Source organism: Micromonospora sp. WMMD987, from assembly GCF_029581435.1.
GTDB classification, from domain to species: domain Bacteria; phylum Actinomycetota; class Actinomycetes; order Mycobacteriales; family Micromonosporaceae; genus Micromonospora; species Micromonospora rifamycinica.
On the sequence record NZ_CP120861.1, the window covers coordinates 5,577,689 to 5,627,500 of the forward strand.

The window sequence follows — 49,812 nt, forward strand, 5'->3', positions numbered from 1 at the left end:
TACGGCTGGTCAGCGGTGGCTGACGCCGCGACGGCGACCGACGCCGGCCACCAGGGCCACGGCGATGGCGGCGAGGACGACCTGCACCAGCAGCTCGGTCCAGTCGATGCCGGCGGTCTCCGTGGCGATGCCCATGGCGCGGGCCAGCACGGTGCCCAGCAGGGCGGCGCCCACACCGATCAGCATGTGCAGCCAGATCGGCATGTTCTGGCGGCCCGGCACGACCAGACGGCCCAGAGCGCCGACGATGAGACCAACAACGAGCGCGGTGATGATGCCCCAGACGGTGAACTCCACGGTCGCCCTCCTCCTGAAGATTGAGTCACACGGTGTGTGTGGTTCCTGTCGTGACAGCTAGGTTCCCGACCCGTCGGAAAACCAAACCGACTCACCACCACACATGTCGCCGCACGTCGATCCGACACCGCTGCGTCGGTTCGCCGCGGATCGATGTCCGCGCAGCTCAGGAGGCTCACACCGGGCCGTACGGCAGCGGTACGGCGGGCGGCGAAATTCGTCCGTACGACCGCCTGCCGGGCCGGCCCGACGGCTGCTTCCTGCCGGGCCGGCTCCGCGGCTACTTCTTGCCGGCCGGCTTGGCGTCGCCGGAGTCCGAGGAGAGCGCGGCGATGAAGGCCTCCTGGGGCACCTCCACCCGGCCCACCATCTTCATCCGCTTCTTGCCCTCCTTCTGCTTCTCCAGCAGCTTGCGCTTACGGCTGATGTCACCGCCGTAGCACTTGGCGAGCACGTCCTTACGGATGGCGCGGATGGTCTCCCGGGCGATCACCCGGCTGCCGATCGCCGCCTGGATCGGCACCTCGAACTGCTGGCGCGGGATCAGGTTGCGCAGCTTGGCCGCGATGGTCGTGCCGTAGGTGTACGCCTTCTCCTTGTGCACGATCGCGCTGAACGCGTCCACCGGCTCGCCGTGCAGCAGGATGTCCACCTTGACCAGGTCGGACGCCTGCTCGCCGGAGGGCTCGTAGTCCAGCGAGGCGTAGCCCTTGGTACGGCTCTTGAGCTGGTCGAAGAAGTCGAAGATGATCTCGGCGAGCGGAAGGGTGTAGCGCAGCTCCACCCGGTCGGCGGAGAGGTAGTCCATCCCGAGCAGGCTGCCCCGCCGGCCCTGGCACAGCTCCATCACCGCGCCGACGTAGTCGTTCGGGGTGAGCACGGTGGCCCGGACGACCGGCTCGTACACCTCGGCGATCTTGCCGGTGGGGTACTCGCTCGGGTTGGTCACCACGATCTCCTGGCCGTCGTCGGTGATGGCCCGGTAGACCACGTTCGGCGCGGTGGAGATCAGGTCGAGGTTGTACTCCCGTTCCAGCCGCTCCCGGATGATCTCCAGATGCAGCAGGCCGAGGAAGCCGCAGCGGAAGCCGAAGCCGAGCGCCCCGGACGTCTCCGGCTCGTAGTCGAGGGCGGCGTCGTTGAGCTTGAGCTTGTCCAGCGCCTCGCGCAGGTTGGGGTAGTCCGAACCGTCGATCGGGTAGAGGCCGGAGTAGACCATCGGCTTCGGGTCCTTGTAACCGCCGAGCGCCTCGGTCGCCGGCCGGGCGTTGATGGTGACGGTGTCACCCACCCGGGACTGGCGGACGTCCTTCACCCCGGTGATCAGGTAACCCACCTCGCCGACCCCGAGCGCGTCGGCCTTGACCATCTCGGGGGAGATCACGCCGATCTCCAGCAGCTCGTGCACGGCGGCGGTGGACATCATCTTGATCCGGTCCCGGGCGCCGATCCGGCCGTCGATGACCCGGACGTAGGTGACCACGCCCCGGTAGACGTCGTACACCGAGTCGAAGATCATCGCGCGGGCCGGGGCGTCGGCGTCACCGACCGGCGGGACGAACTGCCGGACGATCTCGTCGAGCAGGTACGGCACCCCGTCACCGGTCTTGCCGGAGACCCTGATGCAGTCCTCCGGATCGCCGCCGATCAGGTGGGCCAGTTCCTCGGCGTACTTCTCCGGCTGGGCGGCCGGCAGGTCGATCTTGTTGAGCACCGGGATGATCCGGAGGTCGTTCTCCAGCGCAAGGTAGAGGTTGGCCAGCGTCTGCGCCTCGATGCCCTGGGCGGCGTCGACCAGCAGCAACGCCCCCTCGCAGGCCGCCAGCGACCGGGAGACCTCGTAGGTGAAGTCGACGTGGCCGGGGGTGTCGATCATGTTGAGGACGGCCTGCTCACCGGCCCGCTCGCCCTCCCGGATGGTCCACGGCATCCGGACGGCCTGGCTCTTGATGGTGATGCCGCGCTCGCGCTCGATGTCCATCCGGTCGAGGTACTGCGCACGCATCTGTCGCGGGTCGACCACCCCGGTGAGCTGCAACATCCGGTCAGCCAGGGTCGACTTGCCGTGGTCGATGTGAGCGATGATGCAGAAGTTCCGGATGCGCGTCGGGTCGGTGGCACCAGGAGCGTTCGCGCCGGGATCGAGCGTCGGTGGCACAGCGGTCCGTTCTGGTCGGCTGACGTGGGCGGGCCGGCACACCGCCGGCCCCCTCTATGCTCCCACGTCGCTCCGAACCCGGTCCGCTCACTCCTCGGGTGGCTCGACGTGCCGGGCGGCTCACCCCTCGGGTGGCTCACTCCTCGGGTCGCTCACTCCTCGGGTCGCTCACTCCTCGGGTGGCTCGACGAAGAGGGCGGCCAGCTTCGGCAACCGGCGGCGGGCCTCCTCCTCGTCGTCGAAGTCCCAGAAGTCGTTCAGGTCGGGCACCGGCACCCGGTCCCGTTCCGCCGGCAGGTCGGTCGCGGTGGCCTTCCGGTACGCGTCCCACGGCACCGCCAGCATGTCCGCACACTCGAACTCCTCGCCGCTGAGCGCGGCCGACCGGATCCGGGGCAGCTCCGCCAACGAGTCCGGGGCCGCCACCACGGCGGCGAAGACCGCCCGCCCCTGGGTCATCAACCAGCCCCGGAAGTACTCGAACCCGTCGTCGGAGGCACCCCCGTTGATCAGGTAGGCCGCCCCCCACAGGTCGACCCGGTAGGACGCCGCCAGCACCCGCTGCTGGTGGTGCGCGTACCCGACGATGTCCTCCGGGGCGCGCTCGGCGAGCAGGGCGACCGCGCGGGCGGCGACCGCGTCCGCCTCGCCCCCGGCTCCGCTGCGGGCCTGGTCGATCAACTGCCAGAAGTCATCCGTCCTCATGGCCCCGCAGTCTCCCAGAACCCCGCCCCGACCGGGCCGCACCCGCCGGCCCACCCCGCCCGCACCCGCCCCGCCCGGGTCGCACCCGCCCGACCGGACCCGCCCCGCCCCGCCCGGACCCGTCCCGCCCGGACCCGCCGCCCCGACCGGACCCGCCCCGCCCGGGTCGCGCCGCCCCTCTCCCGCCCCGCACCGCACGGTCCCGTCCGGACCACGCCGTCCGTTCCGCGTCGGGTGCGGACGTCCCCGGGGCCGGCGTGCGCCGTGCTCCGCGCCGGGTCTGCCCGCGCGGAGCGGAGCGGGCACGATGGTGCGGTGTCCGCCACCCTGCCGCCGTACCACCGGACCGCCGTGCGACCCGACTGGCGTGACCTGCCCGACGGCCTCCGGGAGGCGGTCACCGCCCGGCTCGGCGCGACGGTGGTCACCGCCCGGACCGCCACCGCGGGGTTCACCGGCGGCTTCGCCGCCGTGCTGGAGACGGCCGCCGGTGAACGGGTCTTCGTCAAGGCCGCCGACCTGACCCGGCAGCGCCACCTGGCCGACTGGTACGTCCGGGAGCTGGCCGTCCTGGACCGGCTACCGGCCGGGTTGCCGGTCCCCCGCCCGCACTGGGCGCTCGCCGCGGCCGGCTGGTACGCGGTCGGCCTCGACGCCCTGGACGGGCGCACGCCCCGACTGCCCTGGAAACCGGCCGAGCTGACCGCCGTGCTCGACGGGTACGCCGAGGTCGCCGCCGCGCTGGCCGCCCCGCCGCCCGCACTGACCGCGCTCGGCCTGCCCAGGCTGGCCGACCTGGCCCGCACCGACATCCTCTGGTGGGGTGAGGTGGCCGCCGGACGGGAGCCGGTGCCCCCGCTCCCCCCGCAGGCCCGCCACCGGCTGCCCGAACTCGTCGCGCTGGAGTCCCGGCTCCCCGGGTACGCGGCGGCCGCGCCCGGCCTGGTCCACGGCGACCTGCGGGTGGACAACGTGCTGCTGGACCCGGCCGGACGGGCCTGGTTCTGCGACTGGAACTGGCTCTGCCACGGCCCGGCCTGGTTCGACCTGGCCGGCCTCCTGATCACCGGGTACGCCGAGGGCGTGGACCTGGACGCGGTCTTCGCCACCCACCCGGCAGCGGCCGGTGCCCCACCCGACGCCCTGGACGTGACGCTGGCGGCGCTCGCCGGCTACTACCTCACCGCCGCCGGCCCACCACCGGCCACCGACCTGCTCCCGACCACCAGCCTGCTCCCGACCACCGGCCCGTCATCGACCACCGACCTGCCCCCGACGGCCGACGCGTCGCCGGGCGGGCCGACCACCGGCCCGGATCCGACGGGAACGTCCCCGCTGCTGTGGGCGCACCGGCGGTTCAGCGGGGAACAGGCGCTCGGCTGGCTCTCCGCCCGGCAGGGCTGGCGCTGACCCCGCCCAGGGCCGAAGCTGACCCGACCCAGGGCCGACACCGGCCCACCCAGGGCCGAAGCTGACCCGGCCAGGGACGACACCGGCCCGCCCGCCGACGGTGGGGGCGTTTTCCCTTCCGTCCGGTGACCTGGTAGCCTCGGTTTTCGCGTGGCGATGACGCATGCTCGTCGCGCGCGGAAGTTGCAGACCAAACCGAGCTATCAAGACGAGGCTGTCGCGTGGCGAACATCAAGTCCCAGATCAAGCGCAACCGGCAGAACGAGAAGCGCCGGCTGCGGAACAAGTCGGTCAAGTCGTCGCTGAAGACCGCCATCCGGAAGTTCCACGAGGCTGCGGAGGCCGGTGACACCGAGAAGGCCACCGCCCTGATGCGTGACGCCGCCCGCAAGCTCGACAAGGCCGCCAGCAAGGGCGTCATCCACGCCAACCAGGCGGCCAACCGGAAGTCGGCCATCTCGAAGCGCGTCGACTCGCTCTCGGCCTGACCGAGCGACCCAGACCTGATCGTGAGCCCCGGAGCGCCGCTCCGGGGCTCACGGCTGTCCGCCCGGCCGGCGACCATCGCCACGGTCGGATCACCACCCCACGGCACCGTCGTCGGCCGGGCGGTGGTCGGGGTGCCGCCGCCGAGGCCGTCCGCCGGGTCTCCCGGCCGCGCCAGGGCTCTCCTCTCAGCGGTGCCGCCGGGGGGCGCTCGGGGGCGCGGGGTCGACCGGCTCCCACGGCCCACGTGCGGTGGTGATGAGCACGCCGGCCCGGGTGCTCGGCACCCTGGCGCGACCGATCACCGGCTCGACCTGCCGCCGGAACCGGTCCCGCTCCTGCTCCGGCACCAACGCCGCCGAGTGGATCACCCGCTCGGCGACGACGTCGTTGAGTTTCACCATGACGGCCACCGCCAGCGGCAGCACCGGGACCGTCCACCAGTTCACCAGCTCGGCCAGGGCGAGCAGCACCGCGAGCGCCACCGCCCCCTCGAAGAAGACGAAGCAGAGCACCCCACCCGGGTTGACGAAGCGCAACCCGAGCATCCGGGCGTAGAGCGGTCGATAGCGTTGGTCGTCCGTCGGCACGGTCGACCACCCCCGCCGGCCGTGCCCGGTCACCGGAGCGGCCAGCTCGGTCGACGGGCGGGCGGAGCGGGTCACCGGGTGCTGCCCCGCCGGGCGGCAGCGACCGAGAAGACCGCCTTCTCCAGGGCGTACCCCCGGTCGTCGGCACCGCCCTTGACCGCCGCGTTGCACTCCGCCGCCGCCCGCATCGCCTCGACCAGCCCTTCCGGCGTCCAGCCCCGGGACCGCTGCTGGGCGTTCTTGACCTTCCAGGCGGGCATGCCGAGGGTGCTGGCCAACTGGTAGGGATCGCCCCGGCCGGCGGCGGCGACCCGGGCCACCGTCCGGACCCCGTCGGCGAGGGCGTCGGCGATCGGCACCGGATCGACCCCGACGTGCAACGCCCAGCGCAGCGCCTCCAGGGCGGCCGGGACGTCGCCGATCATCGTGGCGTCGGCCACGGTGAACCCGCTCACCTCGACCCGGCCCCGGTAGTACCGGGCCACCGTCTCCGCACCGATCCGCCCGTCGGTGTCCGCGATCAACTGCGAACAGGCGGCAGCCAGGTCCCGCAGGTCGGCACCGACGGCGGCGATCAGCGCGTCGGCCGCGTCGTCGGTGCACCTGCCCCCGCCCCGGCGGATCTCCTCGCGGACGAACGCCACCCGCTCACGGTGCCCCTTCAACTTCGCCGCCGGGACGACCGTCGCACCGGCGGCGCGCAGCCCGTCCGCGAACGCCTTGCCCTTGCCCCCGCCCAGGTGCAGTGCCACCAACTGGACGTCCGGGTCGGGGTTCCTGGCGTAGGCGAGCAGCGCGGCGACCAGGTCCTTGCGGGCGTCCTGGGCGGACCGGAGCACCAGCACCCGTCGCCCACCGAACAACGACGGGCTGAGCATCTCGGCGATCTCACCGACCGCCAGCGCTCCGGCCTGGTACTCCCGGACGTCGACGTCCGGGTCAGCGCTGCGGGCTTTCGCGACGGCTTCGGTCACCGCGCGCGTGGCGAGCAGCTCCTCGTCGCCGAGGACGAGCAGAATAGGAGCGAGGTCGACGCCGGTCACGTCGCCCATCTTGGCACGGCCGGCGACGGATGGTGCCTGCTCGACGGCGACGGCGACGGCCCACCCCGCACTCAGCGCAAATATGGACATTTGCCTTTATTTCTGGTCTAGTGTCACGATCCTCCGCAGGTCGCAGCGGGCCACCGGCTCACCGGCGACCGGGCGGCAGTCCCCGGCCGACCACCGCCAGTCGACCGCCGGCCCGGAGCACCACCGCCACGTCGCCCTCGGTGTCGGTACGCAGCACCCGGACACCCGATCGGGCGAGCCGGTCGAGGATCACCGGGCTGGGGTGTCCGTAGTCGTTGTCCGCCCCGACCGGGACCAGCGCCACCGCCGGCCGGACCGCGTCGAGGAAGGCCGGCTCCTGATAGGCGCTGCCGTGGTGGGCGACCTTGAGCACCTCGGCCCGCAGCGTCTCCGGCGGAACCTGGTCCAGCAGTGCCCGCTGCTCCTCCGTCTCCGCGTCCCCGGGCAGCACGATCCGGACGCCGGCCACGGTGGCCCGTAGCACCAGCGAGTTGTTGTTCGGGTCGGACCTGGTGCCCCGCAGGGGGTAGGGCGGACCGAGGACGACGAGGTCGACCTCTCCCGACCGGTAGGACCAGCCGGCCGCCGGGACCACCCGCCGGGCCGTTCCGGCGGCGGCCGTCACCATCTCCCGACCTGCCACCGGCTCGACCACGGCCGGGCCGAGCACCATGGCCACCCGCCGCCCCCGGACCACCCCGGCCACCCCACCGACATGGTCGGCGTGGAAGTGGCTCACCACCAGCAACGACACCTCGCGCACCCCCAGCCGGCGCAGGCAACCGTCCACGGCCGACGGTTCCGGACCGGCGTCCACCACCACCGCCCGCCCGGCTGCCACCGGTAGCACGAGAGCGTCGCCCTGACCGACGGCGCACGCCACCACCACCCAGCCGTCCGGCGGCCAGCCACCGGCGACCAGCCGGACCGGTAGGACACCCAGCACCACCGCCGCCGCCCCGACCGCCACCAGCCGACGGACCAGCGGACGGCGGACGGCCAGCAGCAGCCCCAGGGTCGCCCCGGCCAGCAGCAACGCGCCCGGAACCCCACCCGGCCAGGGCAGGGTGCCCGCCGGCAGCCGGGCGCCGACCCGGGCCACGGTGACCAGCCACCAGACCGGCCAGCTCGCCAGCCAGGCGGCGAACTCCGCCCCGGCCGGCCACACCGGCGAGACGACCGCTGCCGCCACCCCGAGCACGGTGGCCGGGGCGATGGCCGGCACCACCAGCAGATTGGCCGGTACCGCCACCAGGCTCACCGTGCCGGAGATGCCCGCCACCACCGGCCCGCAGGCGAGCTGCGCCGCCGCCGGAACGGCGACCGCCTCGGCCAACCCGGCCGGTACGCCCCGGCGGCGCAGCCCGTCCCGCCAGCCGGGGGCGAGCAGCAGCAGTCCGCCGGTGGCCAGGACGGACAGCGCGAAACCGGCGTCCCCGGCCAGCTCCGGATCGAGCAGCAGCAGCACGGTCACCGCCGCGGCCAGCGCCGGTAGCGCCGCCCGGGGACGCCCGACGGCCAACGCGGCCAGCCCGATCGCCCCCATGGTGGCCGCCCGCACCACGCTGGGCGAGGGGCGGACCAGGACGACGAAGCCGATCAGGGCGAGCCCGCAGAGCACCGCCGCCAGCCGGGGACCGGCCCGGACCCACCGGGCCAGCAGCAGCACCGCGCCGACCACGATCGCCACGTTCGCGCCGGACACCGCGTTGAGGTGGGTCATCCCGGTGGCCCGGAAGTCCTCCTCCACGGTGGCCGGTAGGCGGCTGGTGTCGCCGACCACCAGGCCGGGCAGCAGGCCGCCCTGCTCGGGTGGAAGCGGTGCGCAGGCGGAGTGCAGACCGGCCCGGAGGGTGCCGGCGGCGCGTTGGAGCCATGGCGGCGGCCCGTGCCGGACCGGTGGGCCGGTCACGGTCAGCACCCCGGCGGTGAGATCGCCACCGCGCGGCGACGCCAACCGCCCCTGGGCGGTCAGCCGCTGGCCGGGCAGCAGCCCCCGCCACGCCGGATCGGTGGCGAGCACGAGCAGGCGTGCGGACACCCGCAGGCGGTGGCCATCGGGGCCGGTGAGCGCGGTCGACTCGGCGGTGACGAGCAGGGTCGCCGGTCGACCGGGCGCCCCGCGTACCGGGCGGGGATCGTCGCGGAGCACCAGGTCGGCGGTGACCCTGGCACCGTCGTCGACCAGGGCGCGCACCGGGGCGGCGTCACGGACGTGCAGGCGGGCCGCAGTGGCGGTGCTGCCGCAGACCACCCCGAGCAGCGCGGCGACGGCGATCCAGCCGTACCGGCGGGCCGTGGCGGCCGGGGTGCCCACCACCGCGAGCAGGTGCGCGACGAGCAGGGCGGCCAGGACAGCCGCGCTCCCGGCGAGCAGGACCGCCGTCGGGGCGGTGCGGTGCAGGCAGGTCAGCGCGGTCAGCCAGGCCGCCACCGCCAGCCCGGCCAGCCGCAGGTCGGGAGCCCGGTCGGCGGTCACCGCGCCGCCCCGCACCGGGTCGGGACGGCCGGTCACACCGTCACCAGGTCCTTGAGCTGTTCGTACCGGGCGTCGCCGATGCCGTCGACCTGGCGCAGGTCGCCCACGCTGCGGAAGCCGCCCTGCTGGTCGCGGTGGGTGAGGATGCGTTGGGCGAGCACCGGGCCGACCCCGGGCAACGCGTCGAGCTGCGCCAACGTCGCGGAGTTGAGGTTGACCTTGCCGCCCGGCACTCCCCCGCCCGGCGCTGCCGCCGGCCCGGCCGGGGCGGCATCCGGCCCGGTCGCGCCGGGCGGTGCGGTAACGCCGACCAGGATCAGCTCTCCGTCGGCCACCTTGCGCGCCGGGTTGAGCAGTGCCACGTCCACCCCGGGCAGGGCACCGCCGGCCGCCTCGACGACGTCGGCGACCCGCGCCCCCGCCGGCACCCGGACGAGCCCGGGGCGGCGGACCTTGCCGGCCACCGCCACCACCACCTCACCGGTGGGGTGCCCGGCCGGACCGGGGACGGAACCGCCGGAGGCCTCCGGCCCGGCCACGGTCGGCGTCGGACGGACCGGATCGGCCTGCGGCCGGGACCGCCAGGCCCAGAACCCCGCACCGAGCACCACGACCACCGCCACGGCGGCCAGCGCCCGGACGCCCCGTCGGCCGGGGTCGAAGACACCGGGGCCGGCCAGCCGGCTGGCCGGCCCCGGGTCGTCGTCCGCGGCCGGACCGGGGAGTCGGATCGCCACCCCGCCCGCGTCGTCGCCCGTCAGCCCGGCCGGCCCGCTCAGCCCGACCGGTCGATCCGGGGACCGGTCCGGGTACGGTGGCGGCCCCGGCGAGCCCGCCGTCCGCACCGCCGACACCCCGTCGGTCAGCCGGTACAGCCGTCGCCGCACCATGGTCTCGTCATCCTCGGACACGGCGCGACGCTAGGCCGGCGCACGGCACCCGGTCAGCCCGGCGGAGGTCGGCTGTGGACGACGGCAGGGGCTGTGGACGACCGCCTGATCATGGCCGGATCTGCTATGTCGGAGACGGTCCGGCCACCGGCCGACAGCCGAGGCCCGCCCGTGCTCAGTTAGGCCGGCGGTGCACCACGACGCTGGCCAGGCCCGGTCCGGCGTGGGCCGCGACCACCGCACCGGCCTCCGACACGTACGTGTCGTGCAGGCGGTCGCCGAGCCGGGCGCTGAGCGCCTCGACGAGGTGCTCAGCGCGGTGCGGGGCGGCGAGGTGGTGCACCCCGAGGTCCACGTCGGCGTCGGCGGCGGCCTCGACCGCCAGGTCGATCAGGCGGGCCATCCCCCGGCTGGCGGTGCGCACCTTGTCGCGGACCACGATCGTGCCGTCCGGCATGTGCATGATCGGCTTGACCGACAGGGCGGTGCCGAGCAGCGCCTCCGCCGCGTTGATCCGGCCACCCCGACGCAGGAACTCCAGCGTGTCGACGTAGAAGTAGATGGTGGTCCGCCCGACGGCGGCCAGCGCCGCGGCGCGTACCCCGGCCAGGTCGACACCGGCCTCGGCGGCGGTGGCGGCGGCGAGCGCCGGGAAACCGAGGCCCATCCCGGTGGCCCGGCTGTCGACCACCTCGACCCGGTCCCCGACCTCGGCTGCGGCCAGCCGGGCCGACTCCACCGTGCCGGACAGCTCGGCCGACAGGTGCACCGACACCACGCCGTCCGCCCCGTCGGCCAGCAGCCGCCGGTACGTCGTGACGAACTGCGCGGGCGACGGCCGGGACGTGCTCACCGAGACCCGCCGCCCGCCGAGTGCCCGGGTGGCGTCGGCGGGGAAGGTCTCCACCCCTTCCAGCCCTTCCGCGCCGTTGAGCACGACGGTCAGCGGCACCACGGTCAGCCGGTGCGCCCGGACCGGCTCGGGTGGCAGGTAGGCGGTGGAGTCGGTGACGACCGCGACGGGCATGCCCGGCACGCTAGCCGATGCCGGGCAGGCCCGCCGGGTCAGACCGGCTCGGGCTGCGCCGGGCGGTCGATCGGGCCGACGTTGTGGGCGCGCAGGTGCCAGCCCCGGGCGTCGTTGCGCCGTAGTTCGGTCCAGTGGCAGTTGGCCAGCGAGCCGAGGCTCCGCAGCACGGAATGGTCCCAGTCGAGCAGCCGGCCGACACCCTGCCGGGCCGCGCCGCCGTGGGTGGCGACCACGACCGTGCCACCGTCGGCCAGCCCGGCGGCGGCCAGCAGCGCCTCTCCGACGCGTTTGCCGAGGTCGTCGAGGGATTCGATGCCCGCTCCCGGGTCCGGGTCACCGGCCCGCCAGCGGGCGTACTCGGCGGGGAACCGCTCGGCGGCGTCCGCCAGGGCGAGGCCCTGCCACTGCCCGAAGTGCCGTTCCCGCAGCCGGGCGTCGGAGCGTACCGGATGGCCGGTGAGCTGGGCGAGCGCGGCGGCGGTGTCGGCGGCGCGACGCAGGTCGGAGGCGACCACGACGTCCGGGCGCAGCGCCGCGAGCAGCGGCGCTGCGGTCCGGGCCTGCTCCCGGCCGAGGTCGTTGAGGGGTACGTCGGTCTGCCCCTGGACCCGGCCGGTGGCGTTCCAGTCGGTGTTGCCGTGCCGCCAGACGATCAGGCGGGTCATTCGGCGGCGGAACCGGCGGCCTCGGCGTCGACCAGGTCACGGTCGACGAACGGGAGCTGCGGGCAGTCCTTCCAGAGCCGGTCGAGGGCGTAGAACTCGCGTTCCTCGGTGTGCTGGACGTGGACCACCATGTCGACGTAGTCGAGCAGCACCCAGCGGCCACCCCGTTCGCCCTCGCGGCGGATCGGCTTGGCCTTCTCGGGCAGCTCCAGCAGACGCTCCTCGATGGCGTCGACGATGGCCATCACCTGACGCTCGTTCGGGGCCGAGGCGATCAGGAACACGTCGGTGATGGCGAGCTGCTCGCCCACGTCGATGATGACGATGTCCTGCGCCTTCTTGTCGGCCGCGGCCTGGGCGGCGGCCATCGCCAGCTCGTGAGCGCGTTCCGAAACTGTCACCGTTCTCCTTCGATCGACAGTGCGACCGGTCAAGCGTCTCACACCCGGCGCGGTGACGACTTGTCAGTTCTGGCCGGTTACCGGGAGGAAGCGGGAGCTACCGGGCGTAATCACCGCTGGTAGAGCCCGCGTTTCGCGATGTACTGCACCACACCGTCGGGCACCAGATACCAGACCGGTTCCCCCCGGCCCACCCGGTCCCGGCAGTTGGTCGAGGAGATCGCCATCGCGGGCACCTGCACCAGGCTGACCGTGTCGGCGGGCAGGTGCTCGTCGGTCAGCTCGAAGCCGGGCCGGGTCACCCCGATGAAGTGGGCCAACGCGAAGATCTCGTCCAGGTCCTTCCAGGAGAGGATCCGCTCCAGCGCGTCCGCCCCGGTGATGAAGTGCAGCTGCGCGGTCGGACCGTACTCGTGGTGCAGGTCACGCAGGGTGTCGACGGTGTAGGTGGGGCCGCCGCGGTCGATGTCGACCCGGCTGACCTGGAACCGGGGGTTGGAGGCGGTGGCGATCACCGTCATCAGGTAGCGGTCCTCGGCCGGGCTGACCGGGGTGTCCGCCTTCTGCCACGGCTGACCGGTGGGCACGAAGACCACCTCGTCCAGGCCGAACCGGTCCGCCACCTCGCTGGCCGCCACGAGGTGGCCGTGATGGATCGGGTCGAAGGTGCCACCCATGATGCCGATCCGCCTGATCTGTTCCGCCACCCGATGATCGTAGGCCGCCTCCCGACGCCCCCGGTCGGGGTGGGGCGGGCGTACCGCCGCCGGGACGTCGACCGGTCAGCGGGCGGCGGCCAGCTCCGTCCGGGCGGCCAACGCGCGGCGCAGGTCGTCGGCGGCGTCGATGACGGCCCGCCGCAGCCCCGGGGTGAGGTCGTCGCGGGTGAGCAGGGTCGCGGCCGAGTCCAGGGTGGGTTGCGCCACGGCGTAGCGGGGGAAGGCCAGCCGGGCGACCTGTTCGGCCACCCATGCCGTACGCCGCCGGGCCGCCGCCGGCATCTCGGTGAAGTACCGGTCGACGTAGCTGGCGGTCAGCTCGGCCTGCTCCGGCTGCCAGAACCCCTCGGCCGCCGCCTCGACCAGCCGGTTGGACCGGCTGGTGTCGCGGGTGATGATCTCCCAGGCGGCGTCCTTCGCGGCCAGCTCGGGTCGGGCCGCCCGGCACAGCGTCGCCCGCTCGGCACCGGTGGCGCTGCGGTCGGCCGACGCCTCGGCGGCGATCTCGGCCTCGCCGGCCGCGCCCAGCACCACCAGCCGCCGCAGCAGCGACCAGCGCAGCTCGGCGTCGACGGCCAGCCCGGCGGGCACGTCCCGACCGGCGAGCCAGCCGGCGAGCAGGTCGGCGTCGGCGGTGGCGGCGAGCAGCCCCCGGGCGGCGGCCAGTTGCAGCGAGCCGCCGTCCGGTGCGGTGGCGAGCAGCGCGGCGCAGGCCCCGGCGGTGCGCAGCAGCGCCGCGTCCCGGGCGGACGGGTCGAGGTAACGGTCGATCAGGGTGCGGCTACGGGCCAGCACGCTCTCCGCGATGGTGACCTCGGTCTCGGTGGGCAGGGCCACCGTCACCAGCTCCACCACCGACGACACCGGCCGGTCGCCGTCGGTCGCGGCGTCCAGCGCCTCCTCCCAGAGCAGGGCGCGGGCCAGCGGGTCGGCGAGTCCGGGCAGCACGGTGGCGACCGCGTCCGCCGACGCCGGGTCGAGCCGGATCTTGGCGAAGGTGAGGTCGCCGTCGTTGGGCAGCAGCAGCCCCCGGGCGGCCCGGCCGGTCAGCTCGGGCAGCGGGGTCCGACCCCGGTCGGTGTCCGGATCGAGATCGACCTCGATCCGTTCGACCGCGCCGTCGGGGGTGTACCGGCCGACGGCGATCCGGTGCGGACGCAGCACCGGGTGCCCCTCCGGCGCGGTCTGCACCACCGCGACCGAGGTCCAGCGGCCGTCGGCGTCCACCGAGGTCTCCGTCCGCAGCGTGTTGACCCGCGGTTGCCGCAGCCAGCGGTCGGCCCAGCCGGTGAGGTCCCGCCCGCTGGCGGCACCGAGGCTGGCGAGCAGGTCGGCCAGGGTGGCGTTGCCGAAGCGGTGGGCGGCGAAGTGCCGGTTGAGCCCGGCCAGGAAGGCGTCGTCGCCGAGCCAGGCGACGAGCTGGCGGAGCACGCTGGCGCCCTTGGCGTACGAGATGCCGTCGAAGTTGAGCAGGGCCTCGGCGGCGTCGGCGACCTCCTCCGGGGCGACCGGGTGGGTGGACGGACGCTGGTCGGCGGCGTACCCCCAGGCCTTGCGGCGGATCGCGAAGGTGGTCCAGGCCCGGTCGAACCGGGTCGCCTCGGCGGCGACCCGGGTGCCCAGGTACTCGGCGAAGGACTCGTTCAACCACAGGTCGTCCCACCACCGCATGGTGACCAGGTCACCGAACCACATGTGGGCCATCTCGTGGGCGATCGTGGTGGCCCGCTGCTCCCGCTGGGTGTCGGTGACCGCCGAGCGGAAGACGGCGTCGTCGCGGATGGTGACCAGGCCGGGGTTCTCCATCGCACCGGCCCCGAGTTCCGGCACGAACGCCTGGTCGTACTTGGTGAACGGGTACCGCTCGGCGAAGAGCTGGTGGAAGCGGTCCAGGCACCGCCGGGTGACGGTGAGGATCTCGTCCAGGTCGGCGTCGAGGTACGCGGCCAGCGACTGCCGGCAGTAGACGCCGAGCGGGACGCCGTCGTGGGTGTCCCGCCGGACGTGCCAGGGGCCGGCGATCACCGAGACGAGGTAGCTGGCCAGCGGCGGGGTGGGGGCGAACTCCCAGCGGCCGGGGGCCGGGTTGCCGGCGAGCGGTCCGTTGCCGGCGACCGTCCAGTGTGGTGGCGCGGCCACCGACAGGGTCACCGGGGCCTTGAGGTCGGGCTGGTCGAAGCAGGCGAAGATGCGCGGCGCCTCGTCCAGGAAGGACATCGCGTAGAGGTACGTCGCCCCGTCCGCCGGGTCGACGAAACGGTGCATCCCCTCACCGGTGTGGGAGTACGCCATCTGGCCGGTGACCGTGAGGGTGTTCTCCGCCGCCAGTCCGGTGAGCGGGAACCGGCCGTCGGCGAGCGCCCCCGGGTCCAGCTCCCGGCCGTTGAGCCGTACCCCCTCCAGCAGTGCCGGTCGGACCTCGACGAAGGTCCCGGCGCCGGCGGTGGCCCGGAACCGCACGGTGGTCGTGGAACGGAAGTGGTCGTCGCCCTCGGTCAGCTCCAGGTCCACCTGATAGGACGCGACATCGATCAGCGCGCGACGCGCGGTCGCCTCTACACGGGTCAGGCTCGGCATCCGCTTATCCTGCCCGACGGGGAGCCGGCCGGGCTCCCCGGTACGCGCGGCAATGGAGGATCAACAATGGGTCAGCACCCCAAGGGCGACTTCGACCTGTCCCGGGCGGTCTGGCAGCGAGCCGAGGGCGACACCTCCGACAGCGCGGTCGAGGTGGCTTTCGTGGACGACCTGATCGGGATGCGCAACTCGGCCGAGCCGGACGGTCCGGTGCTGGTGTTCACCCAGGCCGAGTGGGACGCGTTCGTCGCGGGTGCCCAGGACGGCGAGTTCGACCTGGACTGAGTGTCGGACGCCGACCCCCGGGCAGGGTGCCACCAGCCCCGCCCGGGGGCCGGTGGACGGGCGGGTAGGGGGGTGGCCGGGTTCCCTGATCCGGGGTGCCGCGCGGGAATTATCCCCCCATACCCGGGTAGACCACGCACGGCCGACCTGTCGGCCGGGTCCGCCCACCGTCGCGCCTGTCAGGAGAGCCAGATGGCCACCATCACCCCGGCCGACCGCAGCCCGGAGAGCACGCTGGCGTTCCTGCGCGAGGGCTACCGGTTCATCAGCACCCGGTGTGAGCGCTACGGCAGCGACGTCTTCACCGCCCGGCTGCTGCTGGAACCGACGATCTGCCTACGCGGGCGGGCCGCGGTGGAACTCTTCTACGACACCGAACGGTTCCGGCGGGCGGGGGCGGCGCCGAAGCGGGGACAGCGGACGCTGACCGGGGAGGGCGGCGTGCAGGGGCTGGACGGCCCGGCCCACGCCGACCGCAAGGCCATGTTCATGTCGATCATGACGCCCTCGGCCGTGCAGCGGCTCGGCCGGCTCTTCGCCGACGAATGGCGCAACCGGCTGGCCGGCTGGGCCGGCTCCGGGCCGCTGGTGCTGCGCGACGAGGTCGGCCCGGTCATCATGCGGGCCGTCTGTGCCTGGGCCGGGGTGCCGCTGCCCCGCAGCGAGGTGGCCCGACGTACCGCGCAGATGCATGCCATGATCGACGGACCGGCCGCGCTGGGGCTGCGGCACTGGCGTGGCCTGCTCGCCCGCCGTCGGGCGGAGCGTTGGGCCGGCGACCTGGTGGAGCGGGTCCGGACGGGCACCCTGACCGCACCGGCGGACAGCGCGCTCGCGGTGATCGCCGAGCACCGGGACGCCGAGGGCCGGCTGCTCCCCCGCCGGATCGCCGCGGTGGAACTGATCAACGTGCTACGGCCCACCGTGGCCGTCGACCGGTACGTGGTCTTCGCCGCCCTGGCCCTGCACGAGCACCCGGACTGGCAGGAACGGGTCCGGGCCGGCGACGAGCCGACCGAGTGGTTCGTCCAGGAGGTGCGCCGCTACTACCCGTTCTTCCCGGTCGCCATGGCCCGGGTCCGGCGCTCCTTCGACTGGCAGGGCCACCACTTCCCGACGGGCCGCCGGGTGATGCTCGACCTGTACGGCACCAACCACCACCCGCAGCTCTGGCCCGAACCGGAGCGGTTCCGCCCGGAGCGGTTCGCCGGCTGGCGCGACGATCCGTACAGCTTCGTGCCGCAGGGCGGGGGTTACCACCTGGGCGGGCACCGCTGCGCCGGGGAGTGGATCACGATCGAGCTGATGAAGCAGGCGGTGGGGATGCTGACCGGGGCGATGGACTACCAGGTGCCGCCGCAGGACCTGCACCTGGACCTGACCCGGGTGCCGACGATGCCGCCCAGCGGCCTGGTGCTCACCGGCGTCCAGCGGACCGGCTGACCCCGGTCCACCAGCCGTCATCCGGCGGCCGGACCCGGCTCGCGACCACCCCGGCGGGTGCCGGAGGGGCCGCGAGCGGTGTCCGGTCCTTCAGACCTGGCCGCGGGAGTGCTGGGCGGAGCCCTTCACCTCGTGGGCGGCGTCGCGGGTGTCGTCCCTGACCGCCTGCACGGCGTCCTGCGCGGTGCCGCGCAGCGACTCGGCGGCGTGCTGGGCCGGCTCGCGCAGTTCCTCCCTGAGTTCGCCGGCCACCTCACCCAGCTTCTCCTTCACCGCACCGCCGTGCTCGCCGGCCTTCTCCCTGACCTGGGCGGCCAACTCCTGCTCGCGCCGGCTGGCCGGGATCAGCGAGGAGACCAGCATGCCGACGCCGAAGGCGATCACGCCGGCGGCGATCGGGTTGCCCTCGGACTTGCGCCGGATCACCTGCGGGGCCTGCTGGGCGGCGTCACCGACGGTCGAGGCCGCCGCGTGGGCGCCCGCACCGACGGCGGAGGCCGCCGAGGCGGCGCGGTCGCCGACCGAGTGGGCGGCGTGGCTGGTGCCGTGGCCGAGGTCCGAAGCGGTGCCCATAACCCTGTCCCTCACATTCTGCAGCGCGTTGCGCGCCCGCTGCTTGCGGTCGTCGACGATGCGGCCGGGGCTGACCTTGTACGCCAGCGCGTCCACGTCGGAGCTGAGGCTGTTGCGGGTCGCCTCGATCTCCCGGCGGATCTGGTCGGGATCGGTGCTCATCGGGTGACTCCCTCCGGGTGCGGCTTGAGCGCGTCCGGGATGCGCTGCACACTGTCGTTGGTCTGCTTCAGGCCGCGCACGTGTGCGGCGTTCCTCTTGGCCATCGAGTAGAGGACGGCGGCGATCGCCGCCCAGATCACGGCGACGACCAGGCCCGCCCAACCGGCGTCCATCACGTTGGACAGCCCGGCCCACAGCGCGATGGAGAGGAAGAGCGCGACCATGTAGCCGCCGAAGCCGGCACCGCCGTACAGTCCGGCGGCCTTGCCGGCCTTCCTGCCCTCCTGGCGGATCTCGGCCTTGGCCAGCTCCACCTCCTGACGCATCAGGGTGGAAAGGTCGGTGGTCACCGACCTCATCAGGTCACCCAGTGAGCTGCCCCTGACCTCGTCCGCGGAGTGTGGCGCACCCGCGGGGCGGTATCCGGGGTCCGCGGACCCCTGCGTCGGCACGGTCATGCCGTCGCCTCCCTTCGCATGGTCGCTCGGCTCACGGGCGGGTGACGCCGCTGGACGGCACGCCGGGCAGCGGGTCGGTCTGGGTCACCGGCGGCAGCGGCCGGCCGGTGCCGCCGGCCGGGTCGGCGTAGCCGGTGCCGGTGCCGCCGTCGGGGTAGGCGGCGCGCTGACCGGAGGAGTCCGGGTCGGGCTCGGCGTAGGTGCCGGGGGCCGGGTCGAGGTAACCGACGGGCGGGGTGGGGGACGGCTGGGTCGGGACGACCGCGGTCCGCTCCGGGTCGTAGCCACCCGTCGCGTCGCGACCGGACGGGCCGGCGGTGTCCGAGCCGGCGGTGAGTCCCCTGGCGAGCCGCCCGGCGACGACGCCGAGCAGAGCCGCGCCGACCAGGAAGGTGCCCGGGTTACGGCGGGCGTAGGTCTTGACCTCGTGGAGCAGGTCACCCGGCTCGCGCTCCTCCAGCCAGCCGGCCACCCCGTGCACCCGGTCGGCGGCCTGGTGCGCGAGTTCGGTCACCGGCCCGCCCTGCCCGCCGTTCTGCGCCATCGCGCGCATCTCGTCGGCCAGTGAGCGCAGGCCGCCGGCAGCCTTGCGCTGTTGCTCGCCACCGCGGGTGGTGAGCTGGTCACGGGCCTCGCCGTAGAGGTTGCGCGCCTGGCGACGGGCCTCGTCGACCACCTCGTGGCCCTGTTCCCGGGCAGTCTGGGCGACCGCGCCACCGGCGGTGGCGGCGTCGGCGCCGACCTGGCGGGCCTGCTCCCGGATGCCGGTGCCGTTGCTCTGCTGCCCGTACGAAGTGGGGGAGGAAAGATCGTGCGTCATGATGGTCCTTCCGCTCGGATGATCGTCGCGGTGTGCTGCGGGGGATTCGCCGATCTCGTCGGCCGGTGCCTGAGACCTACCCCCGGGTTTCGGGTCCATGCACGATTCGTCTTTTCCGCGAAGATCCACCGTTCCGTCACCCGGGCGGGTGGTCCGTGGCCCCGACCCACCGTGCGCCGTTTGCCCGGTTCGTGACCGGGGCAGGCACTGGGAGGACGAGGAGGCCACGATGCCACGATGGTTGCGCAGCAACGCCCTGAGCCTGACCCTGTTGGGCGCGTTCGTCGTCTTCCTGGGACTGCAGAGCCTCTTCGGCTGGCAGACCCACAACGAGGAACTCGCCGGGTACGGCGCCGCTCCGCTGAGCTGGTGGGCCTACCTGGGCAGTGGCCACTTCGCCGAGGCGGTCTTCGAGAACTGGGAGTCGGAGTTCCTCCAGATGGGCGGCTACGTGCTGCTCACCACGTACCTGGTACAGCGCGGCTCGGCCGAGTCGAAGCCCGAGGACAGCGCCGACCGGCCCGACGACGACGAACGGCGGGCCGGGCCGGACTCCCCCTGGCCGGTCCGCGCCGGTGGGCTGCCGCTGGCCGTCTACCGGCACAGCCTCTCGACGGCCCTGCTACTGATCTTCGCAGGTTCCTTCGTCGGGCATCTGCTCGGCGGCGTCGCCACCTACAACGAGGAACAGGCACTCCAGAGCGGCGCGGCCCCGATCAGCGCCTGGCAGTTCCTCGGCACCAGCGACTTCTGGTTCCAGTCGATGCAGAACTGGCAGAGCGAGTTCCTCGCCGTCGGAGCGCTGGTCCTGCTGAGTGTCTTCCTGCGCCAGGCTTCCTCACCCGAGTCGAAGCCGGTGACCGCCACGCACGCCCGGACCGGGGCCTGAGCGGCGACGACGGCTCAGGCCGCCACCGGCAGCCGCTTGGCGAAGCAGACGCTGTACGGGTTGCCGACGTACTCGCCGTAGACCGGGATCGGCTGGTAGCCGCAGGAGGTGTAGAGGCCGACCGCCGCCGGCAGGTAGGTGCCCGTCTCCAGGCAGAGCACCGAGTGACCCCGGTGGAAGGCCAGGTCCTCCAGCGCGCTGAGCAGCTGCCGGGCGATCCCCCGCCCCCGGTACGCCGGGCGGACGTACATCCGCTTCACCTCGCCGGTGTCCGCGTCGAGCCACTGGAGGCCGCCGCAGGCGACCACCCGGCCGCCGTCCACCACCACCAGGTAGCGGATCCCCTCGTGGACCACCGTGGCCTGACCGTCCAGCCCGCCGTCGGCCGCACGCAGCTCGCGCTGCTGGGCGACGACCAGCGTGTCGACCTCCGGATCGGTGGCGGGACGGGGCTCGATCAGCATCAGCCCACGATAGGTCGGGTCCGTTTCGCGAAGGTTTCCAGGAAACGACCCGGACCCGACCGGTAAGGGACTATCCCTCGTCCGGGGCGTCGCCGTCGCCGTCCACCAGTTCGTCCTCGGGGCGCTGCCGGCGGGCCTTGCGGGCGGCCAGCCGCTCGGCCGCCGCCGGGCGCGACGACTTCTCCTCCAGCCGGACGTCGGTGCCCCGGTTGCCGGGGATGAAGTCGACACCGGCGTACAGGGTCGGTTGCCAGTCGAACTCCCGCTCACCGATGCGGACCAGGTCGCCGGGGTGCGCGCCGGCCTTGGCCAGCTTCTCCTCCACGCCGAGCCGGGCCAGCCGGTCGGCGAGGAAGCCGACCGCCTCGTCGTTGTCGAAGTTCGTCTGCCGGACCCACCGCTCGGGCCGGGAGCCCCGGACGGTGAACGACCCGTCCGCCGCCGCCTCGATGGTGAACCCGGCGTCGTCGACCGCCTTGGGACGGATCACGATCCGGGTCGGCTCGGCCGGCGGCGCGGCCCGGCGGGACTCGTCGACCAGCTCCGCCATCGCGTACGTCAGCTCCTTGAGCCCCACCCGGGTGGCCGCCGAAACGTCGAACACCCGGAAACCCCGTGCTTCGAGGTCGGGGCGGACGATGTCGGCGAGGTCCTGCCCGTCCGGCACGTCGACCTTGTTCAGCGCCACCAGCCGGGGCCGGTCGGCCAGCCCGCCGTACTCGGCCAGCTCCGCCTCGATGGTGTCGATGTCGGCCAGCGGATCCCGGCCCGGCTCCAGGGTCGCCGTGTCGACCACGTGCACCAGCACCGCGCACCGCTCGACGTGGCGGAGGAACTCCAGGCCCAGCCCCTTGCCGGTGGCCGCCCCCGGGATCAGGCCCGGCACGTCGGCGACGGTGAAGGTGTGGTTGTCCACCCGGACCACGCCGAGGTTGGGCACCAGCGTGGTGAACGGGTAGTCGGCGATCTTCGGCTTGGCCGCGGAGATCACCGAGATCAGCGACGACTTCCCGGCCGACGGGAAACCCACCAGGCCGACGTCGGCGACGCTCTTGAGTTCCAGCACCACGTCCAACCGGTCACCGGGCTCGCCCAGTTCGGCGAAACCGGGCGCCTTGCGCCGGGAGTTGGCCAGCGAGGCGTTGCCCCGGCCACCACGCCCACCACGGGCCGCCTCGAAGGTGGTCCCCGCGCCGACCAGATCGGCCAGCACCGTGCCGTCGAGGGTCTGCACGACGGTGCCGTTGGGCACCTTGATCAGCAGGTCGTGGCCGTTCGCGCCGTCCCGGTTCGAGCCCGCGCCGCCCTTGCCGTTCTCGGCCTTCAGGTGCGGCCGGAAGTGGAAGTCCAGCAGCGTGGTCACCTGCGGGTCGACCACCAGGGAGACGCTGCCGCCGTGCCCGCCGTCGCCCCCGTCCGGGCCGCCGAAGGGCTTGAACTTCTCCCGGTGGATGGAGACACAGCCGTGCCCGCCGTCGCCGGCCTGCATGTGCAGGACGACCCGGTCAACGAACGTCGTCACGACGCCAATCCTTCCAGCGGAGTCGCGCCCCGCACCTGAAAAGCACCCACCCGGGGTCACCCGGCGCGGCAGGAGCACCCACCGGCGGGAACACCCCGCGCATGAAACGGCGAAGCGGGCCGGGGACCTCCAGGTCCGCGGCCCGCTTCGCTGTCGAGCTACTGCGGCACGATGCTGACGGTCTTACGACCCCGCTTGGTGCCGAACTGGACCGAACCGGCGGCCAGCGCGAACAGCGTGTCGTCGCCGCCCCGGCCGACCAGGTCACCGGGGTGGAACTTGGTGCCACGCTGACGGATGATGATCTCACCCGCGCCGACGACCTGACCACCGAAGCGCTTCACGCCGAGTCGCTGGGCCGCGGAGTCACGGCCGTTACGCGAGCTGGACGCACCCTTTTTGTGAGCCATTGGAGGACGACCTACTTCCCGCTGGAGATGCCGGTCACCTTGACCTGGGTCAGCGGCTGACGGTGACCCTGGCGCTTGTGGTAGCCGGTCTTGTTCTTGAACTTGTGGATCCGGATCTTCGGGCCCTTGGTGTGCGCGGCGATCTCGCCGGACACCGCGACCTTGGCGAGCTTCGCCGCGTCGGTCACCAGGTCGTCACCGTCGACGAGGAGCACCGCGGTGAGCTTCACCGCGTCACCGGGGGCACCGGTGAGCTTCTCGACCTCGATCACGTCGCCCTCGGCGACCTTGTACTGCTTGCCGCCGGTCTTGACGATCGCGTACATCGGAGGCGGACTCCCTGTCGTTGAGGCTGCTGGCGGTCGTTCCCATGGCAACTTGCCGGGTAGCTGTGACACCGGCAGCGCGGGCACGCGGGAACTCGGCACACCAGAGTGTGCCGCAGGAAAGAGTACGCCATCCCCCACCCGCCACCCAAACCGACCCCCGGCGGACCGGGCCACCTCCCCCGGCCGACGGGATCTCCCGGCGGACGCCGCCCGCCGGTCGACGGTGCCGGGCCGGTGTCAGCGGGCGCAGAGCTGGTCCAGCCGTTGCTGGAGCCGGTCCAGCTCGGTCTCGTCGATCGAGTCGACGTCGGTGCCGAGCCGGCCGATCTCGGTGGCCAACTCGGTCAGCAGGGTCTTCAGCTGGGGATCGGTGGCCAGGCCGGACTGCTGCCGCAACACCGTCCGCCAGGTGGTCAGCGCCGTCTCGGCCCGTTTCCGGGCGGCGTCCGCCGCCGTGCTGTCGTTCGCGCCGACCGCCGCGATCATCTTGCCCAGTTCCTCGACGTAGGTGCGCACGGCCGTGGTCGAGGCGGCCTCGGCGACGCCGCACACCTGCGGCCCGTTGCCACCCGCCGGGGAGCCGCTCACCACCGCGGACGGGACCACGGTGGCGGGGGCCACCGTGCCGGTCGGCCGGTCGGCCGGGGCCGACCCGCCGCTCCGGTCGCCCGAACAGCCGGCACCGGTCAGCAGGACGGTGGTCGCCACGAGGGCGACGGGCAGGCGGCGCATGTTCTTCTCCTAGCCGGGGGTGACCGATCGTATCGCCGGTCGCCGGCACGGCAGGACCCCTCCCACCGGCGGTACGCCGGTGGGAGGGGTCCGTGGCACGTGGTGGGTTCAGCCCGTCACGGACGGGTCCGGCGGCGGGCGCCACCCCGACGGGAGCGCCGCCGGCCGGAGCCGCCCTCCCCACCGTCGTCGTCCCCGTTGTGCTCGCCGACCGCGTCCGGGTCGTCCGCCCCGGCGAGCCGGGCCGACTCGCCGGTCTGGGCGTCGGCCGCCACCGGGTCGGGCGACGCCGGCGTCTCGTACCGGGACAGGTCGTAGCCCATGGTGTCGTCGTAGCCGGCATCGGCCGCCGGGGTGGCGACCTCGACGTCGGTGGTCTCGACCGCCACCCGTTCCGCGGTGGCCGCCTTGCGGGCCCGCCGCCGCGACGACGCGCTGGTGGACGGTTCGGCCGCCGGGGTGGTCACCGTCGAGGCGACCGCCTTGACCCGCTCGCCCGCGCCGTTCGCGGTACGCGGCTTCTCCGGCACCGGCTCGGTGTGGATGACCAGGCCGCGACCCTTGCAGCACTCGCAGGGCTCGCTGAACGCCTCCAGCAGGCCGGCGCCGATCCGCTTGCGGGTCATCTGCACCAGGCCCAGCGACGTGATCTCGGTCACCTGGTGCTTGGTCCGGTCCCGGCCCAGGCACTCGGTGAGCCGGCGCAGCACCAGCTCACGGTTGGACTCCAACACCATGTCGATGAAGTCGATCACCACGATGCCGCCGATGTCCCGCAGCCGGAGCTGCCGGACGATCTCCTCGGCCGCCTCCAGGTTGTTGCGGGTGACCGTCTCCTCCAGGTTGCCGCCGGAGCCGGTGTACTTGCCGGTGTTGACGTCGATGACCGTCATCGCCTCGGTGCGGTCGATCACCAGCGAGCCACCGGAGGGCAGGAAGACCTTGCGGTCCAGTCCCTTGATGATCTGCTCGTCGATGCGGTACTCGGTGAACACGTCGGCGGTGCCGACGTACCGGCGTACCCGGTCGACCAGGTCCGGCGAGACGTGCGACAGGTACGACTCGACCATGCCGTACGACTGCTCGCCCTCGATCACCAGCTCGCGGAAGTCCTCGTTGAACAGGTCCCGGACCACCCGGATCACCAGGTCGGGCTCCTCGTACAGCAGCACCGGGGCGCCGCCGGCGGTCGCCTTGGCCTGGATGTCCTCCCACTGGGCCTGCAGGCGCTTGACGTCCCGGGCCAGCTCGTCCTCACTGGCCCCCTCGGCGGCGGTCCGGACGATCACGCCCGCACCGTCGGGGACCAGCTTCTTGAGCACGTCGCGCAACCGCTTGCGCTCGGTGTCGGGCAGCTTGCGGCTGATCCCGGAGGCGTTGCCGTTGGGCACGTAGACCAGGTGCCGGCCGGAGAGCGCCACGTGGCTGGTCAGCCGGGCGCCCTTGTGCCCGATCGGGTCCTTGGTGACCTGGACCAGCACCGAGTCGCCGGAGCGCAGCGCCTGCTCGATCGAGCGGGAACGCCCCTCCAGGCCGGTGCTGTCCCAGTTGACCTCACCGGCGTACAGGACGGCGTTACGGCCCCGCCCGACGTCGACGAAGGCCGCCTCCATGCTGGGCAGGACGTTCTGCACCTTGCCCAGGTAGACGTTGCCGGCCATGGTGCCGGAGGAGTTGCGGGTGACGTAGTGCTCGACCAGGACGCCGTCCTCCAGGACCGCGATCTGGGTACGGTCGCCCCGCTGGCGGACCGCCATCACCCGGTCGACCGCCTCCCGGCGGGCCAGGAACTCCGACTCGCTCAGGATCGGCGGGCGGGTCCGGCGCTGCTCCCGACCGTCCCGGCGACGCTGGCGCTTGGCCTCCAGCCGGGTCGAACCGGAGACACCCTGCACCTCGTCGACGGCCTTGCGGGGTTCCCGGATCTTCACCACCGTGGGCACGCCGTCGTCGGCGCTCCCCTCGGCGTCCCCGGCACCCCGACGGCGACGCCGCCGCCGACGGCGGGTCAACCCGTCGCCGTCGCCGTCACCCTCGTCCTCGGAGTCGTCGCCCTCGGTCTCGGCCGCGGCCGGCTCCTCGGTCTCGTCCTCGTCGGTGTCGTCCGCGCCGCCCTTGCCCCGGCCCCGGCCCCGGCGGCCCCGGCGACGACGGCGACGCGCGGCGGCCGACTCGTCGTCCTCGTCGTCGCTCTCGTCGTCGGCACCCTCCTCGGCCTCGCCGGTCGGCTCCTCCTCGACGACCTCGGCGACCTCGACCGGCTCGGCCTCACGGCGGCCACGGCGACGCCGCCGCCCGGTCTCGACGGGCTCCTCGACGGGCTCCTCGGCGACCGGGACGGGCTCGACCACCCGGAAGGTGGGCAGCTCCTCCGGCTGCGGGGCCATGAAGAGCACCGTCGGCGCGGCGATCGCGGCCCGCCGCCGCCGGGTCCGCGGCTGCGGCTCGGCCGGCTCCACCGGCTCGTCGGCGGCCGGCACGGCGACACCGGGCGACACCTGTCCGGTCTGCTCCCCGACGGACGGCTGGTCGGCCTCCTCGACGGGTTCCTCCACCGCCTGGTCGACCACGGTCGGCTCGGTCGGGGCTGCCGCCTCCACCACCGGCTCCTCGGCACCGGCGGGCGGCACCGGCGCGGCGGGAACCTCGGTGGCCGCCACCCGGCTCGTCGCCCGGCGGCTGCCGGTGACCCGACCGGTCGACACCTCGGACGGCGGAAGCGACGCGGTCGGCACCTCGGACGGCGGAAGCGACGCGGTCGGCACCTCGGCCGGCGGCTCGGTCGCCGCCGGAGCGACGGCCTTCTTGCGCCGGGTACGGGTCGCCTTCACCGGCGGCACCAGGTCGGCGCTGCCCTCTTCCACACCGTCGGCGACGACCGGCTCCTCGACCGCCTTCGCCGGGGTCGCCTTGCGGCGACGCCGGGTGGTCTTCGGCGCGGTGTCGAGCTCACCGGCGACCGGGACGATCACCTCGGCCTGCTGTGACTCGTCGGTCGCCGAGGCGGCGCTGACGGACGCCTCGGCGGGCGCACCGGTCAGCTCCGGCTGGCTCAGTGGCGCGGCCCGTCGGCGGGTGGTCCGCCGCCGGGCCGGTGCCGCCGGGGCACCCTCCGCGGCCCCCTCGCCGGGCGGCGTGGCGGCTTCCGGTGTGCCGACGGCACCCGGGCCGCCGTCGATGGTGGTGTCGGCGGGGTCGCCGGCCGGCTGGGAACCGGTCCGTTCGCCGCCCTCGGGCTCGTTCTCGAGCATGGACGTTCTCCAGTTCTGGCGGCCCCGGGCGCGGGTGAGCGCTGCCACGCAGGATCGCCGCAAAGTGTTTCCGCCGGGCGCGCGACGTGCGCGACCGCCGAAGTCTGCCTGCCAGAACCCTGACCGACGGTCAGCGTTCTCCGATGGCTGCCCCGTCGCGGTCCGCTTCCAACGGATCCACGATCGCGCCCTGCGCGGTCAACGTGCCCTGCGCCAGCCGGATCACCCTCGGGGAGACCGGCGGCTCCAGGGCGGCCACCACGCGGAGGCCGGAAAGGACGTCATCGGGTCGTACGGACGGGGTGACCTGCCGGACGACCAGTTCGAGTATCGCACACGACGAGTCCGTCGCCCCGGAAGGCGTCTCCACCGGAGGCAGCACATCGATGTACGCCACCGCCGCCCGCGCGTCGAACGTCCGTCGGCCCTGCTTGGTCATCCGCTCGACCTGGACCTCGTCGGCGGCCAGGAAGGCGTCGACCGCCCGTCGCGCCACCGCCGGGTCTACCTCGGGCAGCTCGATCCGCCAGGACGACGCCTCGATCCGCTCGGCCAGGCTCCCCCCGGCGGCGACCACCACCTCCAGCACGTCGAGGCCGGGTGACAGGGCCGCGTCGAGGGCGATCCGCAGCTGCTCCGGGTCGACCACCGCCTGGAGGCCGACCTCCAGGTACTCCGCCTCGCTGGCCACACCGGTGGGGGCGGCACTGGCGTAGGAGATCTTCGGGTGCGGGGTGAAGCCCTGGGAGAAGGCCACCGGCACGGCGGCCCGGCGCAGGGCACGCTCGAAGGCGCGGGCGAAGTCCCGGTGGGAGGTGAACCGCAACGGCCCGCGCTTGGCGTACCGGATCCGGACACGCTGGACGACCGGCGCCTGCCCGCCCTCCGGCTGTGGTTTCCTGCTGATCGTCGTACTCCTCGGTCTAGAACCGGCCGGTCGTCCCCGTGGCCCCGGCTGCCGGTGACGATAGCCCCATGATCGTCGCAGCGGGGCGGGCGGCACGCCGACCCGCCCCGGCGACGCTCACTGCTGGGCGCCGGTGGGCACCTTCAACGCGGTGACCGGGGTCAGCGGCAGGAGCTTGCGACCGGTGGGACCGATCTGGATCTCGGTGTCCATCGACGGGCAGACGCCGCAGTCGAAGCACGGGGTCCACCGGCAGTCGTCCTGCTCGTACTCGCTCAGCGAGTCCTGCCAGTCCTGCCAGAGCCAGTCCTTGTCCAGGCCCGAGTCGAGGTGGTCCCAGGGCAGCACCTCCAGCTCGTCGCGCTCGCGGGTGGTGTACCAGTCCAGGTCGACACCGAAGCCCGGGAGCACCCGGGCGGCGGCGTCCACCCAGCGCCGGTACGAGAAGTGCTCGCTCCAACCGTCGAACCGGCCACCGTCGCGCCACACCTCGTGGATCACCGCGCCGACCCGGCGGTCACCCCGGCTGAGCAGGCCCTCGATCAGCGACGGCTCGCCGTCGTGGTAGCGGTAGCCGATCGCCCGGCCGAGCGAGCGGTCCGCGTTGATCGCCTGCTTGAGCAGCCTGAGCCGGTGGTCGATGACCTCCGGCGGGGACATCGACGCCCACTGGAACGGGGTGTGCGGCTTCGGCACGAAACCGCCGATCGAGACGGTGCACCGGATGTCCTTGGAGCCGGTGGCCGCCCGACCGGCCCGGATCACCTCGTGCGCCATGTCGGCGATCTCGAGGACGTCGGCGTCGGTCTCGGTGGGGAGGCCGCACATGAAGTACAGCTTCACCTGCCGCCAGCCGTTGGTGTACGCGGTGACCACCGTGCGGATCAGGTCTTCCTTCGACACCATCTTGTTGATGACCTTGCGGATCCGCTCCGATCCGCCCTCCGGGGCGAAGGTCAGCCCGGTCCGCCGGCCGTTGCGGGACAGCTCCTGCGCCAGCTCGATGTTGAACGCGTCCACCCGGGTCGACGGCAGCGACAGCGAGACGTTGGTGCCGGTGTACTGCTCGGCCAGGCCGGAGCACATGTCGCCGATCTCGGAGTGGTCGGCCGACGACAGGGACAGCAGGCCCACCTCGTGGAAGCCGGAGAACTCCAGGCCCTGCTGGACCATCTGCCCCACCGTGGTGATCGACCGCTCCCGCACCGGTCGGGTGATCATGCCGGCCTGGCAGAACCGGCAGCCCCGGGTGCAGCCCCGGAAGATCTCCACCGCGTACCGCTCGTGCACCGTCTCGGCCAGCGGCACCAGCGGCTTCTTCGGGTACGGCCAGGCGTCCAGATCCATGGTGGTGCGCTTGTGCACCCGGAACGGCACGTCCGGGCGGTTCGGCACGACCCGCTGGATCCGGCCGTCGGGCAGGTAGTCCACGTCGTAGAAGCGCGGCACGTAGACGCTCTCGGTGCGGGCCAGCCGCAGCAGCAGCTCGTCCCGGCCGCCCGGGCGGCCCTCCGCCTTCCACTCCCGGACGATCGCGGTGATCTCCAGGACCGCCTCCTCGCCGTCGCCGAGCACGGCGGCGTCGATGAAGTCGGCGATCGGCTCCGGGTTGAACGCGGCGTGCCCGCCGGCCACGATCACCGGGTCGGCGTCGGTACGGTCGGCGGCGCGCATCGGGATGCCGGCGAGGTCGATCGCGGTGAGCAGGTTGGTGTAACCCAGCTCGGTGGAGAACGAGACCCCGAACACGTCGAAGCGGCGCACCGAGCGGTGCGCGTCGACGGTGAACTGCGGCACCCCGTGGGCACGCATCAGCGCTTCCAGGTCCGGCCAGACCGCGTACGTCCGCTCGGCCAGCACGTCGGGCAGCTCGTTGAGCACCTCGTAGAGGATCTGCACACCCTGGTTGGGCAGGCCCACCTCGTACGCGTCGGGGTACATCAGCGCCCACCGTACGGTCGCCGCGTCCCAGTCCTTGGCCACCGCGCCCAGCTCGCCACCGACGTACTGGATGGGTTTGGTCACCTGGGGCAGCAGCGCCTCCAGCCGGGGCCAGACCGACAGCTCCGAGTCGTGGTGCGGCGACAGACCCACCGCGTCGTCGGTGGTGGCCGCGGCGGGGCGCGGCGTGGTGGACGGAACACTCATGGAGCCCAAGGGTACGCGTCCACCGTCGGACGGCTCGCCGCACCGCCGACCTCCCCCGCTCTCTACTTCCCCCCGGGCGCGGCACGGGGGCACTCATGATCACCTACGCTCCAGCGGCACAATGTCCGGCGTGTCGGGTCGGCCACGCGTAGACGATCATGTGTTCCTCCGGCGGCCCACGGGAGTCAGGTGGCTGCGGGGCGACGGGTGACGCGTTCGGGGCCTTCCGGGGCCGGGGGTGGGCGGGGCCTTCCGCGGCCCAGGGTGACGCGTTCGGGGCCTTCCGGGGCCGGGGGTGGGCGGGGCCTTCCGCGGCCCAGGGTGACGCGTTCGGGGCCTTCCGGGGCCGGGGGTGGGCGGGCGCCGGGCCGCCGATTGGTCGAGGTGGCGCCCCGGTACTAACCTCGCAACCGGTGCGAGAGGAGATTGCCGCGATGCCGGAGCCGCAGCCGGGAGCAGACCGGCCGGCCGACGGGGGTGACCCGGTCCCGGGTCGGCAGCAGAATCCGGTGGTCACCACCGGGGCCGACCTCCCCGTACCGCCACCCGGCGATCCCGCCGACACCGCCGCGCCGGACGACACGTCCGCTCCGGTGCCCCCGGGCGGCACCGCCGGCCCCGAGTATCCGTCGGGCGGCACCGCCGGTGCCGGCGCCGTCGTCGACTCCGCCACCCCGCCCCGGCTCGCCCCCGCGCCGGAGCCCACCACGACGCCGGAGCCCACCATCCCGTCGGAACAGGCCAGCCCCACCGAGCCCACCAGCCCGCCGGAACAGACCGGCTCCGCCGAGCCGCCCCGCCCAGCGGAACATGCCGGCTACGCCGGGTCCACCAGCGCACCGGAGCAGGCCCGGTCCGCCGAGCTGCCCCGCCCACCGGAGCCGGCCGGCAGCGCCCCCGACCCGGAGCAGGCCAGCCCCGACGACCCGACGCAGGCCAGCGGCGACGAGCCGACCGGCTCTCCGGAGCCGTCCCGTCAGCCGGAACAGGCCGACCCACCGGATCCGACCGATCCGGGCCACCCGGTGGAGCAGGTCGACCCGGGCCACCCGGTGGAGCAGCTCGATGGGGCCACGCCGAACCACCCGGTGGAGCAGGTCGATGCGGCCACGCCGAACCACCCGGTGGAGCAGGTCGATGCGGCCACGCCGAACCACCCGGTGGAGCAGGTCGATGCGGCCACGCCGAACCATCCGGTGGAGCAGGTCGATGCGGTCACACCGGGCCACCAGTCGACCGATCCGGTCACACCGGGTCACCCGGTGGAGCAGGTCGATCCGGCCGCCCCGGGCCACCAGTCGGCCGATCCGGCCACGCCGAACCACCCGGTGGAGCCCGTCGGTCCGGTCAGCCCGGGGCATCCGGTGGAGCCGGTCCGCCCGGTGCGGGGGGTGGCACCCGGTCCGGTCACCCCGGCCCGGGGGTCGGCCGCCGTTCCGGCCCGGGGCGCACCACCTGAGCCGCCGACACCCGCTCAGCCCGACCCGATCCGTCCGGCACAGCGCCTCGACGCCACCCGGCTGGAGCAGCGCCCCGACGCCACCCGGATCGAAACCCGCCCTGACGCCACCCGCCTGGAGCAGCGGCCCGACCGGACGCTGGAGGAGCCGGTCGTCCCCCGGTGGAGCGGCTCCGCCGCCGTGCCCGCACCACCGCCACGCCGCCCGGGGTGGGGTGAGTCGGTCGAGTTCACCCCGGCACCGCCACCCCCGCCACCGCCGCCCCCGTCGCCCGAGCTGCCCGAACACCGCACCCCGGTGGACCCGTGGGCGGGGGCGGACACCGGCGGCTGGGACCTGCACCACCCCGAGCTGGCCCTGCTGCCACCGCCGACGCCCCACCCGGCGTCACCGCCGACCCGCCCCTACCCGTCCGCCGCCGACCCGGCCCCGCCGCACCAGCACACCCCGACCCCGCCGGCCCAGCACCGGTCGGCCCCGGCCCACCAGCACACCCCGACCCCGCCCTACCCACCGGCGGTGTCACCTGCTCCGGCGACGCCCTCGCCGACCCGGCCGTACCCGATCGCGCCGGTGCCCACCGCGCGGCCGGTGTCCCCACCACCGCAGGCCCACCCGGTCCCGGCCGCCCGCCCGGCACCGCCACCGCCGCCCCCGGTGGCCCGCCCGGCACCGCCTCCGGCGGCCCGTCCGGCTCTACCGCCGCCCCCGGTGGCCCGCCCGGCACCACCGCCGGCCGCGCCGTCCCGGCCGCCGAAGCAGCGTCGCGGCCGGCCGGAGCCCGTCGCGCCACCACCACCGAACCCCGGTAGACCCCCCAAGGGTTACGCCCGTCGCAAGCGTCGACGCTGGCCGTGGGTGCTGCTGCTGAGCCTGGCCTGCTGCTGCGGCTGCCCCGCCTGGTTCGGCAGGCCGGCCTGGGAGCAGTACCCGGCCGACGCCGCCCTGCCCGCCCAGGTGGCCGACCTGACCCTGCGGACAGACTCGGGCACCGAGGTCGAGAAGCTCAAGACCGAGGTACGCAAGGCGAACCTGCTGGCCGAGGACGTATATGCCGGGGTCTACGGCACCTCCGACGGCAAACGGGTGATCGTCTTCGGTGACACCGGTTTCCGGCTCAGGCCGGAGTCTGACGCGGACGACGCGATGGTGCGACTGACCGACACCTTCCGACTGGGCACGCCGCAGCCGGTGGACAGCGGGGTGCGGGGTCGGTACGACCGCTGCGCGACCGGGTCCTCCGACGGCACCGACGTGGTGGTCTGCACCTCGGTCGACCACGGCAGCAGCGCGACCGGGGTCTTCACCCGGCTCTCGGTGGACGACAGCGCCCGGCTGCTCGCCACGATGCGCGCCCAGATCGTCACCCCGAAGCAGGGCTGAGCGCGACGTCGCCACCTGCCGGCACGGCGGGTGGTGCGGCGATCACGCCGGCATGGCGGGTGGTGCGCCGGTCAGGCCGGCGTCCCGCCCGCGGTCGGCTCGGCCCGGCGGGGGGCGTACCGGGGGACGTACTCCTGACCGGTGAGCTTCTGGATCTCGGCCATCAGCTCGTCGGTCATCTCCCGCAGCGAGGTGCGGTCGTCGGAGCGGCCGGTGAAGTCGAGCGGCTTGCCGAACCGGATGACGATCTTCGCCCGGCCGGGGCGGGGGATCCGGGTGCCGATCGGCTGGGCCTTGTCGGTACCGGTCACCCCCACCGGGATCACCGGCACGCCGGCCGCCACCGCCAACCGGGCGGTGCCGGTCCGTCCCCGGTAGAGCCGCCCGTCGGGCGACCGGGTGCCCTCGGGATAGACGGCAACCAGGTCACCGGCGCGCAGGGCCGGGATGGCGGCGTCGAACGCGGACAGCGCGGCCCGCCCGCCGGACCGCTCGACCGGGATGGCCCCCAGGCCGGTGAGCACGACCCTGGACAGGGTGCCCTTCGGACCGGTGCCGGTGAAGTACTCCGACTTGGCCCAGAAGGCGAGGTGCCGGGGGACGACAGTGCCGAGCAGCAGCTCGTCGGCGACGGAGAGGTGGTTGCCCGCGAAGATCGCGCCGCCGCTGGCCGGGACGTGCTCCAGACCCTCCACGACCGGGCGGAAGGCCAGCCGGATCGCAGGTCCCACGGTGAGTTTGCCGATGGTGTAGAGCAGCGGCACGGGTCCTCCGGCGGTCGTACGGTGAACAGGCGGTGTCACGGTAGCGGACGGACGCCCGTGCGACCCAACGGGTGCACGCGCGTCCGCCCACTGGATTCCGGATGTCGGCGAGGACCCCGCGCCCGCCGGGTCGGCGCGGGCCCGGGGTCCTCCCCGCACCGTTCAGACCGGTCGGACGCGCACCGTCACCGGCTCGCCGTCGCCGACCTCGCCGGTGAAGCCGGTCAGGTCGTCGACGAAGTCCACCGTGTCCGCGAGCACCTCCCGGGCGACGAATCCGGTGTACGCCGACACCGCCGCCCGGACCTCCCCGGAGGCCGCCACCGACAGCGCGATCCGGTCCGAGATGTCCAGGTCGGCGTCCCGGCGGGCCTGCTGCACGACCCGGACCACGTCCCGGGCCAGTCCCTCGGCGGCCAGCTCCGGGGTGACCCCGGTGTCGAGCACGACGACCCCCTCGCCGCCGGGCAGCGGTGCGCTGTGCTCGGCGTCGGCGGCGATCAGGCGCAGTTCGTACTCGCCCTCGGCGAGGGTGACCCCGGCGGCGACGGGGGCGCCGTCGACCAGCTCCCACTCCCCCGCCTTGACCGCCCTGATCACCTGCTGCACCTGCTTGCCGACCCGGGGGCCGAGTGCCCGGGGTACCACGGTCAGCACCTGCTGGCAGTAGTCGGCGACCTGCCCGGAGAACTCCACCGCCTTGACGTTGACCTCGTCGGCGACCAGGTCGGCGAAGGGCCGGAGCTGGTCGGCGACCGGCGAGGCCACGGTCAGCTTCGGCAGCGGCAGCCGGACCCGCAGCCCCTTGGCCTTGCGCAGCGACAGCGCCGCCGAGCAGACGTCCCGGGTGGCGTCCATCGCGGCGACCAGGTCGTGGTCGGCGGGGAGGTCCTGCGCCGACGGCCAGTCGGTCAGGTGCACCGACCGTTCGCCGGTCAGCCCGCGCCAGATCTCCTCGGCGGTCAGCGGGGCCAGCGGCGCCACCACCCGGCAGAGCGTCTCCAGCACCGTCCACAGGGTGTCGAACGCGTCGGCGTCGCCGGCCCAGAACCGGTCCCGCGAGCGGCGCACGTACCAGTTGGTCAGCGCGTCGAGGTAGGACCGGACGGTGGCGCAGGCCCCGGAGATGTCGTACGCGTCCATCTGCGCGCCGACGGTCTCCACCAGTTCCCGGGTCTTGGCCAGCACGTACCGGTCGAGCAGGTTGCCGGCGGCATCGCCGCCACCGGACAACGCGGCATCGCCGCCACCGGACAGCGCGGCGTCGGTCCTCCGCTTCGCCCGGTAGCCGTCGGCGTTGGCGTAGAGCGAGAAGAAGTACCAGACGTTCCACAGCGGCAGCAGCACCTGGCGTACGGCGTCACGGATCGCCGGCTCGGTGACCGCCATGTCGCCGCCGCGCAGCACCGGCGAGGACATCAGCATCCAGCGCATCGCGTCCGAGCCGTACGCGTCGAAGACGTGGTAGACGTCGGGGTAGTTGCGCAGGCTCTTGGACATCTTGCGCCCGTCGGAGCCGAGCAGGATGCCGTGGCTGAGGCAGTTGCGGAACGCCGGCCGGTCGAACAGCGCGGTGGCCAGCACGTGCATGGTGTAGAACCAGCCCCGGGTCTGCCCGATGTACTCGACGATGAAGTCGCCCGGGTAGTGGTGCTCGAACCAGTCCGCGTTCTCGAACGGGTAGTGCACCTGGGCGAACGGCATCGACCCGGACTCGAACCAGCAGTCCAGCACCTCCGGCACCCGGCGCATCGTCGAGCGCCCGGTCGGGTCGTCCGGGTTGGGGCGGGTCAGGTCGTCCACCGCCGGCCGGTGCAGGTCGGTCAGGCGTACCCCGAAGTCCCGCTCGATGTCGGCCAGCGAACCGTAGACGTCGACCCGGGGGTGGTTCGGGTCGTCGGACTTCCACACCGGGATCGGCGAGCCCCAGAACCGGTTGCGGCTGATCGACCAGTCGCGGGCGTTGGCCAGCCACTTGCCGAACGAGCCGTCCTTGATGTGGCCGGGCGTCCAGTTGATCTGCTGGTTCAGCTCGACCATCCGGTCCTTGAACTGCGTCACCGCGACGAACCACGACGACACGGCCTTGTAGACCAGCGGGGTGTCGCAGCGCCAGCAGTGCGGGTACGAGTGGGTGTAGGTGTCCTGCCGCAGCACCACCCCCCGCTCCTTGAGCTCCCGGATCACCGGCTTGTTGACGTCGAAGACCTGCTCGCCCTGGTACGGCGGGACCAGCGCGGTGAACCGGGTGTGGTCGTCGACGGTGACGACGGTGGGGATGCCGGCGGCGTTGCAGACGTTCTGGTCGTCCTCGCCGAACGCCGGGGCGAGGTGCACGATCCCGGTGCCGTCCTCGGTGGTGACGAACTCCGCGCCGAGCACCTGGTAGGCGTTCGGGCCGGCCTGCTCGACGAGGAAGTCGTAGAGCGGGGTGTAACGGCGTCCGACCAGGGCCTTTCCGGTCACCCAGCCGACCTGCTCGTACCCCTCCAACTCCTTGGCGTACGCCCCGAGCCGGGACTCCCCGACCACGTACCGCTGGCCGTCGCGCTCCAGCACCGCATACCTGATGTCCGGGCCGACGGCGAGCGCGAGGTTGGACGGCAGGGTCCACGGCGTGGTGGTCCAGACGCCCAGCCTGACCGGCCCCCGGACCAACTCCGGGGCCCGCTCGTCCGGGGTCAGCTCGAACCACACGGTAAGCGTCGGGTCGTGCCGGTCGCGGTAGACGTCGTCCATCCGGGTCTCGGTGTTCGACAGCGGCGTCTCGCACCGCCAGCAGTACGCCAGCACCCGGAAGCCCTCGTAGACCAGGCCCTTGTCGTGCAGGGTCTTGAAGGCCCACATGACGCTTTCCATGTAGTCCAGGTCGAGGGTCTTGTAGTCGTTGGTGAAGTCGACCCAGCGGGCCTGCCGGGTGACGTACCGCTCCCAGTCCTGGGTGAACTCCAGCACCGAGGAGCGGCACGCCTCGTTGAACCGGGCCACCCCGAGGTCGAGGATCTCCGCCTTGCTGGTGATGCCGAGCTGCTTCTCGGCCACCACCTCGGCGGGCAGGCCGTGGCAGTCCCAGCCGAAGCGCCGCTCGACGTGCCGGCCGCGCATGGTCTGGTAGCGCGGCACCACGTCCTTGACGTACCCGGTGAACAGGTGGCCGTAGTGCGGCAGGCCGTTGGCGAACGGCGGGCCGTCGTAGAAGACGTACTCGTTCTTGCCGTCGTCGCCGGCCGGCCGGGCCGTCACCGAGGCCTCGAAGGTCCGGTCGGTGGTCCAGTGCTCCAGGACGCGGCGTTCGACCGCGGGCAGGTCCGGGCTCGCCGGGACGCCGGCGGCGGTCGGGTCGTGCAACGGATAGCCCATCGGGGGTCGCTCTCCTCTGGCAGCTCACTCAGTCGTGGTCTGCGAGGACGAGCCTGATCCGGTACGCCGTCGTCAGCGCGCCGGGCCGGGCCCGCGGTACCACCCCGCTTGACGGTCAGGATCGACCGCCCGCTCGTTGGCCGGCTGTGACGGGCCGCCCCGTCCGGTTCTACTCGGGTGTCGCCACCGTTTCTTCCGGAGGCTCACCGGTGATGGCCGGGTCGTCGCCTGTACGGGCAAGGATACTCGACCGGTGCGGGCCGCCGCCGCCGAGTAACCGCCGGTGCGGTCACGCCGGCCCGGCCGGTCGGCCGGTGACCTCCAGGTAGCGGTCGAGCATCGTGTCGACCTGGGCCGGCACCTGGAGCTGTACGAAGTGCCCGGAGCCCACGGTCTGCCCGATGAACACCTGCGGCGCGAGCTGCGCCAGCCGGGCGTAGTCGGCGAACGGGGCGTCGCTGCCCACGAAGAGCAGCGGGCGGTCCCAGCGGTGCAGGGCGTCCCTGTCCCCCTCGGCGGCGATCCAGTCGGCCAGGCCGGCGATCGGCGCGTACGCCACCTCGGTGGAAGGTCGGGCCGTGGCCGCCACCACCCGCTCCACCAGGCGCGGGTCGGAGTAGGGCGGGAAGTACGACCGGACGATCGACTCCCGGACCGCGCCCGAGGTGTCGTCCCGTAGCGAGGCCGCCACCTGGGCGATCGCGGCGGCGGCGCCGGGTGGCCCGGCCACCGCGGAGTCGAGCAGCCCCAGCCCGGTGAACCGCTCCCGGTCGCCGGCGGCGGCCACCAGCGACCAGACGCCGCCCAGGCTGTGCCCGATCACGAAGATCCGGCGCAGGTCCAGCGCGCGGGCGAAGGCCCGCAGGTGACCCGCCATCCCGGGCACGCCGTAGCCGTCGGCGGGGGGCGGGCTGGCCCCGTGGCCGGGCATGTCGACGGTGATCACCCTGGCCTGCCGGTCGACCAGGTGCCGGGCCAGCGGGGTCATGAAGTCGTGGTCGCAGCACCAGCCGTGCACCAGCAGGAAGGTGTCGCGTCCGCCGTGCCCGTGCGTCCAGTACCGCATCCCGGCGGCCGTCTGCCCGTCCATCGTCGAGTCCTCCCCGGGGTCTACGCAGCGTGGTCGTCCCTTCCACTTAAGCGCGCCCGCCCGGTTCTGTCGCGGCGTATTGTTCCTTTTAGCACGCCTAGACCTTTTTGCGGGTGCGGGTGACGGGGGACGGGGGCAGCCGGTGGACGGGCTGATCGACGAGTTCTTCGCCGGTCTGACCACCGACTGCCGGGGGCGGTTACCCGCCGCCCCCGCCGGGCTGCTCCGCTTCGACCTCACCGCCGAGGACGGGGAGACGGCCACCTGGTTCGTCCGGCTCGCCGCCGGTCAGCCACAGGTCACCCGGACCGGTGACCGACCCGACTGCACCGTGGAGGTCCGGCCGGAGGCGTTCGCCCGGCTGCTGGCGGGGCGGGACAACCTCGTGGCGATGCTGCTGCGGGGAAGCGTCTCGGTCGCCGGCGACCTCGCCCTGCTGTTCACCTTCCGGCGGCTGCTGCCGGTGCCCGCCGACAGCACCGGGACGGACCGGGCGGCCGACCTGGTCCCGCACACCGCCCCCGACTTCATCGGGCTGCACGAGACCACCAGGGTCTTCGCCGGCAACCTGTTCATGATCAGCGCCCAGAACGGGGACGTGCTGACCGAGCCGACCACCCCGCTCGGGCTCTTCTCCTTCGACACCCGGTTCCTGTCGACCTGGCGGCTGACCGTCAACGCCGAAACCCTCTCGGTGCTCTCCGTGGACGACGTCGCCACCTACGAGGCGAAGTTCGGGCTGGTGCCCGGCGAACCCACCCACTACGTCAACGCCACCACCTCCGTGCTGCGGCACCGCTGGGTGGGTCCGGAGTTCGAAGAGGAGATCACCCTGTTCAACTACGCGCCGGAACCGGTGCGTTACGTCGTCCGGCTCGACGTGGCGGCGGACTTCGCCGAGGTGCTGGAGGTGCGCGACGGCTTCCGCCGGTCCCGGCCGGTGACCGCCACCGTCGCCGAGGACACGCTCCGGCTGCACTACAAGCGGGGCGGCCTGCACCGGGAGACGGTGATCACCTCCAGCACGCCGGCCCGGTTCGACGAGGGCGGCCTGACCTGGACGTTCACCATGGCGCCCCACGCCACCTGGTCCACCCGGCTGCGGGTGCTCGCCCTGCTGCGTGACCTGCACCGCCGCGACCTGCGGGAACGGCTGACCAGCTCGGTCGGCCGCGACCACCACCAGCGGGGCCGGGACATCGCCGCCCGGACCGCCGTGGTGCCCCGGCTGCGGGCCGACCACAAACCGTTGCAGCAGGCGTACGAGTACGGTGTCCGGGACCTGGCCGCGCTGCATTACCCCGGGCTGAACTTCCAGGCGGCCCTGCCCGCCACCGGACTGCCCTGGTCGATGGCCCTGCTCGGGCGGGAGAGCCTGGTCAGCAGCTTCCAGGCGCTGCCCTTCATGCCCGACCGGGCGGTCAACACGTTGCGCATCCTGGCACTCAGCCAGGGCGTCCGGCAGGACCCGTTCCGGGGCGAGCAACCCGGCAAGATCCTCCAGGAAAGCCGGTACGGCGACTCCGGCGCGTTCAACGACACCCCGGAGGCCGCCAGCTTCACCGCGGCCGACACCACCGCCCTCTTCGTCATCCTGCTCGACGAGTACGAACGCTGGACCGGCGACGAGGACCTGGTACGCGGCTTCGAGTTCGAGGTCCGGGCCGCCCTGCGCTGGCTCGGCACGGACGCCGACCCGGACGGCACCGGTTACGTCTGGTCCGCCCGCCACCCCACCCGGACCGGGCCGCAGAACGAGAGCTGGCGCAACTCGGCCGAGGCGATCTGCTTCCACGACGGCCGTCGGGCCACCTTCCCGCAGGCGATCTGCGAGATCCAGGGATACGCCTACGAGGCCCGCCGACGGGCCGCCCGGATGGCCCGCCGGTTCTGGGCCGACCCGGCCTGGGCCGACCGGCTGGAGCGCGACGCCGCCACCCTACGGCAGCGGTTCGACCGGGACTTCTGGCTGCCCGAGCGCGGCCACTACGCGGTCGCGTTGCAGGGCGACGGCACCCCGCTGGACTCGCTGACGTCCAACATGGGGCACCTGCTCTGCACCGGCATCGTGGCCGACCACCGCGCCGAGCAGGTGGTGGCGCACCTGTTCTCCCCGGCGCTCTACTCCGGCTGGGGTATCCGCACGCTGGCCAGCACCGCGGCCGAGTACAACCCGCTCGGTCACCACACCGGCGCGGTCTGGCCCTGGGAGAACTCGATGATCGCCTGGGGGCTGCGCCGGACCGGTTTCCGGGCGCACGCCGCCCGGATCGCCACCGGGCTGCTCGACGCCGCCCGGCACTTCCAGGGCCGGCTGCCGGCGTACCTCACCGGCTACGACCGGGCCATCACCCACGTCCCCGTCCCGCACGGCTTCACCGACAGCCCGTACGCGCCGTCGGCCGGGGCACCCCTGATGCTGCTGCGTACGCTGCTCGGCCTCGAACCGTACGAGGACCACCTCGCCGTGGACGCCGCGATGCCGGAGGAACTGGGTCAGATCGAACTGCTCGACATCAGGGGCCGCTGGGGGTACGCCGACGCCCTCGGCCGGGGCCGCCCGTTCGGCGACCGCCCCACCCGGTAGCGCCCGCCCCCGAGCCACACGGCAAGGGCCGCGCGGGCGGACCCGCCGTCGACGGGTGGCCCGGGGCGGCGAACCGTCAGCCCAGGGCGGGGAACCAGAGCGCGATCTCGCGCTTGGCGCTGTCGACGGAGTCCGAGGCGTGCACCAGGTTCTCCCGGTTGGACAGCGACAGGTCGCCCCGGATCGTGCCGGCGGCGGCCCGGCGGCCGTCGGTGCTGCCGATCATCGCGCGGACCACGTCGATCACCTGGTCGCCGGAGAGCACCAGCGAGACCAGCGGCCCGCTGGTCATGAACGTCTTCAGCGGCGGGTAGAACGGCTTGTCCACGTGCTCGGCGTAGTGCTGGTCGGCGAACCCGCCGTCCAGCGTCCGGGTCTCCAGCGCGTCGATCCGCAGGCCCTTCCGCTCGAAGCGGGAGATGATCTCGCCGACCAGGCCGCGGCGCACCGCGTCGGGCTTGATCAGTACGAGGGTGCGCTCATCCGGGCTGCTGCTGGACACGCTGGGTTCCTCCTGTGCGCACAAGGCGGTTCGGCTGGGTACGGTCAGCCTAGCGACCCGGGCCCGGCACCGACGCGGCGGCTGCTCTTTCCCTCGGTCGCCGACCGGCCTAGCCTGGCTCTGACCCCTGGGAGGTCCACTGTGGCGAATGGCGGGAACCGCACCATCGCGCCGGTACGGAAGTTGATCGCCGCGGTGCTCGGCACCGTGGCGACCTTCGTCGTCCTGTTCGGGCTGGGCATGACCAGCTGGGCCATCGTCGCGCTGGGGGTGGCCCTGGTGGTGCTCGCCGTAGCCCTGGGCACCGTGCGCGGCGGCGGACGCACCTGGGTGGTCGGTGTCGGCCACGTGCACAGCGCCTCCGAGCCGCCCACCCAGTACGCCTTCGGCCGCTGCGAACTCCAGCTCGTGATCGACGCGCCGGGCCTGCCGCCCCGGTCCAAGAAGATCATCGAACCCCGGGTGCCGGTGGCGAAGTGGCCCTCGCTGGGGCAGACCCTGCCGATCCGGGTGGCCCTGGACGACCAGCGGCACGTCCGGGTCCTCTGGGACGAGGTGCCGACCCACACCGAATCCGCCTCGACCCTGGCCGACCTGCCGCCCGAGTACGCCGGGGCCGAGCCGCTCGACGACCTGCTCATCCAGCAGGAGGCCCCGCCGTGGGCGGGGCGGACGGCCGACGACGACTTCCGGGACGAGTTCCGGGACGACCCGCTGCCCGCCGATCCGCCGCTCGTCGACCCGCCGCAGGCCGACCCGCTGCGGCCGACGATGTCCCGCCCGGAGCCGGCCCGGGCCGAGTCGCTGCGCGACGACGTCGGGATGCTGACCGACGACCGGAAGCCGGTGGTCGTGCACCAACGACCCGGCGGTCCGGTGGTGCTGGAGGGCACCGTGGTCGAGCAGCCGGCGACCGGCGGGTTGCCCCGCCGGGCCACGGTCACCACCGCGCCCACCCCCCGCCCGCCCGCCGAGGAGCGGCTCGACGAGCCGATCCTCGACCCGGTCGACGTGCCCCTCGACGCGCCCGCCACCACCGAGGGCCGGCTCGACCCGGAACTCGACGAGGCGATCTTCGGGTACGACCCGGCCACCGCGCCGGACGACGGGGAGGAGGACCGGGACGATCCGGCCGCGCCGATCAGTGGCGTCGGGCTGACCCTGCTGGTCACCGACCTGTCCCGGTCCCTGGAGTTCTACCGCGACACGCTCGGCTTCGAGGAGTTCGACCGGGGCTCCGGCAACGCGGTGCTCGCCTCCGGGGCGACCCGACTGGTGCTGCGCGAGGTGACCGGGGCGGCCCCGATGAGCCGCCGGCTGGTCCACGTCAACCTGGAGGTGGACGACATCGAGGCGGCGTACCGGCGGCTCAAGGACGCCGGCCTGCGGTTCACCTACGCGCCCCGGGTGGTCAACCGGGGTTCCCGGGTGGAGGTGTGGGCCGCCGCGTTCCGCGACCCGGACGGGCACGGCATCGCGCTGACCCAGTGGCGGGAACGCGCCGACGCCTGACCCCCGCTCAGCCGAGGATGACCCGGCGTACGTGCAGCGCGTACGCCCACACCAGCGCGAAGATCACGCCGAGTCCGAACAGGGACCAGTGCAGCAGGCCGGCGAGCAGCAGCAGCCCCTGGAGCACGGTGCCCGCCGACCAGGCCCAGGGGCGGCGCATCAGACCGGCCAGCAGCACCGCCGCCACGGCCAGCGCCACGGTGGCCGCGATCGCCGCCCCGCCGAAGTCCCCGCCGACCACCCGGATCGGCTGGATGGCCAGCAGCAGGACCAGCGCCTCCAGCCCGAGCGTCCCGGCACCGAGGCCGCGGACGGCCCCCTCCGGGTTGCGCAGGCCGGAACGCCGTCCGGGCTGTCCCCCCGACGCCTCGCCGTCCCCGGGCGGGCCCTCCCCCGGCGGCGTGTCCCGGGTCGGCACGTCCCCGACCGGGGACGACCGGTCGCCCGGGCGGGCCGGGTCCGGCCCGGTCATCGCTTGAGCAGCCGTCGGGCGTCGGCCACCGTCACCACCGAGCCGGTGACCAGCACCCCCACCCCGGACAACTCCCCGGGGACGTCGGCCTCGGCCTCGGCGACGGCCGCCTCGATGGCGTCCGGCATGTCGGCGGCCACCTGCACCCGGTCCGGTCCGAAGACCTCCCGGGCCAGCTCGGCCAACTCGTCGGCGGGCATCGCCCGGGGCGAGGTGTTGCGGGTGACCACGAGCGAGTCGAGCACCGGTTCCAGCAGCTCCACCAGGCCGGCGGCGTCCTTGTCGCCGAGCACGGCGAGCACCCCGACCAGCTTGCTGAACGCGAACTCCTCCTGGAGCGCGGTGACCGTGGCGGCCATCCCGTGCGGGTTGTGCGCCCCGTCCAGCAGCACCGTGGGGGCGTTGCGGACCTTCTCCAGCCGTCCCGGGGAACTGGTCGAGGCGAAGCCCTCCCTGACCGCCTCGATGTCGAGCTGCCGCTTCGCCCCGGCCCCGAGGAACGCCTCGACGGCGGCGAGCGCCACCGCCGCGTTCTGCGCCTGGTGCGCACCGTGCAGCGGGACGAACACCTCCTCGTACACCCCGCCGAGTCCCTGGATGGTCAGCACCTGGCCACCGACGGCGACCGCCCGGCGCAGCACCCCGAACTCCGCGCCCTCCCGGGCGACGGTGGCACCGACCTCGGCGCACCGCTCCAGGATCGGCCGGGCCGCCTCCTCCTCCTGGGCGGCGGCGATCACCGTCGCACCGGAGTGGATGATGCCGGCCTTGTGCAGGGCGATGTCCTCCAGGGTGTCGCCGAGCCACTCGGTGTGGTCCAGCCCGATCGGGGTGAGCACCGCCACCCCGGCCTGGAGCACGTTGGTGGCGTCCTCCGCACCGCCCAGACCCACCTCCACCACCGCCACGTCGACCGGCGCGTCGGCGAACGTGGCGAAGGCCAGGGCGGTGGTCAGGTCGAAGTAGGTCAACGGCTCGGCGGACCGCTGGTCGACCAGGTCGGCCAGCGGCTTCACCTCGCGGTACGTGGCGACGAAGCGTTCCTCGCCGACCGGTTCCCCGTCCAGGCTGATCCGCTCCCGGACGGTCTCCAGGTGCGGGCTGGTGTAGCGGCCGGTGTGCAGGCCGAAGGCCCGCAGCAACGAGTCGATCATCCGGGCCGTGGACGTCTTGCCGTTGGTCCCGGTCAGGTGGATCGACGGGTACGCCCGCTGCGGGCTGCCCAGCAGGTCGAGCAGCGTCTCGATCCGGTCCAGCTCGAAGTGCATCCGGGTGAACCCGCGCGCGGCCAGCTCGGCGTCGACGGCGGCGAACTCGCCGGCCCCGGGCCGGCTGGTGTGGTCGGTGCGGTCGGTCACGAGGGAAGCGCCTCCAGAGCGGTGTCGATCCGGACCAGGTCGGCCTCGGCCACCGCCAGCCGGTCGCGGATCTTGGCGACCACCGGTTCCGGCGCCTTGCCGACGAACGCCGGGTTGTCGAGCTTCGCGCGGGCCTGCGCGACCTCCTTCTCGGCGGCCGCCCGGTCCTTGGTGAGCCGGGACCGCTCGGCGGCCACGTCGATCGACCCCCGGGTGTCCAGCGCCACGCTGACCTCACCGGGCATGGCGAGGGTGGCGCTGGCCTGGAAGTCGTCCGCCGGGGCGTCCAGCCGGACCAGCGAGCGGATCAGCGGCTCGTGCGTCGCGATCCCCGCCCCGGTCAGCCCGTCCAACCGGGCGGCCACCCGTTGGGTCGGCCGCAGGCCCTGGTCGGAACGGAACCGCCGGATCTCGGTCACCACCCGCTGGACGGTGCCGACCTCGCGCTCCGCGGCGTCGTCCACCAGTGCCCGGTCGGCGACCGGCCAGGCCGCCGTCACGACGGTGTCGCCGCCGGTCAGCGCGGTCCACAGCTCCTCGGTGACGAACGGGATGACCGGGTGCAGCAGCCGCAGCAGCTGGTCCAGTACGTGCCCGAGGACCCGGCGGGTGGCGTCGGCGGCCGGTCCGCCCGCGGCGAGCACCGGCTTGCCCAGCTCCACGTACCAGTCGCAGACGTCGTCCCAGGCGAAGTGGTAGAGCAGGTCACACACCTTCGCGAACTCGTACGCCTCGAACTGCTCGTCCACCTCGGCGGTGACGTGCGCCAGCCGGGACAGGATCCACCGGTCGACGGTCGAGAGCCGGTCGGCGGCCGGCAACGGTCCCGTGGTGTGCGCGCCGTTGAGCAGCGCGAACCGGGTGGCGTTCCAGAGCTTGTTGCAGAAGTTGCGGGAGCCCTGGCACCACTCCTCGCTGACCGGCACGTCCCCGCCCGGGTTCGCGCCCCGGGCCAGGGTGAACCGGGTCGCGTCGGCGCCGTACCGGTCGATCCAGTCCAGCGGGTCGACCACGTTGCCGAACGACTTCGACATCTTCTTGCCGTGCTGGTCGCGCACCATGCCGTGCAGGGCGACCGTGGCGAACGGCGGCCGACCGTCCATCGCGTACAGGCCGAACATCATCATCCGGGCGACCCAGAAGAACAGGATGTCGTAGCCGGTGACCAGCACGCTGGTCGGGTAGAACTTCGCCAGGTCCGGGGTCTGCTCCGGCCAGCCGAGGGTGGAGAACGGCCACAGGCCGCTGGAGAACCAGGTGTCCAGGACGTCCTCGTCCTGGACCCAGCCGTCCCCGGTCGGGGGCGTGTCGTCCGGGCCGACGCAGACGATCTCGCCGGCCGGGCCGTACCAGACGGGGATGCGGTGCCCCCACCAGAGCTGCCGGGAGATGCACCAGTCGTGCATGTTGTCGACCCAGGCGAAGTAACGCTTGGCCAGCTCGGCGGGCTCGATCTTGACCTGGCCGTCGCGCACCGCGTCGCCCGCCGCCTTGGCCAGCGGGGCGGTGTTGACGAACCACTGCAACGACAGCCGGGGCTCGACCGTGGTACGGCACCGCGAGCAGTGCCCCACCGCATGCAGGTACGGCCGCTTCTCGGCCACGATCCGGCCCTGCTCGCGCAGCGCGGCGACGATGGCCGGGCGGGCCTCGTACCGGTCCAGGCCCTGGAACGGCCCGGGCGCGGTGATGACGCCCCGCTCGTCCATGATCGTCAGCGCGGGCAGGTCGTGCCGCTGGCCGATCTCGAAGTCGTTCGGGTCGTGCGCCGGGGTGACCTTGACCATGCCGGTACCGAACGCGGGGTCGACGTGCTCGTCGGCCACGATCGGGATGCGCCGACCGGTCAGCGGCACCTCGACCTCGGTGCCGACCAGGTGCCGGTACCGCTCGTCGTCCGGGTGCACGGCCACGGCGGTGTCCCCGAGCATCGTCTCGGCCCGGGTGGTGGCGACCACCACGTCGTCGCTGTACCGGATCGAGACCAGCTCGCCCTCGTCCTCGGTGTGCTCCACCTCGATGTCCGACAGCGCGGTCAGGCAGCGCGGGCACCAGTTGATGATCCGGTTGGCCCGGTAGATCAGTCCCTCGTCGTAGAGCTTCTTGAACATGGTCTGCACGGCCCGGGACAGGCCCTCGTCCATGGTGAAGCGTTCGCGGTCCCAGTCGACCGAGTCGCCGAGGCGGCGCATCTGGCCGAGGATCGCCCCGCCGGACTCCGCCTTCCACTGCCAGACCCGCTCGACGAACTTCTCCCGGCCGAGGTCGTGCCGGGACAACCCCTGACCGGCGAGCTGCCGCTCCACCACGTTCTGGGTGGCGATGCCGGCGTGGTCCATCCCGGGCAGCCAGAGCGCCTCATACCCCTGCATGCGCCTGCGACGCACCAGCGAGTCCTGGACGGTGTGGTCCAGGGCATGCCCCATGTGCAGCACGCCGGTGACGTTCGGCGGGGGGATGACGATGGTGAAGGCGGGCCGGTCACTCTGCGCCGACGCCCGGAAGTGGCCGGCGGCTACCCACTGCTCGTACCGTCGCTGCTCTACCTCGCCGGGCTGGTACTGGCCGGCAAGGGTCGGGGCGTCGGGGCGTCGGGCATCCAGTCTCTCGGTCACCCGCAAAAGTCTACGGAGCGCTTCTGCGGACCTGACGTGCACCACCGGTCATTCGCGTACGGTGGCGAACATGTCCGACGCACATCTCACCGAGCGGCAGCTCGTCGAGGGGCCGGAGCCGGTCGAGCTGACCGACGAACCGATCAGGTTGAGCACCCACGACCCGGAACGCGGCTCACCGTCGAAGGCTCCGGCATCCCGACGTCGACGGATCGCGCTGACCGTCGCCCTGGTGGTCGGCCTGGCCGGTGCCGCCGCGCTGGGCACCGCCGGCTGGCGCGTCGCCCGGGAGAAGGACGTCCGGCTCGGTACGCCCGACCGGGTGGCCGGACTCACCCGCGACGACTCGGACCGGGCCCGCAGCACCGCCGACTACCTGCGCAGCGGCTTCGCCGCCGACATCGAACTGGACCGCAGCATCGGCACGGTGTACCGCGACCCGGCCGACGAGAAGCGTGCGGTGCTGTTCTTCGGCGGCACCACCCTGCTCTGGCAGCCGGAACGCGACCTGGACAGCCTCTTCGGTCTGATGGCCGACGAGACCGGCCGGGTGACCGACCTGCGCGGGGTGCCCGCCGGGAGGTACGGCGGCGTGATGAAGTGCGGCCGGACCAGTGGCGACGGGGGCGACTTCACGATCTGCGGCTGGGCCGACCACGGCAGTGTCGCGATGGGCATGTTCGCCAACCGTCCCGTCGACGAGTCGGCCGACCTGTTCCGGCAGATCCGCGACGGTGTGCAGACCCGGGGCTGACTGCCTCCGAGCAGGCCGCTGTCCTTTCTGCGCAGTCCGTCCGAGGGGACGGTTCGAGGCGTGTGGGTCGTGTCCGGGGAGCCGGTTCGGGAATCCCTGGTTCGGGAATGCGGTAATGCCCCGCCCCCGTGGTTCAGGGAGGCGGGGCATAATAGAAAGCCGTCGAGGGCCGTCCGCTTGTCAGCAGACGACCCTCGACTGAAAGATTGTCCGGCGGTGTCCTACTCTCCCACACCCTCCCGAGTGCAGTACCATCGGCGCTGGAGGGCTTAGCTTCCGGGTTCGGAATGTAACCGGGCGTTTCCCCTCCGCCATGACCGCCGTAACCTTATGAACATATCAAACAACACACACACCCACACCGTGGGGGGTTGCCGATCATTTGTTCAGAGTTGCACAGTGGACGCGTAGCAGCTTCGTAGTCAAGTCCTCGGCCTATTAGTACCGGTCAACTGAACCCGTTACCGAGCTTACATTTCCGGCCTATCAACCCAGTCGTCTAGCTGGGGGCCTTACCCCCACAACGTGGGGTGGGATACCTCATCTTGAAGCAGGCTTCCCGCTTAGATGCTTTCAGCGGTTATCCCTTCCGAACGTAGCTAACCAGCCGTGCCCCTGGCGGGACAACTGGCACACCAGAGGTTCGTCCGTCCCGGTCCTCTCGTACTAGGGACAGCCCTTCTCAAGTATCCTACGCGCACGGCGGATAGGGACCGAACTGTCTCACGACGTTCTAAACCCAGCTCGCGTACCGCTTTAATGGGCGAACAGCCCAACCCTTGGGACCTGCTACAGCCCCAGGATGCGACGAGCCGACATCGAGGTGCCAAACCATCCCGTCGATATGGACTCTTGGGGAAGATCAGCCTGTTATCCCCGGGGTACCTTTTATCCGTTGAGCGACACCGCTTCCACACGCAAGTGCCGGATCACTAGTCCCGACTTTCGTCCCTGCTCGACCTGTCAGTCTCACAGTCAAGCTCCCTTGTGTACTTGCACTCAACACCTGATTGCCAACCAGGCTGAGGGAACCTTTGGGCGCCTCCGTTACCCTTTAGGAGGCAACCGCCCCAGTTAAACTACCCACCAGACACTGTCCCTGAACCGGATAACGGTCCGAAGTTAGATACCCAAATCAACCAGAGTGGTATTTCAAGATTGCCTCCACCCATACTGGCGTACAGGTTTCACCGGCTCCCACCTATCCTACACAAGCCCATTCAGATACCAATGTCAAGCTATAGTAAAGGTCCCGGGGTCTTTCCGTCCTGCCGCGCGTAACGAGCATCTTTACTCGTACTGCAATTTCGCCGGGCCTGTGGTTGAGACAGTGGGGAAGTCGTTACGCCATTCGTGCAGGTCGGAACTTACCCGACAAGGAATTTCGCTACCTTAGGATGGTTATAGTTACCACCGCCGTTTACTGGCGCTTAAGTTCTCCGCCTCGCCCTTACGGGCTAACAGGTCCCCTTAACGTTCCAGCACCGGGCAGGCGTCAGTCCATATACATCGAATTACTTCTTCGCATGGACCTGTGTTTTTAGTAAACAGTCGCTTCCCCCTGCTCTCTGCGGCCATACAACGCTCCACCCGCACGGGGCTTCACGTCTCCGGCCCCCCTTCTCCCTAAGTTACGGGGGCAATTTGCCGAGTTCCTTAACCACAGTTCGCCCGATCGCCTCGGTATTCTCTACCTGACCACCTGTGTCGGTTTGGGGTACGGGCCGCTCAGAACTCGCTAGAGGCTTTTCTCGGCAGCATAGGATCACTGACTTCACCTGAATCGGCTCGGCATCACGTCTCAGCCCCATGACATGCGGATTTGCCTACATGTCGGCCTACACGCTTACCCCGGCACAACCACCGGCCGGGCTCAGCTACCTTCCTGCGTCACCCCATCGCTTGACTACTACCCACCAGGTTCCCAGCCTCCCCCACATCAATCCGAAGACATCAGCAAGTTCAGGTGGTTAGCACAGCAAGGTTCATCACGGGCGCTCCTTCGCGGGTACGGGAATATCAACCCGTTGTCCATCGACTACGCCTCTCGGCCTCGCCTTAGGTCCCGACTCACCCAGGGCG

At 72.8% G+C, this 49,812-nt stretch carries 39 protein-coding genes and 2 rRNA genes (1 of these 41 running past the window's edge); 9 read left to right on the forward strand and 32 right to left on the reverse strand.

Annotated features, from left to right (window positions below; genetic code table 11):
- Positions 1-9: 9 nt before the first annotated feature.
- The 3 genes from O7612_RS23500 to O7612_RS23510 all read right to left on the reverse strand — a co-directional run bounded on the left by O7612_RS23500 (position 10) and on the right by O7612_RS23510 (position 3,160).
- Entirely contained in the window at positions 10-297 is a 288-nt protein-coding gene (locus O7612_RS23500) for a GlsB/YeaQ/YmgE family stress response membrane protein (protein WP_067311224.1), read from the reverse strand.
- Between the two features lie 280 nt (positions 298-577).
- Positions 578-2,455, reverse strand: a complete 1,878-nt coding sequence (gene lepA, locus O7612_RS23505; RefSeq protein ID WP_282267399.1) for a translation elongation factor 4 — start codon at positions 2,453-2,455, stop codon at positions 578-580.
- Positions 2,456-2,623: 168 nt separating this feature from the next.
- Complete coding sequence (locus O7612_RS23510; protein WP_282267401.1) at positions 2,624-3,160, reverse strand: DUF4240 domain-containing protein; 537 nt, start codon at positions 3,158-3,160, stop codon at positions 2,624-2,626.
- Between the two features lie 315 nt (positions 3,161-3,475).
- Here O7612_RS23510 and O7612_RS23515 point away from each other — a divergent pair, with 315 nt between their 5' ends.
- Positions 3,476-4,570 (forward strand): aminoglycoside phosphotransferase family protein, encoded by a 1,095-nt coding sequence (locus tag O7612_RS23515; protein ID WP_282267403.1) that lies wholly within the window; start codon positions 3,476-3,478, stop codon positions 4,568-4,570.
- A gap of 221 nt (positions 4,571-4,791) precedes the next feature.
- Positions 4,792-5,058, forward strand: a complete 267-nt coding sequence (gene rpsT, locus O7612_RS23520; protein WP_282267405.1) for a 30S ribosomal protein S20 — start codon at positions 4,792-4,794, stop codon at positions 5,056-5,058.
- A gap of 186 nt (positions 5,059-5,244) precedes the next feature.
- Here rpsT and O7612_RS23525 read toward each other — a convergent pair whose 3' ends face one another.
- The 9 genes from O7612_RS23525 to pepN all read right to left on the reverse strand — a co-directional run bounded on the left by O7612_RS23525 (position 5,245) and on the right by pepN (position 15,480).
- Complete coding sequence (locus O7612_RS23525; protein WP_282274017.1) at positions 5,245-5,679, reverse strand: hypothetical protein; 435 nt, start codon at positions 5,677-5,679, stop codon at positions 5,245-5,247.
- 38 nt (positions 5,680-5,717) lie between these two features.
- A complete protein-coding gene (gene holA, locus O7612_RS23530; RefSeq protein WP_282274018.1) occupies positions 5,718-6,698 on the reverse strand; it encodes a DNA polymerase III subunit delta in 981 nt (326 codons plus the stop codon).
- Between the two features lie 139 nt (positions 6,699-6,837).
- Entirely contained in the window at positions 6,838-9,234 is a 2,397-nt protein-coding gene (locus O7612_RS23535; RefSeq protein ID WP_282267406.1) for a ComEC/Rec2 family competence protein, read from the reverse strand.
- Positions 9,231-10,109 carry a ComEA family DNA-binding protein gene (locus O7612_RS23540; protein ID WP_282267408.1) on the reverse strand — a complete coding sequence of 293 codons (879 nt, stop codon included), beginning with the start codon at positions 10,107-10,109 and terminating at the stop codon, positions 9,231-9,233. Before O7612_RS23540 ends, O7612_RS23535 begins: the two co-directional genes overlap by 4 nt.
- Before the next feature lie 154 nt (positions 10,110-10,263).
- Entirely contained in the window at positions 10,264-11,115 is an 852-nt protein-coding gene (locus O7612_RS23545; RefSeq protein ID WP_282267410.1) for a DegV family protein, read from the reverse strand.
- Positions 11,116-11,153: 38 nt separating this feature from the next.
- Entirely contained in the window at positions 11,154-11,783 is a 630-nt protein-coding gene (locus O7612_RS23550) for a histidine phosphatase family protein (protein ID WP_282267412.1), read from the reverse strand.
- The gene (gene rsfS, locus O7612_RS23555; RefSeq protein ID WP_282267414.1) at positions 11,780-12,184 is read right to left on the reverse strand and encodes a ribosome silencing factor; all 405 of its coding nucleotides are present in this window, start codon (positions 12,182-12,184) and stop codon (positions 11,780-11,782) included. Before rsfS ends, O7612_RS23550 begins: the two co-directional genes overlap by 4 nt.
- A 110-nt stretch (positions 12,185-12,294) precedes the next feature.
- On the reverse strand, positions 12,295-12,891 hold the full coding sequence (gene nadD / locus O7612_RS23560; protein ID WP_282267415.1) for a nicotinate-nucleotide adenylyltransferase: 597 nt from the start codon (positions 12,889-12,891) through the stop codon (positions 12,295-12,297).
- Between the two features lie 75 nt (positions 12,892-12,966).
- On the reverse strand, positions 12,967-15,480 hold the full coding sequence (pepN, locus tag O7612_RS23565; protein ID WP_282267417.1) for an aminopeptidase N: 2,514 nt from the start codon (positions 15,478-15,480) through the stop codon (positions 12,967-12,969).
- A 66-nt stretch (positions 15,481-15,546) separates the two neighbouring features.
- Between pepN and O7612_RS23570 the strand changes: the two genes are divergently transcribed.
- Both O7612_RS23570 and O7612_RS23575 read left to right on the forward strand, forming a co-directional pair.
- On the forward strand, positions 15,547-15,765 hold the full coding sequence (locus O7612_RS23570; RefSeq protein WP_067312494.1) for a DUF397 domain-containing protein: 219 nt from the start codon (positions 15,547-15,549) through the stop codon (positions 15,763-15,765).
- Between the two features lie 192 nt (positions 15,766-15,957).
- The gene (locus tag O7612_RS23575) at positions 15,958-17,208 is read left to right on the forward strand and encodes a cytochrome P450 (RefSeq protein ID WP_282267419.1); all 1,251 of its coding nucleotides are present in this window, start codon (positions 15,958-15,960) and stop codon (positions 17,206-17,208) included.
- 90 nt (positions 17,209-17,298) lie between these two features.
- Here O7612_RS23575 and O7612_RS23580 read toward each other — a convergent pair whose 3' ends face one another.
- The 3 genes from O7612_RS23580 to O7612_RS23590 are packed head-to-tail and all read right to left on the reverse strand — an operon-like array spanning position 17,299 to position 19,221.
- Positions 17,299-17,943, reverse strand: a complete 645-nt coding sequence (locus O7612_RS23580) for a DUF3618 domain-containing protein (RefSeq protein WP_282267421.1) — start codon at positions 17,941-17,943, stop codon at positions 17,299-17,301.
- Positions 17,940-18,401: a phage holin family protein gene (locus tag O7612_RS23585; protein ID WP_282267423.1), complete on the reverse strand. Its 462-nt coding sequence runs from the start codon at positions 18,399-18,401 to the stop codon at positions 17,940-17,942. Before O7612_RS23585 ends, O7612_RS23580 begins: the two co-directional genes overlap by 4 nt.
- A gap of 31 nt (positions 18,402-18,432) precedes the next feature.
- Positions 18,433-19,221, reverse strand: coding sequence for a hypothetical protein (locus tag O7612_RS23590; RefSeq protein WP_282267425.1), 789 nt, complete (start codon positions 19,219-19,221; stop codon positions 18,433-18,435).
- Between the two features lie 229 nt (positions 19,222-19,450).
- On the opposite strand from O7612_RS23590, the gene O7612_RS23595 reads away from it, so the two are divergent.
- Positions 19,451-20,110 (forward strand): DUF6766 family protein, encoded by a 660-nt coding sequence (locus O7612_RS23595; RefSeq protein ID WP_282267427.1) that lies wholly within the window; start codon positions 19,451-19,453, stop codon positions 20,108-20,110.
- 14 nt (positions 20,111-20,124) lie between these two features.
- Here the strand turns inward: O7612_RS23595 and O7612_RS23600 are convergent, their stop codons facing one another.
- The 8 genes from O7612_RS23600 to O7612_RS23635 form a co-directional block, all read right to left on the reverse strand.
- Complete coding sequence (locus O7612_RS23600; RefSeq protein ID WP_282267429.1) at positions 20,125-20,574, reverse strand: GNAT family N-acetyltransferase; 450 nt, start codon at positions 20,572-20,574, stop codon at positions 20,125-20,127.
- A gap of 70 nt (positions 20,575-20,644) precedes the next feature.
- Positions 20,645-22,096: a GTPase ObgE gene (gene obgE / locus O7612_RS23605; protein WP_282267431.1), complete on the reverse strand. Its 1,452-nt coding sequence runs from the start codon at positions 22,094-22,096 to the stop codon at positions 20,645-20,647.
- A gap of 158 nt (positions 22,097-22,254) precedes the next feature.
- The gene (rpmA, locus tag O7612_RS23610; protein WP_282267433.1) at positions 22,255-22,506 is read right to left on the reverse strand and encodes a 50S ribosomal protein L27; all 252 of its coding nucleotides are present in this window, start codon (positions 22,504-22,506) and stop codon (positions 22,255-22,257) included.
- Between the two features lie 11 nt (positions 22,507-22,517).
- Entirely contained in the window at positions 22,518-22,832 is a 315-nt protein-coding gene (gene rplU / locus O7612_RS23615) for a 50S ribosomal protein L21 (RefSeq protein WP_067312477.1), read from the reverse strand.
- A gap of 240 nt (positions 22,833-23,072) precedes the next feature.
- Positions 23,073-23,567, reverse strand: a complete 495-nt coding sequence (locus O7612_RS23620; protein WP_282267435.1) for a hypothetical protein — start codon at positions 23,565-23,567, stop codon at positions 23,073-23,075.
- Between the two features lie 116 nt (positions 23,568-23,683).
- Complete coding sequence (locus O7612_RS23625; RefSeq protein WP_282267437.1) at positions 23,684-26,818, reverse strand: Rne/Rng family ribonuclease; 3,135 nt, start codon at positions 26,816-26,818, stop codon at positions 23,684-23,686.
- 130 nt (positions 26,819-26,948) lie between these two features.
- A complete protein-coding gene (locus O7612_RS23630; RefSeq protein ID WP_282274019.1) occupies positions 26,949-27,668 on the reverse strand; it encodes a TIGR03936 family radical SAM-associated protein in 720 nt (239 codons plus the stop codon).
- A gap of 174 nt (positions 27,669-27,842) precedes the next feature.
- Positions 27,843-29,873, reverse strand: a complete 2,031-nt coding sequence (locus tag O7612_RS23635) for a TIGR03960 family B12-binding radical SAM protein (RefSeq protein ID WP_282267439.1) — start codon at positions 29,871-29,873, stop codon at positions 27,843-27,845.
- A gap of 413 nt (positions 29,874-30,286) precedes the next feature.
- Between O7612_RS23635 and O7612_RS23640 the strand changes: the two genes are divergently transcribed.
- Entirely contained in the window at positions 30,287-32,716 is a 2,430-nt protein-coding gene (locus tag O7612_RS23640) for a hypothetical protein (RefSeq protein WP_282267441.1), read from the forward strand.
- A gap of 71 nt (positions 32,717-32,787) precedes the next feature.
- Here O7612_RS23640 and O7612_RS23645 read toward each other — a convergent pair whose 3' ends face one another.
- The 3 genes from O7612_RS23645 to O7612_RS23655 form a co-directional block, all read right to left on the reverse strand.
- On the reverse strand, positions 32,788-33,480 hold the full coding sequence (locus O7612_RS23645) for a lysophospholipid acyltransferase family protein (protein ID WP_282267443.1): 693 nt from the start codon (positions 33,478-33,480) through the stop codon (positions 32,788-32,790).
- A gap of 162 nt (positions 33,481-33,642) precedes the next feature.
- Positions 33,643-36,840 (reverse strand): isoleucine--tRNA ligase, encoded by a 3,198-nt coding sequence (gene ileS / locus O7612_RS23650; RefSeq protein ID WP_282267445.1) that lies wholly within the window; start codon positions 36,838-36,840, stop codon positions 33,643-33,645.
- A 289-nt stretch (positions 36,841-37,129) separates the two neighbouring features.
- Entirely contained in the window at positions 37,130-37,930 is an 801-nt protein-coding gene (locus O7612_RS23655) for an alpha/beta fold hydrolase (protein WP_282267446.1), read from the reverse strand.
- Between the two features lie 142 nt (positions 37,931-38,072).
- Here O7612_RS23655 and O7612_RS23660 point away from each other — a divergent pair, with 142 nt between their 5' ends.
- On the forward strand, positions 38,073-40,517 hold the full coding sequence (locus O7612_RS23660) for a glycogen debranching N-terminal domain-containing protein (RefSeq protein WP_282267448.1): 2,445 nt from the start codon (positions 38,073-38,075) through the stop codon (positions 40,515-40,517).
- Positions 40,518-40,593: 76 nt separating this feature from the next.
- Here O7612_RS23660 and ndk read toward each other — a convergent pair whose 3' ends face one another.
- Positions 40,594-41,019 (reverse strand): nucleoside-diphosphate kinase, encoded by a 426-nt coding sequence (gene ndk / locus O7612_RS23665; RefSeq protein WP_282267450.1) that lies wholly within the window; start codon positions 41,017-41,019, stop codon positions 40,594-40,596.
- 141 nt (positions 41,020-41,160) lie between these two features.
- Between ndk and O7612_RS23670 the strand changes: the two genes are divergently transcribed.
- A complete protein-coding gene (locus O7612_RS23670) occupies positions 41,161-42,531 on the forward strand; it encodes a VOC family protein (RefSeq protein ID WP_282267452.1) in 1,371 nt (456 codons plus the stop codon).
- A gap of 7 nt (positions 42,532-42,538) precedes the next feature.
- On the opposite strand, the gene O7612_RS23675 is transcribed toward O7612_RS23670, so the two are convergent.
- From O7612_RS23675 to O7612_RS23685, 3 genes are all read right to left on the reverse strand, one after another.
- Positions 42,539-43,003: a DUF4233 domain-containing protein gene (locus O7612_RS23675; protein ID WP_282267454.1), complete on the reverse strand. Its 465-nt coding sequence runs from the start codon at positions 43,001-43,003 to the stop codon at positions 42,539-42,541.
- Positions 43,000-44,271, reverse strand: a complete 1,272-nt coding sequence (locus tag O7612_RS23680; protein WP_282274020.1) for a folylpolyglutamate synthase/dihydrofolate synthase family protein — start codon at positions 44,269-44,271, stop codon at positions 43,000-43,002. The genes O7612_RS23675 and O7612_RS23680 overlap by 4 nt, the downstream gene beginning before the upstream one ends.
- A gap of 86 nt (positions 44,272-44,357) precedes the next feature.
- Positions 44,358-46,976, reverse strand: coding sequence for a valine--tRNA ligase (locus tag O7612_RS23685; RefSeq protein WP_282267456.1), 2,619 nt, complete (start codon positions 46,974-46,976; stop codon positions 44,358-44,360).
- 70 nt (positions 46,977-47,046) lie between these two features.
- Here O7612_RS23685 and O7612_RS23690 point away from each other — a divergent pair, with 70 nt between their 5' ends.
- Positions 47,047-47,730, forward strand: a complete 684-nt coding sequence (locus tag O7612_RS23690; RefSeq protein ID WP_282267457.1) for a hypothetical protein — start codon at positions 47,047-47,049, stop codon at positions 47,728-47,730.
- A gap of 208 nt (positions 47,731-47,938) precedes the next feature.
- Here the strand turns inward: O7612_RS23690 and rrf are convergent.
- Positions 47,939-48,055, reverse strand: a 5S ribosomal RNA gene (gene rrf, locus O7612_RS23695).
- 93 nt (positions 48,056-48,148) lie between these two features.
- Positions 48,149-49,812 (reverse strand): 23S ribosomal RNA (locus tag O7612_RS23700); it runs 1,446 nt beyond the window's last position.

Bases quoted from the DNA above. Each gene is read 5' to 3' on its own strand.
- rpmA (WP_282267433.1), bottom strand. From the start codon at position 22,506: ATGGCTCACAAAAAGGGTGCGTCCAGCTCGCGTAACGGCCGTGACTCC.
- O7612_RS23595 (WP_282267427.1), top strand. From the start codon at position 19,451: ATGCCACGATGGTTGCGCAGCAACGCCCTGAGCCTGACCCTGTTGGGC.
- O7612_RS23590 (WP_282267425.1), bottom strand. From the start codon at position 19,221: ATGACGCACGATCTTTCCTCCCCCACTTCGTACGGGCAGCAGAGCAAC.
- O7612_RS23570 (WP_067312494.1), top strand. From the start codon at position 15,547: ATGGGTCAGCACCCCAAGGGCGACTTCGACCTGTCCCGGGCGGTCTGG.
- O7612_RS23600 (WP_282267429.1), bottom strand. From the start codon at position 20,574: ATGCTGATCGAGCCCCGTCCCGCCACCGATCCGGAGGTCGACACGCTG.
- O7612_RS23680 (WP_282274020.1), bottom strand. From the start codon at position 44,271: ATGCACTTCGAGCTGGACCGGATCGAGACGCTGCTCGACCTGCTGGGC.
- O7612_RS23620 (WP_282267435.1), bottom strand. From the start codon at position 23,567: ATGCGCCGCCTGCCCGTCGCCCTCGTGGCGACCACCGTCCTGCTGACC.
- O7612_RS23550 (WP_282267412.1), bottom strand. From the start codon at position 11,783: ATGACCCGCCTGATCGTCTGGCGGCACGGCAACACCGACTGGAACGCC.
- O7612_RS23585 (WP_282267423.1), bottom strand. From the start codon at position 18,401: ATGACCGTGCCGACGCAGGGGTCCGCGGACCCCGGATACCGCCCCGCG.
- O7612_RS23675 (WP_282267454.1), bottom strand. From the start codon at position 43,003: ATGACCGGGCCGGACCCGGCCCGCCCGGGCGACCGGTCGTCCCCGGTC.
- O7612_RS23690 (WP_282267457.1), top strand. From the start codon at position 47,047: ATGTCCGACGCACATCTCACCGAGCGGCAGCTCGTCGAGGGGCCGGAG.
- O7612_RS23580 (WP_282267421.1), bottom strand. From the start codon at position 17,943: ATGAGCACCGATCCCGACCAGATCCGCCGGGAGATCGAGGCGACCCGC.
- O7612_RS23625 (WP_282267437.1), bottom strand. From the start codon at position 26,818: ATGCTCGAGAACGAGCCCGAGGGCGGCGAACGGACCGGTTCCCAGCCG.
- O7612_RS23655 (WP_282267446.1), bottom strand. From the start codon at position 37,930: ATGGACGGGCAGACGGCCGCCGGGATGCGGTACTGGACGCACGGGCAC.
- rplU (WP_067312477.1), bottom strand. From the start codon at position 22,832: ATGTACGCGATCGTCAAGACCGGCGGCAAGCAGTACAAGGTCGCCGAG.
- pepN (WP_282267417.1), bottom strand. From the start codon at position 15,480: ATGCCGAGCCTGACCCGTGTAGAGGCGACCGCGCGTCGCGCGCTGATC.
- O7612_RS23575 (WP_282267419.1), top strand. From the start codon at position 15,958: ATGGCCACCATCACCCCGGCCGACCGCAGCCCGGAGAGCACGCTGGCG.
- O7612_RS23635 (WP_282267439.1), bottom strand. From the start codon at position 29,873: ATGAGTGTTCCGTCCACCACGCCGCGCCCCGCCGCGGCCACCACCGAC.
- O7612_RS23510 (WP_282267401.1), bottom strand. From the start codon at position 3,160: ATGAGGACGGATGACTTCTGGCAGTTGATCGACCAGGCCCGCAGCGGA.
- holA (WP_282274018.1), bottom strand. From the start codon at position 6,698: ATGGGCGACGTGACCGGCGTCGACCTCGCTCCTATTCTGCTCGTCCTC.
- ileS (WP_282267445.1), bottom strand. From the start codon at position 36,840: ATGGGCTATCCGTTGCACGACCCGACCGCCGCCGGCGTCCCGGCGAGC.
- O7612_RS23545 (WP_282267410.1), bottom strand. From the start codon at position 11,115: ATGCCCGTCGCGGTCGTCACCGACTCCACCGCCTACCTGCCACCCGAG.